The following is a 57,671-nucleotide window of genomic DNA, read 5'->3' as shown; positions in this document are numbered from 1 at the left end:
AGTTCAAGCCCGACCTGATCCACGCCAACGACATCACGATGATCCACACGGCGGCGCTGAGCGTGGCCCGGATGCGGGCGCGCGGCGAGAAGGTCGCCTGGCTCTACGACGCCCACGAGTACGTGCCCGGCATCGACTCGTGGAAGCCGGCCGAGGCCCGGGCCTACATGAACGTCGAGAAGGAGTTCATCAAGCAGGCCGACGCGGTGGTCACGGTGTCGCCCGAGATCGCCGACCTGCTGCGCAAGGACTACAGCCTGGCCGAGACCCCGTTGGTGGTGCGCAACACGCCGATCCGCGAGGGGGTCGGCCGGACCGATCCCAAGCCGTCGGTCCGCGAGAACGCCGGTCTGGCCGATGACGTTCCGCTGATGGTCTACTCCGGCTGGCTGGCGCCCGAGCGCGGCCTGGGCACGGCCATCACGGCCATGCCCGACCTGCCCGGCGTCCATCTGGCCATCGTCTCCGGCCGCAACACCCCCGAGCGCGAGAAGCTGCTGGAGCGGGCCGAGCAGCTCGGCATCATGGACCGCGTGCACGTGGTGCCCTACGTGCCGCAGTACGCCGTACCCGACTATCTCTCCTCGGCCGATCTCGGCCTGATCTGCTCGCAGCGCACCCTCAACTACGAGATCTCGCTGCCCACCAAGTTCGCCGAGTACCTGCACGCCGGTGTCCCGATCGTGGCCAGCGACGTGAAGACGCTGGGCGCGGCCGTGCGCAAGCACGACATCGGCGAGGTGTTCGTCGCCGACGACCCGGTCACCTTCGCCGAGGCGGTCCGCAAGGCGCTCGCCCGTCGCGACGAGCTGATCTCGCACATCACCGAGCCGCTGCTCGAGGAGCTCTCCTGGGAGCACCAGATCGACGGCCTCACCGACCTGTACGCCAAGATCTCGCCGAAGAAGCCGGCCGGTCCGCGGCCCGACGTGTCGTGGGCGGTGGACGAGACGACCGCGCCCAAGCCGGTGACCAGCAAGCCGAGCGAGCTGGGCGCGTGGCGGCCGCTGGCGCCGACCACACCGATCCGGCTCGGCCTCGGCCCGGCCAACTACGCCGGCCAGATGGCCACCTTCGCCCAGGCCATCTGCCGTGAATATCCCGAGGTCTCGGCCGAGGTGACGATGCGGCACAACCGGGAGACGTTCCTGTTCCCGGCCGACGTCTACGTCGAGACCGACCGCCAGGGCGAGTTCGAGGTCCAGCTCGAACAGATGCGGCGGATCATCGGGCGGTACACCCACCTGATCGTGGACGCGTTCCTGCCGGTCTTCGGCTACCTGAACGGCGACACCATCGAGGGCGACCTGCCGGCGCTGAAGCGGGCCGGCATCAAGGTGGCGCTGCTGGCGCACGGCAGCGAGATCCGGCACCCGGGCCGCCACTTGAAGCGCCACGAGTTCTCCCTGTTCCGGGACGCGCCCGACGGCATCGTCCCGCGCTACACCGGCCGCGCCGACAAGAACAAGAAGATCGCCGAGGCCAGCGGGCAGCCGCTGTTCGTCACCACCCCCGACCTGCTCGACGACCTGCCCACCGCCACCTGGGCGCCGCTGGTCGTCGACGTCGACGCGTGGACCAGCGACGTGCCGGTGATGGAACGCTCCCGCCCCCGGGTGCTGCACGGGCCGTCGCAGCGCTGGACCAAGGGCACCGACCGGATCCTGCCGACTCTGCAGACGCTGCACGACAAGGGCGCCATCGAGTTGGTGCTGGCCGAGCGGGTCAGCTGGGACGAGATCCGCGAGATGGTGAAGACCTGCGACATCGTGGTCGACCAGTTCGCGGTCGGGTCGTACGGCACGTTCGCGGTCGAGGCGATGGCCGCGGGCCGGCCGGTGATGGGCTACCTGGAGGATCGGGTGCACACCACGGCCGGGGTGCGGCCGCCGATCGTCAACGCCACGCCCGACACGCTGGGCGCGGCGCTCGAGTCGCTGCTGGACGATCCGTCCCGGACGGCGAAGATCGGCGCGGAGTCGGCCAACTACGCCCGCGAGACCCACGACGGCCGCCGCACGGCGCGCGCGTTCGCCGACTTCTTCGGCCTGGTTTAACCGGCTCGACGGGCGTGGAGGATCGCGCCGTGGGTGCTCTCCGGACTGGAGAGCACCGTGGTCGCCTCCACGGCGAAGCCCGCCTCGGACAACCTCTCCGCGACCGACGAGGCTGTGCGGTGGTGGACGTGCACGTTCATGGGGTGGCCGCCGTAGCCCTCGGTCTTCAGGCGGGTCTGATCGCCCGCGTGGAAGGCCAGCAGCAGGGGCCCGCCCGGTCGTAGGGTCCGGTGGAAGTGGGCCAGCACGCCGGACAGGGCCTCGTCGGGGACGTGGATGAGGGAGTACCAGGCCAGCAGGCCGCCGAGCGTGTCATCGCGCAGCGGCAGGTCGGTCATCGAGGCGACCGCGAAGCGCAGCGCGGGATGGTCGCGGCGGGCCTGATCGATCATCCCCGGTGAGAGGTCCAGGCCGAAGGCGTCGACGCCCAGCGACGTCAGGTGCGCGGTGATGCGGCCGGTGCCACAGCCGACATCCGCGACCGGGCCCCGGGACGAGGCGCGCTCGGCGAAGGCGGCCAGGGCCGCGCGTTCATAGGGCGCGTCGGCCAGGAGGTCGCGGAGCAGCGTGGCATAGCTCTCCGCGACCGTGTCGTACGACGTCCTGGCGTTCTGGAGCCAATCCGAGGTCACGTCACTTGCGCTTGATGAGCGAACGCAGCTTCTGTTCGAACGGGATGAGCACGCGGTCGCGGGTGTACTGCTGCGCGTGCTTCAGGGCCGCCTCACGGGTCTCCGGCGTCAGGTCTTCGGCCGCCTTGCCGGCGGCGATCATGGCCTGGGCCACGTCGACCGGGTCGAGGCTGTCGGCGTTGAACCACAGTGGATAGCCGGCCAGCACCTCGGCCGCCGCGATGCCGGGGGCGTGCACCGACACGATCGGCTTGGCGTTCGCCATGTACTCGAAGATCTTGCCGGACGTCACGTACTTGGCCCCGCCGGCCAGGAAGACCAGGACGTCGCTCTCGGCGTACGTGTGGGCGACCTCGGTCTTGGAGACCGGTCCCCGGTAGATGATGCCGGTGTCCTCACCACCCACCCGGTTCTCCTCGTCGATGCCGAGGACCTGCATCAGCCGCACGTGCCCGGCCCGGAAGAAGCCGAGGTGGCCGTAGAGGTTGAGGGTGGCGTCGGACAGCGACGGGTGGTTGCGCGCCTCGATGAACGCCTCGACCATCTCCTGCACCGGCTGGGCCGGCGTCAGCGTGCCCACGTACGAGAACCGCAGCGGCCGCACCGACTTGTGCGGCGCCACACCCTCCTCGAGGACGTCCTGGTCCCAGCCGTTGGGGACGATCATCATCTTGTCGGCGTCGGCCGGGTACCGCTCGGCGTGCCAGTGCCGGAGCGCCTCGTTGACGAAGATGACCGCGGACGCCTTGTGCAGCACCCGCTTCTCCCAGGCCCAGGCGCCGTGGCCGGCCGGGTAGAGCGGCTTGTCCTCGAACAGGTCGAGCGTCCAGGCGTCGCGGTAGTCCACGACGTACGGCGCGCCGGTGAACTTGTTGATCAGGTAGGCGGCGGCGAAGGCGGCGAACGGGTTGCCGGTCGCCACCACCACGTCGAACTTCTGCTTGGCGTGCATCCGCAACGCCTTGGCCACCGCGGCCATGCCCCACGAGTGGTAGTGCTCGGGGAAGAACTTCTGCGTCTTGTTGTAGAGCGCCAGCGCGAGCATCGGCGAGTTCCGGCGGAACCGGCTGAACCGGCGGATGTCGCTGGCCCAGACGAACTGGCTCAGCCACGGGCGCTCGACCCGGACCCGCGGGTCGATGGTCTCGGCCAGCTTTTCGTCGACCGAGCCGATCGCCTCGTACAGGAACTTGAGCGGCGCGGCGAAGACCGTGACGTCCCAGCCGTCGGCGACCAGGTGGTTGGCGGTGGCCCGGGCCCGGTAGACCCCGCTGGCCCGCGACGGCGGGAAGTAGAACGAGAGGTAGAGGACTCGCGGACGCCGGCTTCCATCCGTGGTGGTCATCGCTCTCCCATCGAGGCCGCCGGGGCGGTGTCCAGGTTGTACGCGACGCGGGGCACGTCGAAGATCTGCAGGAAGGTCACCGCGGCCGGCATCGACGCCGGGTCGGTGACCACCAGCAGGTCGACCCCGGCCCGGGAACCGAGGTGCTGCCGGATCAGCGCGGGCGGGCGGGCCGCCGGCCGCCGGCGCAGCAGGGGAAGGAACGTGCGCTGGTGAAGCGGGGTGGCGACCCGCCGGTCCCAGGCGCCGGCGGCGCGCTGGGACAGGCGCTTGACCGGGCCCAATCCTACGAGACGGAACGCCGCCCGTGGGCCCCGGACGAGCAGCGCCTGCTCGGCCCGCATCCAGCCGTACCGCTTCTCCAGCTTGTCCACGTCGATGACGCGTATCCGCTTGTCCAGCCGCTCGTTCTTCCATGCGGCGAAGTCCCGGACCACGAGCGTGGCTTCGCCGCCGGCGTCGAGCACCCGGACGGCGTCGATGGCGGCGGCTCGCTTGCGGGTTCCGCCCTCGGCCAGGAAGAGCACGTGCTCAGTCATCGGTGTCCCCGAACCAGGCGCGATGGTGGGCTTCGGCGGTGGCGGCGTAGCCGTACCGGCTCTCCAGCCGGTGGCGGGCCCGGCCCAGGTCGATCTTGTCGGGGAACCGGTCGCGCAGCCGCCGGAAGCCGGCCACCAGCGCGTCGCTCGCCTCCTCGACGTCGATCATCTCGCCGGCGTCCTCCTCGATGCCGGCGAGCGTCTCCTCCGGACCACCGCAGCGGGTGACCAGCACCGGCATCCCGGCGGCGGACGCCTCCACAATGGTCATCCCGAACGTCTCGAACCGGCTGTTGTGCACCAGCAGGTCGTGTTCGCGCATCAGGTCGAGGGCCCGGTCGGGCGGCTGGAGCCCGAGGAACGTCACGGCGTCGGTCAGGCCGAGCTCCTGGACCTTGGCGCCCAGCGGGCGGCGCAGCTCGCCGTCGCCGACCAGGGTCAGCTCGAGCGTCTCGTCCTCGGCCCGGCATCGGGCGAACGCCTCGAGCACCCACCGCACGCCCTTGCGCTCGGTCAGGCTGCCGACGTAGAGCCAGCGGCGCAGATCGGTGACCGGCTTCGGCCGCCGGACGTCGAAGGACACCGGGTTGGGCATCAGCCGGATCTTGTCGCGGTGGTGCGGGAACGCCTTGATCAGTGGGTCGCTGACCGCCGCGCCGACCGCGAAGAAGCCGGCGCACCGGGTGAGCAGTTCGTCGTACATCTCCTTGGCCTCGGGCTGGGCCAGCACCCCGCCGAGGAAGGTGGCGTGCTCGGTGACGAAGAGCCGGGCATCGGGCGCCTTGTTCCGCAGCGCGCCCCAGCCGCCCTGGAGGCCGACGTGGGCGTGCACGACCGGGGCGGGCAGCGGCTTGCCGTCGAGCACGGCGCTCAGCGTCTCGGCATGGCGGCGGCCGATCGCCGCGTAGCCCGGGCTCACGGTCAGCGGCACCGGGGTGTGAATGAGCCGGGCGCCGCCGGCCGTCGGGATCGCGTGCGGTGGGCGGTGGGTCCGGCTGAGCAGGCTCTGGTACGCGGCCTCGATCGGCCCGCCGTCCAGCCGGTGTCCCCACTCTTCGCAGTGGTAGACGGTCATGTCGGTGCCCGGTCCGGTGGCGTCGACCATGGCCCGCACGAAGGCGCCGCGGAACGCGTGGTCCGCGCCCGGGTACCAGGGTGTGACGACCGCGACCGGTGAGGGGTGTGATGGGGTGGTCACGGATGCCTCGTCAGCTGCGTTGCAGCACGTCGACGACCCGCTGGGCGGCGTGGCCGTCACCGTAGGGTGCGCCGCGCTCGGCGTCGGGGGCCGGGCGGGTGGCCAGCGACGACCAGTCGGCGCCCAGCGTCCACGGGTCGGGCACCAGGTGGTTCCAGCCGTTGGCCAGTGTCTCGGGCCACTCGGTCTCGGGCCGCAGCGTGGTGCACGGCCGGGCCAGCAGGTAGGCCTCTTTCTGCAGGCCACCGGAGTCGCTGACCACGCCGGCCGAGCCGAGCACGCCGGCCACCATCCCGGCGTACGGCAGCGGCCGGCCGGAGTGCAGCGCGCCCTGGTTGAGCTTGAGGCCGAACTTCTCGGCCCGGGCGACCAGCCGGGGGTGGGCGAGCAGGGCGACCGGCACGGGCAGCCCGGCCAGCGCGTCCAGCAGCGCGGCCAGCCGCTCGGGGTCGTCGGTGTTCTCGGCGCGGTGCAGCGTGGCCAGCAGGTAGGGCTGCTCGGGATCGATGCCGGCGGGCAGCTCGGGCTTGATCCCGCCGCCGGCCAGCACGTCGTCGCGGACCCGCATGCAGACGTCGACCATCACGTCGCCGACCAGCACCGAGCGCTCGGCCAGGCCCTCGTCGGCGGCGTGCCGCATGGCCTCCTCGGTCGGGCAGAGCAGCAGGTCGGCCGCGTGGTCGGTGAGCACCCGGTTGTGCTCCTCGGGCATCCGCCGGTTGAACGAGCGCAGCCCGGCCTCGAGGTGGGCCACCCGGATGTGCTGCTTCACCGCGGACACCGCGCCGGCCAGCGTGGAGTTGGTGTCGCCGTAGACCAGCACCCAGTCGGGCTGCTCACGCTCGAGCACCGGGTCCATCGCGCTGAGCACCGCACCGGTCTGTACGCCGTGGCTGCCCGAGCCGACGCCCAGGTGCACGTCGGGGTCGGGGATGCCGAGCCCGGTGAAGAACACGTCGGACAGGTCCGCGTCGTAGTGCTGGCCGGTGTGCACGATGACGTGCTCGTGTTCCGTCTCGGCGAAAGCGGCCGCGATCGGCGCGAGCTTCACGAGCTGTGGGCGGGCGCCCACGACACTCAGGACCTTCACGAATATGCTCCTCGGCTCGGATGGGAGGATGTCTCGGCCGCAGCACACGATACGTGAGCCCGGCGTGTCGTCCGGCCGCAGTCCCCACGCCTGGAGGGGGCGGCGTCGTGCTGGAGAGGGCACCATACTGTTAGCCGCCGCGGCGCCTGGCGTGGGCCGCCAGATCACACGCCGCGACTTCACGCGAAGGAGTTCCGTTGGCCACCCCAACTTCCCCGGTCGTCTACGTCGCGTTGGGTGCGCGCCGGATCCGGGCCGCACGGACGCTCGCCGCCGAACTGGCGGCCACCGGCCGGACGGTGCTTCTGGTGGTGGCCGATCTGCCCGAATGGTCCGGCGTTGAGGTGCCCGGCGTCACTGTCCGTAAGGTCGGCTCGGCCGATCCGGGCAAGGCGCTGCGGGTGGCGCGCAAGCTCCTGCTCTCCCGGCGGGGGCCGCTGGCCGGTGCGGGCCTGCTGATCGCGGGCGACCCCGAGGCGTCGCCGATCGCCGACGCCGCCCACCGGCAGTTCCCGGGTCTCGAGGTACGCACCGACGTGGTGACCGACCCCGGGCGCAAGCCCGCCGCGGCCGACGTGACCGTCGTCACACCCTGGTACCCGTCGCCGAACGACCCCTTCGCCGGCGCCTTCGTGCGGGCCACGACCGAGGCTGTCGGCAAGGAGGCCGGCACGATCACCACCCTGCACGCGGAGAACTGGTTCTACTCGCCCAAGGGCGTCACCGGGAAGCTGATCGGCGTCACCATCGAGCGCGAGCTGCGGCGCGACGCCGGCCTGGTGGTCGAGGACACCACCGAGGGCGAGCTGGTCCGGGCGGTCGTGCCCCAGCAGACCAGCGGCAGCTGGGCGACGTGGGGTCAGGAGCAGGTCGAGCGGCTGGCCGAGGCGCTGCCCACCGGCCGGATCGAGGCGCCGGTGGTGCACGCGCACACCGGGCACTACGCGGGCGTGGTGGCCGCGGCGCTGGCCCGGGACGACGCCAAGATCATCGTGACCGAGCACGCCACCTTTCTCGACCAGATCTTCGAGCACCGCGCGTCGCGCAACGCGTACGGCGAGATGCTCGCCCGCGCCGACCGGGTGCTCTGCGTCGGCCGGGCCCTGCTCGACCAGATCGTCGAGAAGTTCCCGCAGCACGAGAAGAAGCTCTCCATCGTTCCCAACCCGGTCGACTTCGACCAGTTCGCGGTCCGGCCGGCACCCCCCGCCGCCCCGCTGCGCTGGCTCTACGTCGGCCGGATGCTCGAGCACAAGGGCGTGCACACGCTGCTCGAAGCCTTCGCCAAGGTGGCCGCCGAGGACGACCGGGTGACGCTGACCCTGGTCGGCAACGGCAAGCTCGAGGCCCAGCTGCGCGAGCGGATCAAGGAGCTCGGCCTCGGCGCCCGGGTCACCCAGCTGCCCCCGGTCCGGCCCGAGGAGGTCACCGGGCTGCTGCACGAACACGACGTGCTGACCCACGCCAGCACGTCCGAGACGTTCGGGATGACGATCGTCGAGGCCATCGCCACCGGGACCCCGGTGCTGGCCGCCCGCAGCCAGGGCCCGGCCGAGACGCTGCACGGGCTCGATCACGTCGCCGGGCAGCTGTTCGAGGTCACCGAGGACCCGGACGAGATCGTCACGGCGTACCGGAAGCTGGTCGACGCCTGGGACGGCCTCGACCTGGCCGAGGCCCGCCGTCAGCTCCGCGAGCGCTACGGCCGCGAAGCGGTCGGCGCCCAGCTGCGTGAGATCTACCGCGAGGTGCTGGCCGGGCCGGCCGCCGGAACGACCGACGCGGTGGACGAGCCGGCCGCGCCGCCGCCGGTCACCACCGCCGAGACCGACCGGATCACCCTGGTCGCGATCGACCCGCCGGCCCCCCGGACGGCCCGCCGGTTCATCTCCGACCTGCGTGAACGCGGCTACGCGGTCGATGTGATCGCCTCCAAGCCGGACAGCTTCAAATGGTTCGCCGACGACGACGGCGTCAAGGTCTACGGCGTCGGCGAGGCCGAGGAACACCGGTTCCCCCATCGGCTGGAACACATCGTGGTCAAGGGCTTCCCGCGCCGGGCGCTGGGCTACCTGCGGGCGCGGGCCAAGGACGTCCGCGACCCGATGCCGGAGGCCCTGGCGATCGCCGCGCAGCGCGGCCACAAGTACGTGGCCGACCGCGTCCAGGGGCGGATCTACAACCCGTACTACTCGGTGGTGCGCCCGCGCGTGATGTGGAAGATCGCCCGGCGCCGGGTGCTGCCGAAGCTCGACCTGCGACACACCCGGCGGATCGTGGTCTACGGCATCGCCGGCGTGACCATCGGCTGGGGCCTGGCCCGCCAGAACCCGTCGATCGTGGTGGGCACCGACATGTCCCTGCCCGAGCCGCTGCCGACCGGGCGCGCCGAGTCGTGACCGGAACGGCGCCCGATGTGACGGCGATCGTCGCCGTCTACAACACGATGCCCTACCTCCGCGAGACGCTGACCTCGCTGGCCGGGCAGACGATCGGGCTCGACCGGCTCCAGGTGATCGCCGTGGACGACGGCTCCACCGACGACAGCGGCGCCGAGCTCGACCGCTGGCAGCGCCGCTACCCGGACACCATCACGGTGATCCACCAGGCCAACTCGGGTGGTCCGGCCGCGCCCAGCAACCGTGCACTGGAGCAGGCCACCGGCCGGTACGTGTTCTTCCTCGGCGCCGACGACCACCTCGGCGCCGAGGCGCTGGAACGGCTGGTGCGCGCGGCCGACGAGCTGTCGGCCGACGTCGTGCTGGGCCGGCTCGTCGGCGCCGGCGGCCGCTGGGTCAGCCAGCAGATCTTCGACCCCGGCGACCGCGACGACGTCACGCTGACCAACTCGGCGCTGCCGTTCGCGCTGTCCAACACCAAGCTCTTCCGCCGCTCGCTGCTGGAGGAGCACCACATCCGCTACCCCGAGCAGCTGCGCTCCCAGAGCGACCAGCCGTTCACCATCCAGGCGGTGGTCAAGGCCCGGCGGGTGGCGGTGCGCTCGGACTACAAGTTCTACTACGCGGTACGCCGGAAGGACTCCAGCAACATCACGTACGGCACCCCGCTGCACGACCTGCTCTCCGACACCGCCGTCCTGATGGACCTGGCCGCCGACCTGATCCCCGACGCGGCCGCCCGCCACCGGGTCCTCCACCGGCACTTCACCTGGGAGGCCAGCAAGGTCCTCAACCAGCGGTTCCTCGACTCGATCCGGGCCGAGCAGAGCCGGGTGCAGGACGGCATCAAGAAGCTGGCCGAGACCTACCTGACCGACGACGTGCGCCAGAGCCTGGAGGCCCACCGGCGGCTGCTGGTCAGCGTCGCCCAGTTCGGTTCCCTGGACGACCTGATCACCGTCCTGGCCCACCACCTGGCCAGCAAGAACCAGCCGGTGATCGTCGAGGGCGAGCGGCACTACCTCGGCTACCCGTTCTTCCGCGACCCGGAACGCGACTTCCCGGACGAGTGGTACGACGCCACCGCCACCCTGGGCCCGCGCGTCCACCAGGCCGGCCCGGCCACCGTCCGGTGGGGACGCGACGCCGACGGGCGGCGCTCCCTCGTGGTCGAATGGCAGAGCTCGCTGACCGACCTGGACCGCACCGACGAGCCGCGCCCCCGGGTCTTCGCCGGCGATCACGTGGCCGCGAAGACCGAGATCCGCCCGGGCGGCGCCATCCGCGCCGACTTCATCCTCGACAACGTGCTCGCCGAGGACGTCCACCGCAAGCGCCGGGCGTTGCGCTTCGTGCGTACGGTGGGTGGCGAATTCCACAGCCTTCCGGTGACCGTGAGCGGCCGGGGCAAACCCCTGGCGCGTATTCTGCACCGTCGTGGACTGCGGATGTGGTCGGTGGCGCCGGATACGAACCGTGACGGCCAGCTACGCATCGTGGTCAACCCTGTGACACCGCGCCGGTTCGCCGGCGCCGTTCTGCGTCGGCTTCGCCTGCGCTAGGCCAATTCTGTCCGGCGCGACCGCGCCGCCCCGAGGAGGAAAGACCCCCGCATGAAGATCTGTGTCGTCGCCCTGGGCAAGATCGGGCTGCCGCTCGCCGTCCAGTTCGCGTCCAAGGGACACACCGTGCTCGGTGCGGATGTGTCGGAGCCCACCGTCCGCAAGGTGGCCGAGGGTGTCGTGCCGTTCCCCGGCGAGGCCGACCTGGACGTCAAGCTGAAGGAGGCCGTCGACGCCGGCCTGCTGACCGCCACCACCGACACCGCGTCCGCGGTCGCCCAGTCCGACGCGGTCGTGGTCGTCGTGCCGCTGTTCGTCGACGGCGACGGCAAGCCCGACTTCGGCTGGATGGAGTCGGCGACCAAGGACATCGCCCGCGGCCTCAAGCCCGGCACCCTGGTCAGCTACGAGACCACGCTGCCGGTCGGCACCACCCGCAACCGCTGGGCGCCGCTGCTCGAAGAGGGCTCCGGCCTGGTCGCCGGCCGCGACTTCCACCTGGTGTTCAGCCCCGAGCGGGTGCTCACCGGGCGGGTCTTCGCCGACCTGCGCAAGTACCCGAAGCTGGTCGGTGGCGTGGACGCCGGCTCGGCCCAGCGCGGCATCGAGTTCTACCAGGCCGTGCTCGACTTCGACGACCGCCCCGACCTGGACAAGCCGAACGGCGTCTGGGACCTGGGCTCGGCCGAGGCGGCCGAACTCGCCAAGCTGGCCGAGACCACCTACCGCGACGTCAACATCGGGCTGGCCAACCAGTTCGCCCGGTTCGCCGACACCATCGACGTCGACGTCAACCTGGTCATCGAGGCGTGCAACACCCAGCCGTACAGCCACATCCACCGGCCCGGCATCGCGGTCGGCGGGCACTGCATCCCGGTCTACCCGCGGCTCTACCTGTGGAACGACCCGCACGCGACGGTCGTCCGGGCCGCCCGCGAGGCGAACGCGGCCATGCCGGCGTACGCGGTCGACCTGCTCGCCGCCGCGGTCGGCGACCTGACCGGGCTGGGCGTGCTGGTGCTCGGCGCGTCCTACCGGGGCGGTGTCAAGGAGACCGCGTTCTCCGGGGTCTTCGGCACGGTCGAGGAGCTCAAGCGCCGGGGCGCGGTGCCCTACGTCTCCGACCCGATGTACTCGTCGGAGGAGCTGACCGCGCACGGCCTGCCGCCGTTCGAGGGTCAGGACCTGGGCGCGGCCATCCTGCAGGCCGACCACGCCGAGTACAAGAACCTGACCAGCGACGACCTGCCCGGTGTGAAGGTGCTGGTCGACGGTCGCCGGACGACGGACCCCGACAAGCTCGTCGGCATCCGCCGCATCGTCATCGGCGGTTAGGCACGGAACGATCGCGGGGCGAGACTCCGACCCCGCGATCGCCCCGTCGTTGAGATGGCCCGTGGTTTCTCACGCCCGCCGGGTTTGCGGGTGGCAGAAAAGCGCGAGTCATCTCAGCGGCATTTTGGGGGCGATCGCCGTGGAGCGGAGCCGGTCAACTCTGCGGGGGATTCTCCATGTCACGGGAGATGATCTCGCCGGACCAGTTCACCCAGGCCTTCGGGCGGGCCGGGTTGCCGGCGACCAGCTGGTAGGGCGGGACATCCTTGGTGACCACCGAACCGGCGGCGATCATGGCGCCCTCGCCGACCTCGATGCCGCAGATCAGGGTGGCGTTGGCGCCGATCGAGGCCCCCCGGCGGATCAGGGTCGGGGTGATCTTCCAGTCGGTGTTGTGGGCGCGCGGGCGCAGGTCGTTGGTGAAGACCGCGCACGGGCCGACGAACACGTCGTCCTCGATCGTGACGCCCTGGTAGACCGAGACGTTGTTCTGAATCTTCACGCGGCTGCCCACCACCGCGTTCGAGTCCAGGTAGACGTTGCGCCCGATGACGCAGTCCGCGCCGACGGAGGCCGAGGACCGGATGTGCGCGATGTGCCACACCTTGGTGCCGGCGCCGATCTGGGCGCCCTCCTCGACGTCCGCGCTCGCGTGCACGAAGTAATCCATCCGCGCATCCTCGCAAGCGTGCGCGCAACGGCCGTCACCGGGCGTCAGTCGCACACAGCGTGACCGGCGGATCACCCGGTTGAGTCCGACCTCTGACCTCGGGGGTGATCAGCGTGACCGCGGCCACTATCGTTCCATGGCATGACCTCCATCGCGCTGGCTGAGGAGCTGCTTCTCCTCGCTTACGACGACCAGACCGGCAAGGCGACTGGTTCCCGCATCGGTCTCGACCTCGGCATGGCCGCGGCCGTGATGGTCGACCTGGCGCTGGCCAACCGCGTCGCGTACGTGGACGGGTATCTCAAGGTCATCGACGACACCTCGGTCGAGGACCCGATCGCCGACGCCGTGCTGGCCAAGGCCGCGGCCGACGAGCCGCACACCCCGGCCCAGTGGCTTCAGCGGCTGCGCCACGGGCTGCGCACCCGGGTGCTGGCCGACCTGGTCGCCCGCGGCGTCGTACGAGACGTGGACGAGACCCAGATGGGCGTCATCCACGTGCACCGCTACCCGACGACCGACCCGGCGGTGGAGGCCGAGATCCGCAAGCGCCTGGCCGAGGCGCTGATCACCCAGGGCATGCCGGACGAGCGGACCGCGGCCCTGTGCACGCTGCTGGTGGCGGTGCGGATGGAGCCGGCGCTGCGGCTGCCCCCGGAGGAGGCGGCGCAGGCCCACTCGCGGCTGGAGGCGATCGCCAGCGGCGCCGGGTTCAGCGGCACCGCCAACCTGGAGGACTCGATCGTGCGGCCCAGCGTCGCGCTGGTCGTCGCCACCCTGGGCCGCGCCATCCAGGCCGCGCTAGGCACCCCCCGGCAGGTTTAGGCCTTATTTCACCTTCGCTTCCGGGGCGTTCAGACTGTGCCCGAATGTGGAATGAGGCCTAGCGCTTTCGCCGTCTCGTCTTTCAACGCGGCCACGGCTTCGCTCGCGGCCGCGCGGTCCCCGGTCAGGGTCGCGGCCGTCGCCGGGCGGACCACTTCCAGGTACGCCTTGAGCTTCGGCTCGGTGCCGGACGGCCGGATCACCACCCGCGCCGACGCCGTGCTCAGCCGCAGGATGTCGTTCTCGGGCCGCAGGTCCTCGAACGTCATCGGTTCGCCGAGCAGGGTGGCCGGTGGCGCCCCGCGCAGGTGGGACATGGCCCGGCCGATGTCGGCCAGGTCGTCCACCCGCACCGAGACCTGATCGGTGCGGTGCACGCCGAACTCCACGTCGAGCTCGGCCAGCCGGTCGGCGAGCGTACGCCCCTCGGCCTTCAGCCCCGCCGCCAGCTCGGCCACCAGCAGGGCCGCGGTGATGCCGTCCTTGTCCCGCACCAGGCCCGGGGCGACGCAGTAGCCGAGCGCCTCCTCGTAGCCGTAGGCCAGGTCGTCGTCGGCCCGCACGATCCACTTGAAGCCGGTCAGCGTCTCGCCGTAGGGCACGCCCCGGGCCGCGCAGATGGCCCGCAGCAGGCTCGACGAGACGATCGTGGTGGCGTACGTGCCGGGGGCGCCGCGGCGGATCAGCTGGTCGGCCAGCGCCGCCCCGAGCTGGTCACCGGTCAGCGGGGTCCAGGACCCGTCCGGCCCGGGCACGGCGACGGCGCAGCGGTCGGCGTCCGGATCGTTGGCGATGGCCAGGTCGGCGCCGGTGGCCGTGGCCAGGGCGAGCAGCCGGTCCATCGCGCCCTTCTCCTCCGGGTTGGGGAAGGCCACGGTGGGGAAGTCGGGGTCGGGTAGGGCCTGCTCGGCCACCACGTGCGGCGCGGGGAAGCCGGCGCGCTCGAAGGCCGCGGCGAGCACGTCACCACCAACACCATGAAGCGGTGTGTACGCCACGGTGAGCGCCCGGGGGCCGGCCGGAAGGGTGGCGGCCGCGCGGCGGACGTACCCGTCGGTGATCTCCTCGCCGAGGACCCGGCCCGGACCGCCCAGCTCGACCGCCGTCAGCTTGTCGACGGCCTGGATGGCCGCCTCGATCTCGACGTCGGCCGGCGGCACGATCTGTGCGCCCGCGCCCGAGGTTCCGCCCAGCCCGGCGCCCAGGTAGACCTTGTAGCCGTTGTCCTGCGGCGGGTTGTGGCTGGCGGTGACCATCACGCCGGCCACCGCGTCCAGGGCTCGCACCGCGTAGGCCAGCACCGGCGTCGGCAGCGGCCGGGGCAGCAGCAGCGCCGCCCGGCCCGCGCCCTGCGCCACCTCGGCCGTGCGTTCGGCGAACGCCCGCGACCCGTGCCGGGCGTCGTAGCCGATGACCAGCGGCCCGTCCGCGCCCGTGCCGCTCAGCCAGCCGACCAGCCCGGCGGCGGCGCGCGTGACGACGGCCAGGTTCATCCCGTTCGGCCCGGCCCGCAGCCGCCCGCGCAGCCCGGCCGTGCCGAAGGTCAGTGGCCCGGCGAACCGGTCGGCCAGCTCACCGGCGCTGCCCGGCAGCCCGTCGAGCAGCGCCCGGATCTCGGCCCGCGCGACCGGGTCGGGGTCATCGGCGAGCCAGGCCTCGGCCCGCTCCCGCACGTCGTCAGTTGACATGCCCCGTGCATATCACGGCGCCGTCAGGCGAGCGCGTAGGAGCTGAGCATCTCGTCGAAGATCGGGGTGCTGTCGGCGAACGTCGCCTCGGTGGTGGTCAGGAAGAACGAGTACGCCTTGCCGTCCCGGATCACCGCGCCCCACTTGCCGTGCCGCCCCTCGGGGCCACTGCCGCAGGTGTATTCGAGCACCGCGCCGTCGCGGCCGGCGATGCTCTGCGGCTCGAGCGAGACCTGCTTGTAGGGCTTCGGGCAGTTGGTCGACCTGGTCCTGAGCGTGTTCTCGGCGACGCCGAGGAACTTCTCGGGCGTGGCCTTGGACGTCTCGACCAGGATGCGGACCTTGCGCAGCCTGTTCTTGGGATCGACGTAGTCGACCCAGGAGCCGCCGGACTTGCGGCTCCAGCCCTTCGGCACGTTCACGTTGATGCCGCGGTCGTGGTATTCCTGGGTCGGGAAGGCCGCGGGCGGCGGCGCCTGGCTCTGCTGGCCGGCCGCGATCGGCGTTTTCGCCGGGTCGTCGCCGCCGGGGATGGCGATGACCAGGATCAGCGCGATGAGCACGACGAGCGCGCCGCCACCGGCGATCAGCTGCTGCTTCGGCGACCAGCCCTTGACCGTGGTGACGGCCCGGTCGGCCGTGGTCCGGACGGTGGCGACGGCGTTGTCGACCATCGCGCGCCGCTTGGCCGACGGGCTCTGCACGATCCGCCCGCCGCCGTACTGGTTGCCGGTCGAGGCCGGGGCGCCGTTGTCCCAGGAGCGGCGGGGCGGCACGACCGCCGTGGTGTCGCCACCCGCGGTCGGCGGACCCGGAGGCATCGCCTGGGTGCGATCGCTCTGGTCGACCTTGGCCAGGTGGCCGCTCAGCGAGTCGCCCGGCTGGAGCATCGCCCGGCCGCCGATCTGCCCGCTCGGCCGGGGCGCGTGGATCGGCTGGGTCTCCTGCGCCGGGGGCCGCTGGCTGGGCACCACCGAGTAGGGGTCGGTCGTCATGTGTGGCGGCGACTTGCTGGCCAGCGGGCCGGCGAGTTGCTGCCGGAGCATCGTGCGCGCGGTCTGCGCGTCGAACCGGCGGGACGGCTCCTTCTCGAGCAGGCCCATCAGGATCGGGTCGAGCGAACCGGCCCGCACCGACGGGGTCGGCGGGTCTTCGACGACCGCGTGCATGGTCTCGATCGGGTCGCCCTTGTCGAACGGCGGGCGGCCCTCGACGGCCGTGTAGAGCGTCACACCCAGGGAGAACAGGTCGCTGGGCGGGCCGAAGTCGTTGCCCATCGCGCGCTCGGGCGAGATGAAGTGGGGTGAGCCGAGCACCATGCCCGGGGTGGTCAGCTGCACGTCGGTCGGCAGCTTGGCCACGCCGAAGTCGGTGAGCACGCAGCGGCCGTCGGTGCAGATCAGGACGTTGGCCGGCTTCACGTCGCGGTGCAGCACGCCATGGGCGTGGGCGACCTCGAGCGCGCCCAGCAGCGCGATGCCGATCTTGGCGACCACGCGGGGCGGGATCGGGCCGTCCTCGATGATCATGTCGGCCAGGCTGCGGGCCTCGAGCAGCTCCATGACGATCCAGGGCCGGCCGCCCTCGTGCACCACGTCGTAGACCTGGACCACGGCCGGGTGTTGCAGCGCGGCGGCGGCGCGGGCCTCGCGCATGGTGCGTTCGTACATCGAGTCGCGGTCGCTCGGCGCCAGGCCGGGCGGGAGGATGACCTCTTTCACGGCGACGTCGCGACGCAGCAGGGTGTCGGCGGCGCGCCACACCGTACCCATGCCGCCGTGGCCCACCGCGGCCCTGAGGGTGTACCGATCGCCGATGAGCGTGCCTGGAGCTGCGCGTCCGCTGGTGGGAGCGTTGCCGCCGCTCCACGTCGGAATCTGAGTCACAGAGATGCCACCGAGGGATCTAGGGGCCGGGGGACCGAACCCCGCTATCTTGCCGCTTCGTACCCCTTTTCGGAAAGTCGATGGGGCATTCGTTACGGTCCTGATGACGAGGCGTAAAGGCGTTGTCGCGCAGTGTCGACGACTAGTATCGGATCGTGGAAGCTGAATCCGGATTCACCATCAAACCGGTGTATAAGGAGCTTGTTTCCGGCGATCTCGGCGAGCCGGGCGAGTTTCCGTACACGCGCGGTGTCTATCCGACCATGTACACCCAGCGACCATGGACGATGCGGCAGTACGCGGGCTTCGGCACGGCCGCCGAGTCCAACGCGCGCTACCACCAGTTGCTGGCCAACGGCACGATGGGCCTGTCCGTCGCGTTCGACCTGCCCACCCAGATGGGGTACGACTCGGACGACGCGATCGCGCACGGCGAGGTCGGCAAGGTCGGCGTGGCCATCGACTCGCTCGACGACATGCGCCGGCTCTTCGACGGCATCCCGCTCGACCAGGTCTCCACGTCGATGACGATCAACGCGCCCGGCTCGGTGCTGCTGCTGCTCTACCAGCTGGTGGCCGAGGAGCAGGGGGTGCCCGGGTCGGCCCTGAACGGCACGATCCAGAACGACATCCTGAAGGAGTACATCGCCCGGGGGACGTACATCTTCCCGCCCAAGCCGTCGTTGCGCCTGGTCTCCGACACCTTCGCCTACTGTCACGCCGAGATTCCGAAGTGGAACACGATCTCGATCTCCGGCTACCACATGGCCGAGGCCGGCGCGACGCCCGCGCAGGAGATCGCGTTCACCCTGGCCAACGGCATCGAGTACGTCCAGGCGGCGATCAACGCGGGCCTGGCCGTGGACGACTTCGCGCCGCGCCTGTCGTTCTTCTTCGTGGCCCGCACGACGCTGCTCGAAGAGATCGCCAAGTTCCGCGCGGCCCGCCGGATGTGGGCCCGGATCATGCGCGACGACTTCGGCGCGACCAACCCCAAGTCGATGATGCTCCGCTTCCACACCCAGACGGCCGGGGTCCAGCTGACCGCGCAGCAGCCCGAGGTGAACCTGGTGCGGGTGGCGATCCAGGCGCTCGGCGCGGTGGCCGGCGGCACGCAGTCGCTGCACACCAACGCGTACGACGAGGCGCTGGCCCTGCCGACCGAGAAGTCGGCGCGGCTGGCGCTGCGGACCCAGCAGGTGCTGGCGTACGAGAGCGGGCTGACCGGCACCGTCGACCCGTTCGCGGGCTCGTACGCGATCGAGGCGATGACCGACGAGGTCGAGCGGATCGCCAACGAGCTGATCGAGCAGGTGTTCTCGTACGGGTCCGCGGTCGAGGCGATCGAGCAGGGTTTCCAGAAGCAGGAGATCGAGACTTCCGCGTACCGCATCGCCAACCAGGTGGACGGCGGCGAGCGGGTGGTGGTCGGGGTCAACCGGTTCGTGGCCGACACCGAGGAGCGGTACGAGCCGTTGCGTGTCGACCCGGCGATCGAACGGGGTCAGGGCGAGCGGCTGGCTACGCTGCGTGCGGAACGGGACGGCCCGGCCGTGGAGAGCGCGCTGGCCGACATGGCGAAGGCCGCGGAGGGTACGGAGAACGTGTTGCCGTACATGAAAGAGGCGTTGCGGCGGCGTGCGACCGTCGGGGAGGTCTGCCACTCGCTGCGCGGGGTGTGGGGGGTCTACCAGCCGGTCGAGCGGTTCTGATGCTTTTTCCAAGTTCGCTTCCGGGGCGTTTTGGCTGGTGGCGAATTTGGAAAAGGGCACAAGGTCGTCACCTGGGAGGGGGATCACCCGTTGGGTGGTCTAGGCTGTCGCGCCTCAACGGACTATTGCCGAGGGAACTGTGACCACTGTGCTGACCGTGCCGGAGGGCACAACCGTGGGTGATCAACCGGGTCCGCTGCCGGGCCGGCTCGACCACTGGCTGGCCGCCCGAGGCGCCGATCTGGTCACGTTCCGTCGCCATCTGCATGCGCACCCGGAACCGTCACACCACGAGTTCGAGACCGCCGCGCTGATCGTCCGCGAGCTGACCGCCGCCGGGCTCAAGCCGGAGCTGCTGCCCAAGGGCAACGGCGTGCTCTGTGACATCGGGACCGGCGACCGGGTGATCGCCTTCCGCGCCGACCTCGACGCGCTCCCGCTGCCCGACATCAAGGACGTGCCGTACCGCTCCACGGTGGACAATGTCACCCACGCCTGCGGGCATGACGTGCACACCACCGTGCTCCTCGGCCTCGGCCTGGCACTGGCCGAGCTGGAGCGGGAGGGCGCGCTCCCCGGCCGGATCCGGCTGATCTTCCAGCCGGGCGAGGAGAGCATCCCGTCCGGCGCCCCCGAGGTGATCGCCGCCGGCGCGATGAAGGACGTCGCCGCGATCTTCGCGCTGCACTGCTACCCGCAGCTGCCGGCCGGCCTGGTCGGCGTGCGCTCCGGCCCGTTCACCGCGGCCGCCGACATGGTCGAGGTGACGCTGACCGGCCCGGGCGGGCACACCGCGCGGCCCCACCTCACCGCCGACCTGGTGCACGCGCTGGGCCGCGTCGTGGTGGACGTGCCGGCCCTGCTGGACCGCCGGGTCGACCCGCGTGCCGGGGTGTCGATGGTGTGGGGCGCGGTGCACGCCGGCGAGGCGGCCAACGCGATCCCGGGCACCGGCTACGCCCGCGGCACCGTCCGGATCCTCAACCGGGAGGCCTGGCGGGCGGCGCCCGACCTGATCACCAAGCTGATCAAGGACGTGGTGGCGGCGACCGGGGCCGAGGCCGAGGTGACCTACACCCGTGGCGTGCCGCCGGTGATCAACGACCGGATGGCCTCGGCCGTGGTGGCCGGTGCGGCCGGCGCCGCGCTGGGCGCCGACCACGTCGTCGAGGCCGAGATCAGCATGGGCGGCGAGGACTTCTCGTTCTACCTGGAGCACGTGCCCGGGGCGATGATCCGGCTCGGCACCGGCACCCCGGGCAGCGAAATCCGCCACGACCTGCACCGGAGCGACTTCGACGTGGACGAACGCTGCATCGGCCACGGCGTCCGGGTGATGGTGCACACCGCCCTGGCCGCGCTGGCCACCGGCGCCTTCTAGTCGTCTCCGGCCGCCGCGGCCACCGCGGGCTGGGGTGACGCGGTCGCCGGGGCCACCACGGTCCGGCGGCGCCGGCGCAGCGCCCAGATCAGCAGCCACACCGGCACGCCCACCACGATCAGCCAGGGCAGCAGCGCGCCGAGCACGGTCACCAGCACGCCGAGCGAGGCGAGCAGCGCGTTCCAGCCGCCGCGCAGGCCGGCCAGGAAGCCGGGCGGCTCGTCGCCGGGCGGCCCGACCTGCGCGGCCGGGCTGAGCAGGACCACGGTGATCGTGGAGAGCGCGGTCAGGTCGGCCAGGCGGCGCTTCTTGGCCTCCAGCGAGGCCAGGTCGGACTCCCGGGTGGCCACCTCGCGCTCCAGCATCACCAGGTCGTTCAGCGACTTGGCCTGGCCGAGCAGCCGACGGCCGCTGTCCACCCGGGCCTGCTGCACCTTGATCCGGGCGTCGAGGTCGACGGTCTCCTCGGTGACGTCCTGGGTGTTGATCTCCCGGGACTCCTCCTTGCCGTCCTTGCCCAGCTTGGCCAGCTGGTCGACCACGCCGCTGAACTTGCCGGCCGGTACGCGCAGGGTGAGCGTGGCGTTGGCGCCGCCGTTGTCGCTGTTGCGGTTGTCGCCGCCGACGAAACCGCCGGACCCGGCCGCGATCCCGACCGTGCGGGCGGCGGCCTCGTTGACGTTCTCGACGCGCAGCGTGATCGACCCGGTGTAGATGATCGAGCGCTGGTCGACGCTCAGGTCGGGCGCCTGGGCCGGCTCGTTCTTGCCCTCGGCCGGCGCGACCTGGGCCTGGTCCTGGGTCCCTTGAGCCGGCGCGGCCTGCTCGTTCGGCTGGGCCGGCGCGACCGCGGGCGCCCCGCCCGAGTCGCCCCGGCTCTCTGAGGCGGCGTTGTCGGCCGAGTCGGCGCCGCAAGCGGTGGTGGTCAATAGGAATCCGGCCGCGAGCGCGGCCGTGATCAGTCGTGTGATACGCATGGCATCCTCCGAACCCCGTTTCGGTCAGCGCGGGTCAGACGTGCGGCACACGCTGTGCGGTTCCGGCAGACTGCGGGTTGAGGAGTCACGATTCGGCTGCGGAGGGGTCCCGTGCAGATCACGAAGTTCACGCATTCCTGCCTGCGCATCGAGGGCGACGGGGTGCTCGTCGTCGATCCCGGCGGTTTCAGCGAGCGGTCCGCCCTGGCCGGCGCCGACGCCGTCCTCATCACCCACGAGCACCCCGACCACCTGGACGTCGAGGCGGTCACCGAGGCCGTGCGGCAGCGGCCCGGCCTCACGGTGTTCGTGCACCCCGACGTGCTCCCGAAGACCGAAGCGTTCGCGGCGGCGGTCACCACGGTCGAGCCGGGCGCCGAGTTCCTGGCCGCCGGGTTCACCGTGCGGGCCTTCGGCGGGCAGCACGCGGTGATCCATCCGGACGTCCCGCAGATCGCCAACATCGGCTATCTGATCTCGGACGGCACGGCCAACCTCTATCACCCGGGCGACTCGTACCACGTGCCCGAGGGCACGACGGTGGAGACCTTGTTCGTCCCGCTGCAGGCTCCGTGGGCCAAGGTGTCCGAGACGATCGAATTCGTGCGTACGGTACGCCCGGAGCGCGCCTTCGCCCTGCACGACGGCCTGCTCAACGACAACGGGTTCGGCATCTACCAGGGCCTCATGGACCGTCTCTCCGGCACCACGTACGCCCGCCTCGCGCCGGGCAGCACCATCGGCTGATGGCGGCCGCGACCGACGCCCTGATCCGGCGGATGTACGAGGACCCGCCGGACGGCTTCGTCGCGGCCCGGTCCGCGGCGATCGCCGCGGCGAAGAAGGCCGGTGACACCGCCGCCGTGAAGCGGCTGACCGCCCTGCGCAAACCGACCGTGGCCGCCTGGCTGGTGAACCTCCTGGCGCTGCGCAAACCGGAGCTGATCGACCAGCTGGTCGAGCTGGCCGAGGCGTTGCGGGTGGCCCAGCGCACCCTGAAGGGTGACGAGCTGCGTGAGCTCTCCACCCAGCGCCGGCAGATCGTGTCGGCGCTGGTCGGCGAGGCCCGCAAGCTGGCCGTCGCGCGCGACCGCGGGCTGGCCGGCAAGCTGCCGCTGGGCGAGGTGGAGGCGACGCTGAGCGCGGCGATGGCCGAGCCCGACGTCGCCGAGCAGGTGCGCACCGGGCGCCTGGTGCGCGCGGCCTCGTACGCCGGCTTCGGTGAGGTTCCGCGTCCCCGCCTGCGCCTGGTCACCGATCTCGAGGAGTCCACCTCGGAATCTTCTTCGGACGCCGACGAGGACTCCGAGGACGATGACGAGGACGAGCCGGCGATCTCCGCGCGGGAGCGTGCCCTGGCCGACCGCCGCCGCCGGGAGCACGAGGAACGCCGCCGGAACGTCAAGAAGGAGCTGACCGCGGCCCGATCGGCCGAGAAACGCGCCGACGACCAGCTCGAGAAGGCCGAGTCGGCCGAGCGTGACGCGGGTCATGCCGTCGAGGACCTGGACAACGAACTGGCCGAACTGGAGCGTCGCCGGACCGAGGCGCAGGCCGAGGTGGGCCGCCGCAAACTGGCCCGGCGGACCGCGGAACGGGAGGCCGCGGCCGCGCGGCGCCGGGTCGGTGACGCCGAGGCGGCGCTGGAAGATCTGGATTCCTCCACCCCGGACTGATGGTGCGCATTTCCGAACGGGTTCCGGAAATCTCGGTACGGGCTGTTGGGGTGATTTTCAGGATTCACGCGTAGAGAGCAGAATCGCCACGTGACCCCCGAACAGGCCGCCGCCACCGCCCGACCGGGACTCGCGAAGCTCGTGGGCGCGTTCGCCGAGTCGCCGCAGACGCTGCGGCGTGCCCGGCTGCTCGGGTTGTCCGGGTGGGCCTACCACGTGTCGGCCCGCGCGGGCGCGCTCGGCGACGTGCGGCCCGAGACGGTGACCGCGGCGATCGGGTTCATCGCGCCCGAGGCGGTCACCGACGGCTGGGAGGCGACGGCGAAGACCTCCGAACCGATGGAGGTGGCCACCTGGCACCTGCACGAGCTGTGCCGCTGGGGCGCCGACGAGCTGGGCGGCTTCCCGCGGGTGGGCCGGCTGCTCGAGCTGTCGCGGCGGGTGGTGTCCGCCGTGGACGCCGCCGGGCTGCCGCTCTTCGCGGCCTGGCGGGCCATGCCCCTCCCCGATTCCTCACCCGGCGCGCTCGCGGCCGTCCAGTTGCACCTGTTGCACGAGCACCGCATGGGTGTGCAGGTGGTGGCGATCCGGGCCAGCGGCCTCACCCCGCTGGAGGCGATCATCGCCGGGCCCGAGGGCGAGACCGGCGCGGTGGCGTTCGGGTGGCAGCCGCCCTACCCGCCGGCCGGCCCGATCGTGCGGCGTCTCATGTGGGCCGAGTCGGTGGCCGACGCGCTCGCCGGGCAGGCCTTCGGTGTCCTGAACCGTGAGGAACGGGTCGAGCTCTGCGGCCTGCTCGAGTCCCTGGTCCATCGCCTCACCTCGTAAACACCTACCGACCAGGGCGCTCGTGTGGTCGGATGCTCTGGTGAACGCGCTGCCCGCCGGCTGGTCGACCCGCCGGCCCACCCTTGACGACGTGCCCGACCTGGTCAAACTGACGCATGCCAGCGATCTGGCGGCGGTCGGCGAGCCCGACTTCGGCACCGACGACGTGCGTGAGGCGCTGACCGACGCGAACACCGACATGACCGTCGACTGCTGGGTCGCGCTCGACCCGGACGACACCATCGTCGGCTGGGCGTACCCCCACAATCCGACCGGCGGCGGCCGCGACTTCATCGAGGTCTACACCTGGCCGGGGCGCGGCGAACCGTCCCAGCGGCACCTGCTCGACCTGATCCTGGCCCGGGTGGCGGAGCGGGGCGCGGCGTTCGGCCACGACCCGTACGAGGTCCGGGCCGGCGCCATCCCGACCGAGCACGAGTACATCGCCGCGCTCACCGACGCCGGCTTCGAGTTCCACGCCCAGCACGCCCGGATGTCGATGTCCCTGCGGGGCGTGTCCACGACCCCGCCGGAACCGCCCGAGGGCGTGACCGTGCGGGTGCTCGACCACGAGGACGAGGCCGAGCTGCGGCGGTTCCACGCGGTCATCCAGGAGGCGTTCCGCGACTCCGACCACCAGGCCACCGAGTTCGGCGTGTGGATCCAGCAGGTCCGGGCCCAGTCGACGGTGACCTGGTCGGAGTGGTTCGTGGCCGAGGTCGACGGGCAGATCGCCGGGGCGTTGCAGTCCGCCGACGGTGACGGTTCGGCCGAGGACGAGGGCTGGGTGAGGTCGCTCGCCGTGCTCCGGGCGTACCGGCGGAGGGGTGTGGGTGAGGCGCTCCTGCGCCGAGCCTTCTCGACCTACGCCGCGCACGGCCGGGCCCGGGCCGGTCTCGGCGTGGACATGGCCAACCCGACCCGGGCGGCGCGCCTCTACCGCGCGGTCGGCATGCACCCGCTGTACGAGGCCAACATCTACCGCCGCCTGGCCTGAGGGTCAGGCCTCGGGTGGGGCGGTGCGAGTCGGACGCTGGCGGAGGTCGCTGACGTAGTCGTCGGGCGCGCCCGCCTTCTCCGCCGCGTTCGCGATCTCGGAGAGGTACCAGGCGGTCGGCATGCCGCCCTCGTACCCGTCGAAGACGTAGACCCACGCGGTGAACTCGCCCTCGAGCGAGGCGACACGGACGGTGAGCTTCTGGTACTTGCCCGCCGTCACCCCCTCGACCTCGTCGAGTTGCGCCGCGTCCCACGGGTGGACGTCGTAGACGGACACGAAGACCCGATCGCCGGGTGACTCGACGATCGTCGTGACCGACCCCTCCCAGCCCATTTCCCCCTCACCGGCAAAGGTGAGGCGCCAGCCTTCGATCCACCCCACGCCAACCATCGGCGAGTGCGGACAGTAGGCCCGCATGCGGGCAGGGTCCAGGTTCGAGCCATACGCGGCGTAATGACGCACGGCGATGACGATAACCGGAGAGGCGGGTGGGGGAGAATACGAGGGGTGCGTGTCGGCAGGCATGCCACGTATTTTTTGGAGGTTTGATCCCTGTGACCCGGATTGTGATCATCGGCGGCGGGCCGGGCGGGTACGAGGCGGCCCTGGTCGCCGCGCAACTCGACGCGGACGTGACCCTCGTCGAGGCCGACGGGGCCGGTGGCGCCTGCGTTCTGTCCGACTGTGTCCCCAGCAAGACCTTCATCGCCAGCTCCGAGGTGGTCACCGGCTACCGCAACAACGAGAGCTTCGGCGTCAGCGGCCCGGGTCTGGACGGTGTCACGGTCGACGCGGCGGCCGTGAACACCCGGGTCAAGAAGCTGGCCCTGGCCCAGTCCGGCGACATCCAGGCCAAGCTGATCAAGGCCGGGGTCGACGTGGTGACCGGCCGGGCCAAGCTCGGCGAGGACACCCTCGGGCACACCCACCAGGTGCTGATCACGCCGGCCGGCGGCGAGCCGTACGCGGTGGATGCCTCGACCGTGCTGCTGGCCACCGGCGCCACCCCGCGCGTGCTGCCCAGCGCGGTGCCGGACGGCGAGCGGATCCTCGACTGGCGGCAGGTCTACGACCTGGCTGAGCTGCCGGAACACCTGATCGTCATCGGGTCGGGGGTGACCGGCGCCGAGTTCGCCAGCGCCTACCTGGCGATGGGCGTACCGGTCACCCTGGTCTCGTCCCGCGACCGGGTGATGCCGCACGAGGACGCCGACGCCGCGATGGCCATCGAGCGGGTCTTCCGTGAGCGCGGCATGACGATCCTCAACCAGTCCCGGGCCGAGTCGGTCGTCAACTCCGGCGACGGGGTCACGGTCACGCTGTCCGACGGGCGGGTGGTCGAGGGCTCACACGCGCTGATGGCCGTCGGGGCGATCCCGAACACTGCCGACCTGGGCCTGCCGGAGTACGGCGTCCTGGTCTCGGACGGCGGCCACGTGACCGTCGACCGGGTGTCCCGCGCCAACGTGCCCGGCATCTACGCGGCCGGCGACTGCACCGGCGTGCTGCCCCTGGCCAGCGTGGCCGCGATGCAGGGCCGGATCGCGATCTGGCACGCCATGGGCGAGGCGGTGGCGCCGTTGCGGCTGCGTACCGTCTCGGCCAACGTCTTCACCGACCCCGAGCTGGCCACGGTCGGCGTCACCCAGAACGACGTGGACGCGGGCCGGGTGCCGGCCCGTCAGGTGATGTTGCCGCTGACCGGCAACGCCCGGGCCAAGATGGCCGGGCTGCGGGACGGGTTCGTCAAGCTCTTCTGCCGGCCGGCGACCGGCCAGATCGTCGGCGGCGTGGTGGTCGCGCCCAAGGCGAGCGAGCTGATCCTGCCGATCACGATGGCGATCGAGAACAACCTGACGGTCGATCAGCTCGCGCACACCATCACGATCTACCCGTCGCTGTCGGGGTCGATCGCCGAGGCGGCTCGCCAGCTGATGCAGCACGAGCTGCAGTAGCTTTCTCTTCCTTGCGCCCGCCGAAGAGGGCCAGGATCCAGCCGGCCGTGCCGAAGATCACAGCGGCGGTGGCGGCGATCGCGAACAGCCGCCACGCCGACTGGGTCACCGCGGTGCCGCCGATGTGACCGACCAGCCCGCCGTAGGTGGCCCAGGCCACCGCGGCGGCGCCGTCGTAGGCGATGAACAGCTTGATCGGGTAGCCCCGGCGGCCGGCGTGGTAGCCGCCGGCCATCCGCCCGCCCGGCACGAACCGGCAGAGCAGCAGCACCAGCGGCCCGGGCCGGCGCAGGCCCCGGGTGAACCGCTCGGCCGCCCGCTTGGTCCGCGACGGGTGGTCCTCGCCGTCCTCGTCCTGCTTGGGCCCGAACCGGGCGCGCAAAGCGGACAACCGATCACCGAGCCAGTGGTTTCCGACGTGACCGGCTGTGCGTCCGAGCACGAACGCGATCACGTCGCCGGTGAACATGCCGAGCGCACCCACCGCGATCACCAGGGGCAGTTCGAGCCCGCCGTACACGGTGAGTGCTCCCGTGGTGATCATGATGGCCTGGATCGGCACCACCGGGATCACCGCGTCGGCGGCCAGGAAACCGAAGAGCGCGAGATACACCCATGCCGGTGTCGCCATGGCGGCCAACAGATCGGTCATCGGGAAATGCACCTCACGGCAATCGGCGTCACGTCATTTTGCGTCCGCACCCCTGTGAAGGCGCTGAGTCTCAGCATGCGCCGAGTACCCCGACTCGTGACGGTGATGCCCGCCACGCTACGTGTAGACGGGGGCTGGCCAGGCAGGTTCACCGGAGTGTCGCGCACCTCGTAAACCTCGTCATCCGGAATACGCACGGTGGGCGTAACGTGAAAGCCGCGCCGCACCATCGGGCGGCGATTGGGCCGTCGGCGGGTCCCGTGCCGACGGCCCTCCTCCGAAGTCTTCTGATGACTTCTGTTACCCGTGCGCAACGCCCTGCGCATAGATTCACTCCATGGCGGATCTATTCGAGGAGTACCGCCTCGGCCCCGGCTGGGACGAGATGTTCGGTGAGCCGGGCATGCCGCGCGAGAGCTACGAGGCGCTGCATGCCACGCTTCAGCCGCTGTCCAGCGCTGAGCTGGGCGTACGCGCCGAGGTGCTGGCCCGCGCCTTCCTCGACCAGGGCATCACGTTTGCCCTCAAGGGCGTCGAGCGTCCGTTTCCGCTGGACATCGTGCCGCGGATCATCGCCGCGGCCGAGTGGCGCGCCGTCGAACGCGGCGTCGCCCAGCGGATCCGCGCGCTCGAGGCGTTCCTGGCCGACGTGTACGGCGCCGGCCAGGTGCTCGCCGACGGTGTGGTGCCGCGCCGCATCATCGCCACCAGCGCCCACTTCCTGCGCCAGGCGGCCGGCATCAACCCGCCCAACGGGGTGCGCATCCACGTCTCCGGGGTCGACCTGATCCGCGACGAGCAGGGCGCCTTCCGGGTGCTCGAGGACAACGTACGCATCCCGTCCGGGGTGAGCTACGTGATGGAGAACCGGCGGGCGATGGCCCAGGTGCTGCCCGAGGTGTTCGCGGCGACCCGGATCCTGCCGGTCGAGTCGTACCCGGCGATGCTGCTGCGGGCGTTGCGGGCGGCCGCGCCGATCGGGGTCAACGACCCGACCGTGGTCGTGCTGAGCCCCGGCGTCTTCAACTCGGCCTACTTCGAACACGCGCTGATCGCCCGCGAGATGGGCGTCGAGCTGGTCGAGGGGCGCGACCTGGTGTGCGTGGGCAACGACGTGGCCATGCGTACGACGGCCGGCGAGCAACGCGTCGACGTGATCTACCGGCGCATCGACGACGACTTCCTCGACCCGGTGCACTTCCGGGCCGACTCGGTGATCGGGGTGGCCGGGCTGCTGAACGCCGCGCGGGCCGGTCGGGTGACGATCGCCAACGCGGTCGGCAACGGGGTCGCCGACGACAAGCTGCTCTACACGTACGTGCCGGACCTGATCCGGTACTACCTGAACGAGGAGCCGCTGCTGCCGAACGTGGAGACCTACCGGCTCGACGAGGACGGCGTACTCGATCATGTCCTGTCCCGCCTCGACGAACTGGTGCTGAAGCCGGTGGACGGGGCCGGGGGCGCGGGCATCGTGATCGGGTCTCAGGCCACGTCCGCCTCACTTGCCGCCGTGGCCGCCGAGATCAAGGCGAATCCGCGGGGCTGGATCGCCCAGCGCGAGGTCAAGCTGTCGATGGTGCCCACGCTGATCGGGAACCGGCTGCGCGGCCGGCACGTCGACCTGCGGCCGTTCGCGGTGAACGACGGCTCGAACATCTGGGTGCTGCCGGGCGGGCTGACCCGGGTGGCGCTGCCCGAGGGCGCGCTGGTGGTCAACTCCAGCCAGGGCGGCGGGTCCAAGGACACCTGGGTGTTGGCCGACGCCTCCGACGCCTTCTACGAGACGCCCCACCTGCCCGCCGAGCCGGCCCCGCTGCCCGCCGCGGCCAGCCCCGACCTGGGCCCCGGCGCCACGGCCGCCGAGGAGCAGCAGCAACAGCAACAGCAGGGGGTGGCCGAGCCGTGCTGAGCCGGATCGCCGAGTCGCTCTACTGGATCGGCCGGTACGTCGAACGGGCCGAGGACACCGCCCGCATCCTCGACGTGCACCTCCAGCGCATGCTGGCCGACCCGTGGACCCAGGAAGACTCCGCCTGCCGGTCGCTGCTCGGGGTGATGGGCAAGCCCATCCCGGACGGACTGGTCACCTCGGCCGAGGTGATCAACCTGCTCGGCCTCGACGACCGGAACGCCAGCTCGGTGGTGGGCTCGCTGGCCGCCGCCCGCGAGAACGCCCGCGGCGCCCGCGAGACGGTGTCGTCGGAGATGTGGGAGTGCCTCAACGCCACCTGGCACGGGCTGCCCAACGCGCGCCGGCGGGTCGAGCAGCAGGGGGTGCACTCGTTCTTCCGCTGGGTGCGCGAGCGCTGCGCGGTGATGGCCGGGCTGACCGACGCCACGATGAGCCGGGACGAGGGGTGGCTCTTCCTGGTGCTCGGCCGCAGCGTCGAGCGGGTCGACATGACGGCAAGGCTGCTGCGTACGCACGAGCGCGCCGGCGGCAGCATCCCGTCCTGGCTGACGCTGCTGCGATCATCCGGCGCCTGGGAAACCTTCCTGCGTACCTATCGGGGCGCTCTCGACGATCGACACGCGGCCGAGTTCCTGCTGCTCGACCGCCTCTTCCCCCGCTCGGTCTTCGCCGCCCTCTCCACCGCCGAGGGCTGCCTCACCGACCTCGAGCCCGACCCCGGCCGCGCGGGCGTGGCCACCGACGCCCAGCGGATCGTCGGCCGGGCCCGCACCAACCTCGAGTTCCGCGGCGCCGACGAGCTCATCGACGACCTGTCGCCGGTGCTCACCAGCCTGGAACGCACCTGCTCGCAGGTCAACGAGGCGGTGTCCCGGCGCTACTTCCGGCAGACCTCGGCGGTCAACTGGGTCCGGGGAGTGGTGGCCTGATGGACAGCTGGCGGCTCCGGCTGCAACACAAGACCGGGTACGACTACGCCGGGCCGGTGTCGTCGTCGTACAACGAGGCCCGGATGTGGCCGCGCAACGACGCCCGGCAGGCCGTCCTGGACGCGCGGGTCGAGGTGTGGCCGCCGGCGCGCACCTACCGGTACGAGGACTACTGGGGCACCGTGGTCACCGCGTTCGACGTGCACGCCCCGCACGAGGCGCTGACCGTGACCGCCACCTCCACGGTCGAGACCCTCCCGCCCGGCGACCTGGTCGACACCGGCTCCTCCTGGGAGGACATCGCGGTGCCGGACGTCGTCGACCGCTGGTACGAGCTACTGCTGCCCACCACACGGACGACCATCGACCAGTCGCTGACCGAGATCGCCGCGGACATCCGCGCGGCCCACGCCACCCCGCACGCGGCCGCGCTGGCCGCCTGCGAGTTCGTCCGGGCCGAGGTCACCTACGAGACCGGGTCGACCGGCGTGCAGTCCGACGCGATGCACGCGTGGCGCCAGCGCAAGGGCGTCTGCCAGGACATCAGCCACCTCACGATCGGGCTGCTGCGCTCGATGGGGATGCCGGCTCGGTACGTCTCGGGCTACCTGCACCCGCGGCCCAGCGCGGCGATCGGCGAGAGCGTGGTCGGGCAGAGTCACGCCTGGGTGCAGTGGTGGGTCGGCCGGTGGACCGCGTTCGACCCGACCAACGGCGTCCCGGTCGGCGAACGGCACGTGGTGGTCGGCCGCGGTCGCGAGTACGGCGACGTACCGCCCCTCAAGGGTGTCTACGCCGGACCGAAGAGCACCGGGCAGGGCGTCGAGGTCACCATCACCCGCCTACGCTGACTCGCCGGCCACGCCGGCTCGGGTTCTGTCACGTTGGCTCGGGTTCTGTTTCGCTGGCTACGCTGACTCCGGTGACCACCAAGCCCTACCACCACGGCGACCTGCGGCGGGCGCTGCTGACCGAGGCGGCCGTCGCGATCGAGGAGAGCGGCGTCGCCAAGCTCAGCCTGCGTGACCTGGCCCGCCGGGCCGGGGTGTCGCACGCGGCGCCGACGCACCACTTCGGCGACAAGGCCGGGCTGCTCACCGCGCTGGCCGTCGAGGGCTACCACCGGCTGGCGGCCGAGCTCGGCGCGGCCGAGAGCTTCCTCGACGGCGGGGTCGCGTACGTGCGGTTCGCCGTCACCCACCGTGCGCACTTCGAGGTGATGTTCCGGCCCGACCTGTACCACGCCTCCGACCCCGCGGTGGTGTCGTCCATGGGCGGCCCGTCCCCTTCAGCCGCTTCGGCCGCTCCATCGGCTTCAGCTGCTTCGTCGGCCTCGGCCGCTCCATCAGCCTTGGCCGCTTCGTCGGCTTCGTCGGCGGCGGAGGAGGCGGCGCGCAGGGTGCTGCGGCAGCTCAATCAATAGTGCAGATCGTGGCGCCGGCCGTGATCGTGGCTCCCACCTCGACCGACAGGCCGTTCACCGTGCCGGCCTTGTGGGCGGTCAGCGGCTGCTCCATCTTCATCGCCTCGACGACCACGATGACGTCACCCTCGGCCACCTCGTCGCCGTTCTGGGCGGCGACCTTGACGATCGTGCCCTGCATCGGGGCGGTCAGCGCCGCTTTGCTGACGGCGCCGGCCGCGGCCGCGGCGCCCGCCCGCCGGGCCGGCTTCCGGGCCGCCGCCGGGCCCGGCGCCCCGCTCGTGAAGGCCGGCAGTGTCACCTCGAGCCGCTTGCCGCCGACCTCGACCACGATCGTCTCGCGCTCCGGCTCATCGGCCCCTTCGGCCGGCGCGGCCTGGAACGGCGGCACCTCGTTGGCCCACTCGGTCTCGATCCAGCGGGTGTGCACGGTGAACTCGTCGGCGAAGGCCGGGTCGCGCACCACCGCCCGGTGGAACGGCAGCACCGTCGCGATGCCCTCGACCACGGTCTCGTCCAGCACCCGGCGGGCCCGCTCGATCGCCTCCGGCCGCGTCGCGCCGACAACGATGATCTTGGCCAGCATCGAGTCGAAGTTTCCGCCGATCACACTGCCGTTCACCACCCCCGAGTCCACCCGTACGCCCGGACCCGACGGCCAGCTCAGCGCGGTGACCGTGCCCGGGGCGGGCAGGAAGTTGCGCCCCGCGTCCTCGCCGTTGATCCGGAACTCGATCGCATGCCCGCGCGGTTCCGGGTCGTCGGTGATGGTGAGTTCCTGACCGTCGGCGATCCGGAACTGCTCGCGTACCAGGTCGAGCCCCGTGGTCTCCTCGCTGACCGGGTGTTCCACCTGGAGCCGGGTGTTGACCTCGAGGAACGAGATCGTCCCGTCCGGCCCGACCAGGTATTCCACCGTGCCGGCCCCGTGGTAGCCGGCCTCCCGGCAGATCGCCTTCGCGCTGTCGTGGATCTGGGCGCGCTGCTCGTCGCTGAGGAACGGCGCCGGCGCTTCCTCGACCAGCTTCTGGTGGCGGCGCTGCAACGAGCAGTCGCGGGTCCCGACCACCACGACGTTGCCCCGCGTGTCGGCCAGCACCTGCGCCTCGACGTGCCGCGGCCGGTCCAGGTAGCGCTCGACGAAGCACTCACCCCGCCCGAACGCCGCGACCGCCTCCCGTGTCGCCGACTCGAACAGCGCCGGGATCTCCTCGATCGTCCGGGCCACCTTGAGCCCCCGGCCGCCCCCGCCGAACGCCGCCTTGATCGCCACCGGCAGCCCGTGCTCCTCGGCGAACGCCACGATCTCCGCGGCGCCATCCACCGGTTCGGCGGTCCCCGGCACCAGCGGCGCGCCGGCCCGCTGAGCGATGTGCCGGGCGGTCACCTTGTCCCCAAGATCGCGAATGGCCTGCGGCGTCGGCCCGATCCAGATCAGATTCGCGTCGAGTACGGCCTGAGCGAAGTCGGCGTTCTCCGACAGGAACCCGTAGCCCGGGTGAACGGCATCGGCCCCGCTGCGACCCGCCACGTCGAGAAGCTTGTCGATGCGCAGGTAGGTGTCGGCCGCGGTCTCGCCCCCCAGCGAGTACGCCTCATCGGCCAGCCGGGCATGAGGCGAATCCCGATCACTGTCGGCATAGACGGCGACACTGCCCAGCCCCGCATCCCGGCAGGCTCGAATGACGCGGACCGCGATCTCGCCCCGATTGGCGACCAATACCTTGCGCACGTGCCGAGCCTAGATGAGCTTTCCTCGCGGTGCGCCGCGGCTGTGGACGTGGCAGTGGCTGTGCCTGTGGACAGGCCAACAGGGCCGTGCCTGTGGACAGCCAACAGGAACGTCACATTCGACGGCTACCGTGACGCCCACCCAGTGCCGGGGTGGGGGAGGCGGCGGCCCGTCTCGTAGCGCAACCCACCCCCCGGCGAGGTGGGCCGCGCGAGCGGCCGGAGGTGGGCCGCGTCAGCGGCCGGAGGGTGACCGCTTACGCAGGTGGAGCGGAGCGACCCTCGGCGGGAGCAGCGGTCTGCACCACCCACCCGGCTGCGACCGGCCCTTGATCTTGGTGTTTGGTCAAACTTGTCTAATAAACTTGTCGGCATGTCGGCAACTCGCATGATGATCCTCGGGCTGGTGCAGTGGATGCAGCCGGTGCACGGCTATGACGTGCGGCGGGAGCTGCTGAGCTGGAGTGCCGACAAGTGGGCGAATGTGCAGCCGGGGTCGATTTATCACGCTCTGCGCAAGTTGGCTGATGAGGGGCTGCTGCATGAGGTGGCCACCGAGCAGGTGGGGGCGCGGCCGGCTCGGACCACGTATGGCATCACGGAGCGGGGGGCGGCGGAGTTTCAGGCGTTGCTGCGGAACGAGTGGTGGAACCTGACCGGGCCGGCCGATCCGTTCATGGCGGCGTTCTCGTTTCTGCCGGCGCTGCCGCGTGATGAGGCTGCGGCTGCGCTGCGTAATCGGGCGACTCAGTTGCGGGCCGGGATCGAGCAGCTTCGGGCGGCCAACGAGGCCGACTGGGTGAAGACCAAGCCGGTCTTCGTGAGCTGGATGTGGGAGCGGTCGATCGACATGGGTGAGGCGGAAATTCGCTGGTGCGAGCGTACGGCGAAGCTGATCGAGGAGGGGACGCCGTACGTGCCGGAGACCTTCACGCCGCAGCGGCCGGGCGAGGCGCCGGCGGGCTGGGTCGAATAATCAAGTTTGACTAGTCCAGCTTGAGAGGCCTAGCCTCCTTCGTATGATCCAGACGAAGGGGCTACGTAAGTCGTTCACGTCCCGGCAAGGCCGGGAGAAGAAGGTGGTCGAGGCCGTCCGCGGCGTCGATCTCGAGGTCGCCGCGGGGGAGATCTTCGGCTTCCTCGGCCCGAACGGCGCCGGCAAGACCACCACCCTGCGGATGCTCGCCACGCTCATCGAGCCGGACGGCGGCTCCGCCACGATCAACGGCGTCGACCTGCTGCGGGACCCGGGCGAGGTGCGCCGGCGGATCGGGTACGTCGCGCAGGGCGGCAGCACCTGGGACGAGTCGACCGCGCGCGAGGAGCTGGTTCTTCAGGCGCGGCTGTACGGGGTTTCGAAAAGCGCCGCCCTCGAACGGGCGGCCCGGGTGCTGGACGGCTTCCAGCTCGCCGAGTACGCCGACCGCAAGTGCAAGACGTACTCCGGCGGCCAGCGGCGCCGGGTCGACATCGCGCTCGGGATCATCCACGAGCCGAAGGTCGTGTTCCTCGACGAGCCGACGACCGGGCTCGACCCGCAGAGCCGGGCCCACATGTGGGACGAGGTGCGCCGGCTCCGGGACGAGGGGATGACCATCTTCATCACCACGCACTACCTCGACGAGGCGGACGCGCTCTGTGACCGGATCTCCATCATGGATCACGGAGTGGTGGTCGCCTCCGGGTCACCGGCCTCGCTGAAGCGTGACATTTCCGGCGACGTGGTGCGGGTGTCCACGCCGGTCGTCTCGGCGGCCGCCGAAGCCCTCGACTCGGCCCCGTTCGTGACCAAGATCGAGACGCATGACGACAGCGTGCGGCTCTACGTCGACGACGGGGCCGCCGCGATCCCGCTCATCCTCCGGGCCCTCGACGCCGCGTCGGTCGAGCTCAGAACCATCGAGCTGCACCGGCCCAGCCTCGACGACGTGTTCCTGACCAAGACCGGCCGATCGCTGCGGGAGAGCTGAGCGATGAAACTGCTGCGCGACATCTCACTGATCTTCAACCGTCAGATGCAGCTGCTGCTGCGGAACCCGGTGTGGATCGCGGTCGGGCTCTTCCAGCCGGTGATGTATCTGCTGCTGTTCGCCCCGCTGCTCAAGCCGGCGCTGGGCGTGCGCACGAACGCTGAGGCGTACGAGATCTTCGTGCCCGGCCTGCTGGTGCTGCTCGCCATCTTCGGCGGGCTGTTTCAGGGCTTCGGCCTGATCGCCGAGTTGCGGGCCGGGGTGATCGAGCGCTCCCGGGTCACCCCCGTCAGCCGGCTCGCCCTATTGCTCGGGCGCTCGTTGCGGGACACCGTGTCGCTGATCGCCCAGGCGGTGATCATCACCCTGCTGGCGTTGGCCTTCGACCTGCGGGTGTTCATCGGGAACCTGCTGTTGGCGTACCTCATGCTCGCGCTCATATCACTTATGACGTCGGCAGTGAGCTATGGCGTTGCATTGGCCGTGAAGAGCGAGGACGCGCTGGCGCCGCTGATGAACACGGTGGCCCAGCCGGTGCTGCTGCTGTCCGGCATTCTGCTGCCGCTGACGTACGCCCCCGGCTGGCTCCAGGGCATCGCGAACTGGAACCCGTTCTCCTGGGCGGTCGACGGGACGCGGGCGCTGTTCCGAGGCGATCTGGGCTCACCCGACGTGTGGCAGGGGCTGCTCATCATGGCGCTGCTGGCGGTGCTGGCCGTGACCTGGGCGGCGCGGCTGTTCGCCCGCTCGGTCCGCTAATTAGAGGTTCCGGGCCGGTTCCGCTAGAGCTTCCGGGCCATCGTGATGCCGTCTCCGATGGGGACGATCACCAGCTCGACCCGTGTGTCCGCCACCGCCGCGGCGTTGAAGTCGACGACGCCCCGGTCACGCTGGTCCCGCGGGTCGAGCACGCGGCCGCTCCACAGGACGTTGTCGACCAGGACAAGGCCGCCCCGGCGCATCCGTGGCACGAGCGCGTTCCAATAGGTCGTGTAGTTCTCCTTGTCAGCGTCGATGAACACCAGGTCCAGGTGTTCCTCGGCCGGCAAGGCGGTGATCCCGTCGGCCGCCGGCCCGATGCGTAGCTCGATGCGGTCCTGCACGCCGGCCCGCCGCCAGTAGCGCTGGGCGATGTCGGTCCACTCGGTGGAGACGTCGAAGCAGATCAGCTTGCCGCCCTCGGCCATTCCCCGGGCGATGGCCAGCGACGACAGCCCCGTGAAGGTGCCGATCTCGACGGCGTTCCGTGCCTGCGTGACCGCGGCCAGGATCTTGAGGAAGGCGGCCTGCTCCGGTGCGACCTGCATGCCGGCCGCGTCGGGCAGGTTGGCCCGCGTCTCGGCGATCAGATCGGCCGTGATGGCGTCGGGCGGCGTCGAATGGGCCAGGAGGTAGGCGTGCAGGTCCGGGGTGAGCTGAAGCGGTTCGTACGTCACTCTTAGTCTCTCCACAGCTGCGTGATGGACACGTTGAGTTCGCCGAGCAGGCGGCGCATCAGCGGCAGCGACAGCCCGACCACGTTGCCCGGGTCACCTTCGATCCGCTCCACGAAGGCCCCGCCACGCCCGTCGATCGTGAATGAGCCGGCCACGTGCAACGGTTCCTCGGTCGCCACGTACGCCTCGATCTCCGCGTCGGTGATGTCCGCGAAGTGCACCACAGTCGTGCCGACATCCTCGGCCTGCCGCCCCGTGACCAGGTCGGTCAGGTGATGCCCCGTGTGCAGCACCCCCGACTTGCCCCGCATGGCCTGCCACCGCTCAACCGCCTCACCCGCGTCGGCCGGCTTGCCGAGAATCTGCCCTTCGAACGCCAGCACCGAGTCACACCCCAGCACCAGCACCCCCGGGTCAGCCTGCATCCGCGCGGCGACGGTGCGAGCCTTCATCCGAGCCAGAGCCAAACTCAGCGTGTACGCGTCCTCGGCCTCGACAACAGACTCGTCCACGCCGCTGACCAGCACATCAACGTCAATCCCGGCAGCCTTGAGCAGAGCGCGGCGGGCCGGGCTGGCAGAGGCGAGAACAAGACGGTACGAAATGTCGGTCAGCACAGCCTGCACGCTACAGACCACAGCTCACGGTGACCCCCCACTGCACCGATGTGTCTCCGAACTTCACCGCACACGCCGCCGCCGAGCGACAAGCAGAGCGATCAGCCCTCCGACGAGCACCACGCCGCCCCCGACAACGGCGGCAATTGCTCCGACGGGTACCCCGTAAGAGTCCGTCTCGGGCGAGGCTTGACCGGTGCCGGTGCCGGTGCCGGCGGTGGACGTGGCCGGGGGAGCGTCACTGGCCTGACCGGTGGCGGGGGCGTCGGCAGTCAATGCTTTGACGATATTGAGCACCCCAAACCCACACTCATCATCCCGCCCGGATGGACCGATGTCAGTCGCAGTTGACGTAAGTCGCTCTACGACCTGTTGCGCTGACAGATCCGGGAACTTCGCTCGAACGAGCGCAGCAGCCCCTGACACGATTGCCGTCGCAGGCGATGTCCCGTCGAAGGTTGCATAGCGGTCTTTGGGCTCAGTGCTGGTGATGTCCATTCCTGGGGCACAGATCTGGACAGGCGATCCCTTCATTGAGATCGCGGCGTGTTTACCGCTTTTGTCGATCGCGCCGACCGCTAAGACGCCGTCTAGGGATGCGGGATTTCCAAAGGTGACCATCCGCGGCCGATTCCCGCTGCCGGCGACGATAAGTTTATCACTGGCGAGCGCCTTCTGGACGGCGTCTTCGAGCGCGATTGAAGGGCCGGCCGCTGACGATATGTTAATGACCTGCACCTCTTGGGAAGAAAGCCAATCGAGGCCCTTGGCGATCGTCGCGCTGTTACCGTTGTCCTCCGCGTTGGATTCCTTGACGGGCAAGATTTTCGCTTCGGGCGCGATGCCGACCACGCCCGCTTCACCGGACCGGCCGTGTCCCGCGATTAGCCCAGCCATCTCTGTTCCGTGTCCGTCAGTATCGGTCCTGCCCGTGCTGTCGCCTCCGGATACCACATCGTGGCCCGACAGCAAGTTACGGCGCAGGTCGGGGTGAGGCGCGACGCCCGTGTCAATGACGCCAACCGTCACACCTTTGCCGGTGCTGATCGCGTTGGCTTGGGCAATGTTGAGATAGCCGAGATGCCACATCGACTTGCGAATGTCATCTGCCCGCGCGGGTGTTGATGGTAAAGCGATCGTGCCGGCCAGAGCGGCTATGGCGGCGATAGTTAGAGCTTTTCGCATGACTTCTAGTCGAGTCCGATTGCAGGGCCGGGATCGACAGGCTGCTCTTTCGAAGGCATCAGGACAGGTGGTACTCCCTCGGCCGTAGCCCATGGGTTATCGGGATCCCAACGCCGACCCTGCGAGCCCGAATTATCATCGGCCGAGTTGGGTGATCCCATCGGCATAACCGAGTTCCCGGCACTCTGTCCAATTACGCCCCCAACGGGATTCACGCGCTGCGGCGCAGTCCGCGAGACCGGCCCCTGAGGTGCGCCAATGACTCCGCCCGGCGGGATTGCGCCGCGCGGCCCCGCTGGCGCTGCACGTGACAATCCAGAGCTAACACCGCCTTGCGCGCCACCGATCGGACCTGGTCCTGCGGGGGCTTTCCCGATAGGCCGGATCGGTGCACCGGGCAAGCCAGGTACTGCGCCGATTGTCGGACCGGGGAGGCCCGGTGACGGCGTTACGATTGGTGACTGAGGCTGTGGTCCAACAAGGGGCGGCTGGTTCCCCCCGAGCACAAGCCCAGGATGACCGGGTGCCGTCGGTGTCACGCTGCCCACACTGGCCGGAAACTGCTGACTAGGTCTCGCGAGGTGAGACGGAGACGACTGCGCGCCTGTGTCAGGGTCGAACGGGACGACAGGAGGAAGCGGAGGTGCGGAATATTCGCTGCCGTTCCTAATCTCTTTGTCGTCACTGACGCTCTTGGACGGGTCATATGGCTTCGGCTGGCGGAGTTGGGACTTTGCTTCGATTAGGTCGATGCTCAGGCTGGACATTAGGCCGCGGGCGCGGGTCTCCAGTTCGGCCTGGCGGCCTGTGGGCACCGGGTTCCTCGGCGTGGGACGCGGCATTGCGCCTTTGCCGCCGACCGGCATGGCCGCGACTTCTTTAGCGTGTTCGTAGTCGACGAGCTTGGACTCGTTGGCCAGGTACTCGGTGACCACCCGCTCCAGCTCGGTGCGGGTCGAGCTGATCGACAGGGTCGCGCTGCTCAGGGCGCTGTGGTTGGCGATCGCCGCGTCGTAGGTTTCCTGAAGGTGGCCCAGCAGCTCGTCCAGCCGGGCGACATACGCGGCGGCCGCCGGGCTCTTGCCGGGCGGCCACGCCGTGGCGAGGTTCTCCCGGTAGTTCCGGACTGCCGACATGTGCTGCAACGTCAGCTCGTAGGACTTGCGCCAGCCGTCGACCAGCTGCCAATGCGGCGTGGTGTCCTGGTTCTGCAGGGTCATCCACATGTCGACCATTGACGCGTTGGCCCAGTTCGTGCCGCCGTAGCCGCCGCCTCCGCCGGGATCAAGCATCGGGGGCCACCTCGCCCATCGGGGTCACCGCGCTGTGAAAGGCGTTGTCGACGTCCTTGACGCGGGCCTGGGCGAACGCGTCGCTGCCGTCGTACTCCCGGCTGATCTCCTGCGCCGCCGTCGCGAAGGTGTTCGTGCCGTTGGCGAAGTTGTAGACGTTGATGTGGGTCGCGTCCTGGACCCTCAGGTGCTCCTCCATGAAGCCGACGAGCTCGGGGAACGTTGCCGCCGGTGGGGGCAGCTCGGTGAGCATCTTGTCGGTCACGCTCGTGAGGTGGGGGACGTAGTTGGTCTCCACGTCGGTTCGGAGTTTTTTCGCGAACTCCTCCATGGCCGCGATGTCGGCCTCGATCGTGCCGAAATCTGTGTAGCCGTAGTCGCGGAGCCAACCTGGCCCGCGGTCCTCCTCCGCCAGCATCGCCGCTCCCTCCCCGGACGGAACACCGTGAAGATCCGTTCACGTACGTCGATGTGTTCGGATCCACCGCGAGAGTAGCGGCTCCGAGCGCCCCTCAGGACGCCCTGTGGACAAAGCCCGACGCGCGCCAGGAGGAGGGCCCTTTTACCGGGCGGGCGCTGCGGGCCCACTCCGACCGGGGCGGATGTGAGACCGCGTACATGGAGGATCTTGAGGCCCGGGCGGCGACCACCGCGAGCAGCGCGGCCAGCTCTTCTTCGGTCGGTGTGCCTCGGACGACGCTGACCTGCGGTTCCGCATCCATCGACAGAGCCTACGACAATCTCGGGGAGGGCTCGGTGACACGAATCCCACACTCGGCTGATCGATTAGCTGCGCCTAGACATGACCGGGTATTTTCTGCGTGATGTCTACTTCCCCCCCGCTCATTGTCGCTGACCGTTACCGGCTCATCGCGCCGCTCGGTCAGGGCGGGATGGGTCGTGTCTGGCGGGCGAACGACGTGGTGCTTCACCGCGAGGTCGCCATCAAGGAGCTCGTGCCGCCGCCGGGGTTGACCCATGACGAGCGGCAGGAGATGCGCGAGCGGTCGCTGCGTGAGGCGCGTGCGATCGCCCGGCTCAACAACGTCAACGTGGTGCGCGTCTTCGACGTGCTGCGTACCGACGCCGACCCCTGGATCGTGATGGAGTACGTCCCGTCACGTTCGCTCCAGGACAAGCTGGCCGCCGACGGGCCCTACCCGGCCGTACGCGCCGCTGAGATCGGTCTTGGGGTTCTCAACGCCCTGCGCGCGGCGCACCGCAACGGCGTCGTGCACCGCGACGTGAAGCCCGGCAACGTGCTGATCGGGTTGGACGGCCGGGTCGTGCTTACCGACTTCGGGCTGGCCACGCTGCCCGGCAACCCCGATGTCACCCGGACCGGCCTGGTGCTGGGCTCGCCGGCGTACATCGCTCCGGAGCGCGCCCGCGACGGCACCGCCGGCCCGGCCGCCGACCTGTGGTCGCTGGGCGCCACGCTGTACGCCGCGGTGGAGGGCTCGTCGCCGTTCGCGCGGCCGTCCGCGATCGCCACGCTGGCCGCCCTGGCCACCGAGAACCCGCCGCCCGCCCGCAACGCCGGCCCGCTCAAGCCGGTGCTCAACGGTCTGCTGCGCAAAGATCCCGCCCACCGCATCGACGCCATCGAGGCCGAGCGCCTGCTCCAGCGGGCCACCGGCCGCCGCTCGAAGCTGTCGTTCCCGATGAGCCCCACGATGCGCCGCCCCGGCGTCGGCCGTGAGCGCTCCGGCCCGCCGGTCGTCCCCGGCCCCACCACCGGCGCGGCGCCGGTCGTCCCCGGTCCGCGCCCGCCGGTCTCCCGCCCGCAACAGCCGCCGGCCGCCTCGGGTGGCACTCCGCCCCGTGGCCGCCCCGTGCCGCCTCCCGTCACTCCCGGTCCGCCGCCGGCTACGGGCCGCCCGGTCTTCGCGCCCGGCAAGGCCTCGGTCAGCCGCCCCACGCCCGAAACTCCCACGCGCCTTGACACCCCGCCGGTAAGAGAAGATCAAATTCCAGGCGGGGGTACGCGCTCACGAGGCTCGACAGGCGCAACAACGGGGCGAGATGGCTCTGCGGCGACACCGGGTCCCGACCCGTCGAGCGCAAATGGCGCGCTTGCTCACGGCACCCGGGGCACGTACGGCACGGTCCCCGGCCCGCAGAGTCCCGCCCACCCCGGTTCCCCGCAGCCTCCGGCGGCCCAGGGTTTCGCCCCCGCGCCGAACCCCGCCGACCAGACCAGCAGCGGCCCACCCCTCTCCGAGGCCGAGGCCGAGGCCCGCCTGGCCGCCGCCTCCCAGCAGTACCTGGCCGCCCAGGAGGCCCGCCGAGCCGCCCGCGGACTCCCACCGTCCCGCCAGCGCCCGACCGCCGAACCGACCACGGTCGTCCACCGCACCCCGTCCCCGCCGGCCACCCCGCAGAGCGCTGCCACGGCCCCCGCGGCCCCGCAGAGCGCCCCCGCGGCCCCGCAGCGCCCGTCGTCGGCCCAGCCGCCGCTGACCACGTCGCCAGCCGGCGCATCAGTCGACACCGGCGCCACCTCAGTGGTGCGCCGCCGCCCCGAGGCGACCCCCACCGACGACCGCACCGCGGCGGTCAGCAGCAGGCCGCCCACCCGCAAAACTCCCGAGAGGGGCGCAGGCGGCCCTCTGGCCGACGAGCCCAACACCCCCGTGGCACAGCCCTCAGAAGCCGCCACGCCCACCAAGCCCGAATCCGCGGACAAGCCCGGCCACCCCGACCCGTCGACCGGCCGAGCCGCAACGCCCGAAGCCAAATCCGCCGCTCCTGCTGCCGACACGGCCGCCCCGGCCGCTCCCGCCGAGACGGCCGCTCCCGCCAATAGGGTCGCTCCCACCGTCGGGACGGAAAGTCCCGGAGTTGAGTCGGCTGCTCCTGCCGCCGAGATGGACGGTCCCGGAGTCAAGTCGGCGGGTTCTGCCGTCGAGGCCGCCGTCGAGGCAGAGGCGAAACCCGCCGCGACGACCAAGGCCGATCGGGCAAAAGCGACCACAGCCAGCGCTCAGCCGGCGGCCGAGACGAGCACGAGGTCGGACGCCGACGCGCTCACCGAGACCAGCGGCAAGGCGGCGGGTAAGGCTGGGCCAGCTGCTGCGACCAGCGCCGAGCCAGCTGCTGCGACCAGTGCCGAGCCGGTGGCCGCGACGGCGGCGGATGTCGTCGATGCGAAGGGCTCGTCGAAGGCCGGCACTCCGACCAAGGACACATCTGAGGCGACAGCGGGCGCTAGCTCAACGACGGAGGCCCCGTCGGCGGGTGTTGTTGGGTCGGAGGGCGTGACTGAAGCAGCGTCGCAGGACGTGGCTGGGTCGCAGGGCGGCGGGTCCGCCTTGGCGGGTCAGGCTCAGTCCACGGATGAGGCCTTGTCGGCCAAGGCTGCGATCGACCCCAAGACTGCCGACGCCAAGACGACCGGCCCAAAGGCGACTGACGCCAAGACGACCGGCCCTGAGACGACCGCCCCCACGACGACTGACGCTGAGACGACCGACGCTGAGACGACCGGCGCGGAGCAGCTCGGTGCCAAGGCGACCGGCGCCAAGGCGACCGAGACTACGAGCGCTGACGAGGGCGGCGTCGGTGCTGCCGACTCATCGCAGGTCACCAGCGGCGCCCAGGCGGCGAAGGTCCCCGAGACGGCGACGGCCGGCTCGACGACGGCCAAGGGCGCTCGGGCGAAGAAGGGGCGTGGCCGCACCGCCGCGGCGAAGGCTGCCGCCACCGCCGGGGCGGCCGGATCCGACGCGACCAGAACGCCCGCCAGCGACAGTGACGTGGCGCAGACGGGCGAGCAGGGCACGGTCGCCGCCGATCCCGCGAAGGCTGCCGCGACCAAGGCAGACAGTGACGGCTCGCCGACGGCCGAAGCGGGCGGGAAGGCTTCTGCCCCCGCGGAGTCCAGGCCGTCCGCAGCCGCGCAGACCGACGCGACGTCGGCCGCTGCATCAGCGGCCGCCGAGCTCGAGACCGCCGAATCCAAGGCGGACCAGTCTGACGCAGCGCAGACCGATGCCGACCTGTCCGACGCGGCGCAGACCAAGGCCGACCAGTCCGACAAGGCGCAGGCCAAGGCCCAGCAGTCCAACGCTGGGGAGACCAAGGCAAATCACGCCGAATCGGATACGGCGTTGGCCGACACGTCCGGCGCGGCGGCCGAAACCGAACCGACCACGCACGCCGCTTCAGCGGCCGGGCCAGCGGTGGCAGCGGCCGCGACGACCGAAAGTCCGACGGCAGGTCAGACCGGCACGGACCAGGCCAAAACGAAAGCCGAGCCCGGGACGGCGAGCAAACCTCAAGCGCCCGCCGACACCAACGCCAGGCTGGCCGCCACCGAGGTCGCCGCTCAGATCAACGAGCGGAGTGGCGCCCAATCCGAGATCTCCGTGCCCGCCGCCCGCAAGCCCGCGTCGGCCGTTGATGGCAAGACGACCGGCAAGCCCGGGTCGGCCGTTGATGGCAAGACGACCAGCGGGCCCGCGTCGGGCGCCGATGACGCGACCGCCCGCACGCCGGTGTCCAACACCGAGGACAAGACGGCCCGGGTCACCACCGCCGCGCTGGCCAACGCCACGCGTAGTGATCTGAGCGGGCTTCCGGATGAGCCGGGTAGCGCGAAGACCGCCGCCGGCACCGCCGTCATCGGGGTGCGGCCGGATCAGACCAGTGACACGCCCTCGTTCCCGCGGTCGAACCGGCCGGCCTGGCAGCCGCTGGTTCCGCCGACGATGCGGTCGCGAGGGGTGACGATCTTCGGCACCACGTTGACGCGGAAGCAGACCGCGATCGGCATCGCCATTCTGGCCGTGATTCTGCTGCTGGTCGTCGTACTCGTGCCGCTTGCCATGGCTGGTGACGAGGAGCCGACCGGAGCGCCGGAGCCGCCCGCGGCGACGGGGAACGTGGCGCCGCCGGCCGGGAACGACGGTGACGCCGAGAACAAGACGCCGCCGGCCACCGGGAAGCCGAGCACACCGCCCGCCACCAAGCCGTCGGCGCAGGTCGTGGTGCCGGCGGGCTGGACCGTCTACAACGGCGACGGATTCTCGGTGGCGTTGCCCAAGGGGTTCAAGGCGCAGCAGCGTGGCTCCGAGGTCTACTTCCAGGACGACACCGAGCATCGCCTGCTGATCATCGACCAGACCGATCAGCCGAAGCCCGACCCGGTCAAGGACTGGGAGGAGCAGGAGGAGGACCGCCGCGGCAACCAGTACCGCGACTACCAGCGGATCCGGCTGGGCGCGATCTCGGGCTACTTCCAGAAGGCGGCCGACTGGGAGTTCACGTACACGACCACGTCGGGGAACCCGCAGCACGCCCAGAAGCGCGGCATCATCGTGAACTCGAAGAAGGCGTTCGGGATCTCGTACTACACGTCGCCGGACAACTGGGACGCCAACAAGGCCGTGCTCCAGCAGATCTACAAGGGGTTCAAGCCGGCGTGATGCGAGTGAACGTCCGATTCACGGGGTACTGATCCGTCCGGACACGGATGGAGGTGCACCATGGTTCGCAGAAAACACGGCAGCATGCCCACACTCGCGTTGTGGATGCTCGTCGCCGTGGCCGACGTGGCAGTGCTTGCCGCGGCTGCCAGTCCGCTGGTGACCGTCCTGGTCATCGCCGCTCTGGTGATCGTGGCCGGCGGCTTCGCCGCTATGCGGTTGATCGGCAATCGCGAAGCCAGCGTGCGGTTGATCGGCAGTCGCGAGACCGGCGTGCGGTTGATCGGCAGTCGCGAAGCCGGTATGCGGATGATCGGCAACCGCGAACCGGCGAGGGCCGTGGCCCGGAGGCGAGCCTGACCCCACCGCGTCGGAGCCGACACCCAAAAAGGTGGGAAGCGGTCAGAAAGTGGATAGCGGTCAGAAGGTCGCACAGCTGGGACCTGGACAGATCGACTACGCTCGCGGGCTGTGTCGATCGACGGTGTGACAAGCATCTGGGACGAGCTGTTCAGCGCCCAGCCCGACCCGCCCGCCCTGCTGGCGCTGATCACCGCGCTGGTGGCGTTGGCCGCGGTGGCCATTCGTCCGGTGTGGCGGATCGCCCGCAACGCGGTGACCATCGCGCACGAGGGCGGCCATGCGCTGGCCGCGTTGCTCACGGGGCGCCGGCTGCGGGGGATCCGGCTGGAGTTCGACACCTCCGGCCTCACGCTGTCGGCGGGGCGGCCGACCGGGCCGGGCATGATCTTCACGCTGCTGGCCGGTTACATCGCGCCGTCGCTGGTGGGGCTGGCCGGCGCCTGGATCCTGGGTGGGAACCGGATCACGCTGCTGCTGTGGCTGGCCATCGTGCTGCTGCTGCTCATGCTGATCAACATCCGGAATGTGTTCGGCGTGATCTCGCTGCTGGTCACCGGCGCGATCGTGTTCGCCGTGTCCTGGTACGCGTCGCCCCAGGTGCAGGCCGCGTTCGCCTACGTGGGGGTGTGGTTCCTGCTGGTCGGGGGCGTGCGGCCGGTCGGTGAGCTGCAGAAGTTGCGGCGGCGGGGGCGGATGCCCGAGTCCGACGCCGATCAGCTGGCGCATCTCACGCGCGTACCCGCGGTCATGTGGGTCGGGTTCTTCTATCTGGTGACGATCGCGGTGCTGGTGGTCGGGGCGTTCATGCTGGCCGGGCAGTGGTTGCCGGAGCTATCGGCGAGCTGAGGGGGACGGTGACGGCGCCGGCCTCTCGGACGATGCCGGCGCGTCGCGGGCGCTCCAGGTGACCAGCACGAAGAGGATCGCGGCGGCCACGACGCCCCACTTGATCAGCTTGCCGAGGTTTCCCCAGTAGAGGGCGCGCGCCTTGGGGACGCTACCCTTCGCTCCCTTGAGGAGGACACGCGATGCGCGGAAGCCGCTCCACACGTAGCCGAGTCCGAACACCGCGATGCCCACGAGGATGGCCGTGAGCAGGGACATCGAGCTCAAAGACATGCGGTATAGGGTGCGCGCGTCCTAACGCATTGTCACTAGCCCGAATGGTCGGTCACAGTGGGATGTTTCCATGTTTCTTCGGCGGTAGCGTCTCGCGCTTGGTCCGGAGGGCCCGCAGCGCCCGGGTGACCTGAGCGCGCGTCCGGGCCGGGGCGATGACCGCGTCCACATAGCCGCGTTCGGCCGCGATGTAGGGGTTGGCCAGCGTGTCCTCGTACTCCTGGATGAGCTCGGCGCGCCGGGAGGCGGGGTCGTCGGCGGCGGCCAGCGTGGAACGGTAGAGGATGTTCACCGCGCCCTGGGCGCCCATCACGGCGATCTGCGCGGTCGGCCAGGCGAAGTTCATGTCGGCACCGAGGTGCTTGGAACCCATCACGTCGTACGCGCCGCCGTACGCCTTCCGGGTGATGACGGTGACCTTGGGGACCGTCGCCTCGGCATACGCGTAGATCAATTTGGCCCCGCGCCGGATGATGCCGTCCCACTCCTGGCCGGTCCCGGGCAGGAAGCCGGGCACGTCCACGAAGGTCAGCACGGGCAGGTTGAACGCGTCGCAGGTGCGCACGAACCGCGCCGCCTTCTCGGACGCCGCGATGTCCAGCGTGCCGGCCAGGTGCATGGGCTGGTTGGCCACGACGCCGACCGGTCGCCCCTCGACCCGCCCGAAGCCGACCACGATGTTCTGCGCGTACAGCGGCTGCACCTCGAGGAAGTCTTCCACCACCGCCTCGATCACGGTCTTGATCTCGTAGGGCTGGTTGGCCGAGTCGGGGATCAGGGTGTCGAGGGCGAGGTCGGCGGGGGACGGGTCGAGGTCGGCGTCGAGGGGGTAGGTGGTCGGTTCGTCCAGGTTGTTGCTGGGCAGGTACGACAGGAGCGCGCGCACGTAGTCGATGGCGTCCTCTTCGTCCGACGCCAGATAGTGCGCGTTGCCGCTGCGGCTGTTGTGGGTACGCCCGCCGCCCAGTTCCTCCATGCCGACGTCCTCGCCGGTGACCGTGCGGATCACGTCGGGACCGGTGATGAACATGTGCGAGGTCTGGTCGACCATCACGGTGAAGTCGGTGATCGCCGGCGAGTAGACCGCGCCGCCCGCGCAGGGGCCCATGATCAGGGAGATCTGCGGGATGACACCGCTGGCCCGTACGTTGCGGAAGAAGATGTCGGCGTACAGCCCGAGCGCGACCACCCCCTCCTGGATGCGCGCGCCGCCCGAGTCGTTGATCCCGATGATCGGGCAGCCGATCTTCATGGCCAGGTCGAGCACCTTGACGATCTTCTCGCCGAAGACCTCGCCGAGCGAGCCGCCGAAGACCGTGAAGTCCTGGGAGAACACGCACACCTGCCGGCCGTCGATGGTGCCGTGGCCGGTGACCACGCCGTCGCCGTACGGCCGGTTCTGCTCGAGCCCGAAGGCGGTCGACCGGTGCCGGGCCAGCTCGTCCAGTTCCACGAAGGAACCCTCGTCGAGCAGCAGCGCGATGCGTTCGCGGGCGGTCTTCTTGCCGCGGGCGTGCTGTTTCTCGATCGCGCGTTCCGAACCGGCGTTCGCCGCCTCCTGGATGCGCCGGTCGAGGTCGGCGAGCTTGCCGGCCGTGGTGTGCACGTCGATCTGCTGCTCGCCCGGGGTGGGGGCGTCCTGCTGGAGGGTCACGAGGTGATCGTATCCAGACCGTTCGGAGGATGGGACGGTGGCGTTTCGTACCGAATGCCCTATTCGTTACTCCACCCGTGACGAACTGGATGACCACGGCCGGCCTCGCCCTGATCGCCGGGGGAATCGCCACCCTGATCGGGTTCCGGCACGTCCTCTGGGGTGGCGGCGGGGTCGAGGCCCGGGGCGAGCGGCGACGGGGCGGGTCGACGATCACGGTGCCGGCGCAGATCCGGGCCCGCCGCCGGCGGCAGGTGCTGGCCGCCCTGCCCGCGGCGCCCACCCGAGCCGCGATCGAAGCGCCGCCGGCCCCGATCGACGTGCCGAGAGTCCCGATCGAGCTGCCGCGGGAGGGAAAGCGGGAGGGAAAGCGGCCGGGAGTCCCGACCGGGCTGCCGCGGGAGGCAAAGCGGGAGGGAAAGCGGGAGGGAAAGCGGCCGGGGAAGGACGGACCGACCCACGCCGTCAAGGGCCGCTTCCGGCCGCGCAACGGGGTGGTCGACGAGCCGACCAGCGCGTTGGCAGCCATGCCCGCCGCCGAGCAATCGGCGCCGAAGCAGCGCCCGATCCGCGAGGGCGACCGGATCGAGGGCTGGGTGCGCCCGGAGTACCAGGACGAGGAGCCGGCGTCGGGCGACTACTGGACGCCGATCCCGGACGAGTCGTACGGCTGGCCGACCCCGGTCGAGCGCCTGCCCCAGGCCCCGGTGCACCCGTCCCGTTTCGACCCGATCGACGAACCGGAGCCGACCGGAAGCCTGCGGTTCGGCCCCGTCGACCAGCCGGAGCAGCCGAGGGTCGTGCCGCAGTGGCCGCCGGCGCAACCGGCCGGTCGCATCGAGCTGCCGCGCCACTGGTCCACGCACAACGTCCAGCCCCGGGCGGTAAGGCGGGCCGGAACTGAGCCGGGCGAGCCGGAGACCCCGCCACGCAGCCGCCCGCGGCCCCGGCCCCGCCCGTCGGCGAACACCCAGCCGGAGCGCAGCAACGTCTACCGGAGCAGGCACGCCGCCGACCCGGGCTGAGCCGGCGACGCCCCGGAGCTAGCCTGAGCGGATGTCCTCGCCGTACCGGGATCTGGAGCGCCCGCCGCTCAGCCAGCGCAGCCTCGAGCGCGCGCTCGTCGTGCCCGGCGGCCTGTGGCGCCGCCTGGACATCCGGGCCCGGACCGGGTCGACCAACGCCGACGCCACCGAGGCCGCCCTGGCCGGCGAGCCGGAGGGCCTGGTCGTGGTGGCCGAGGAGCAGACCGCCGGGCGTGGCCGGCGGGACCGGGGCTGGGTCTCACCGCCGCGGGCCGGGCTCACGCTCAGCGTGCTGCTGCGCCCGGGCGACGTGCCCAGCCGCAGCTGGGGCTGGCTGCCGCTGCTGGCCGGGGTCGCGCTGCGCGAGGCGGTCCACCGGATCACCGAGCTGGACGCCGACCTGAAGTGGCCGAACGACCTGCTGGTGCATGATGCGAAGTGCGCCGGGATCCTGGCCGAGGTGGCCGGCGACGCGGTCGTGGTCGGCCTCGGGCTGAACGTGACCACCCGGGTCGACGAGTTGCCGCCGGTCACCGGGCTGCCGGCCACCTCCCTGCAGATCGCCGGGGCCAAGAGCGCCGACCGCGATCCGCTGCTCAAGGCCCTGCTGCGGAGCCTGGCCCAGTGGTATTCGGGCTGGCGCGAGGCCGGTGGCGACGCCGAGATGTGCGGGCTGCTGGCCGCGTACCGCCGAGGGTGTTCGACGATCGGGCGGGACGTGCGGGTGTCCCGGCCGGCCGGGGGCGACCTGGTCGGCGCCGCGGTGGACGTGGACGCCGACGGGCAGTTGGTGGTCCGTTCGGCTGACGGCGCCGAGAACCGTGTCTCGGCCGGTGACGTGCGACACGTACGCTGACCGCGTGCCTTTCCCGGACGACGTCCTGACCGAGGAGGAAGAGGTCGTCCTCCACCTCCGCCCCCATGCCAAGGCGGCCGTGCCACCGGCCCTCGCGCTGCTGTTCTCGCTGGCCGTGACCATCGTCGCGTGGGTGATGCTGCCCGACAACGACGGCGGGCTGATCGGCGTCTGCGTGGTCGGCGCGCTGGCCCTCTTCATCGCCCTGACCAAGGGCGTCGCGCCGCTGGTGGTCTGGCGGTGCACGCATTACGTGTTCACCGACGAGCGGGTGCTCACCCAGGAGGGCGTGCTGACCCGGGAGCGGCGGGACGTGCCCCTGGCCCGCGTGAACGACCACGTGGTGCGGCAATCACTGTGGGACCGCATGTTCGGGTGCGGCACGATGACCGTCGACTCGATCGGCGACACCGCGCTGGTGCTGAAGTCGGTGCCGCGGGTGCAGGAGTTGCAGACCACCCTCTACGAGCTGATCGAAGAGGACCACCTGCGCGAGGACGAGGAGGACGACGAGCTCAGCGACGCTCCGCCCGCTCCTGCTCCTCCAGCTCAGAAAGCTGCGCGTCGAAGTCTTCCTCGGCGCTGAGCTCGGCCAGCCCGGCGGCCACGTCCATCTCGGCGATCGCGGCCTCGTGGCCGTCCACCGGCGGCTTCAGGAACACGAACGTGCGGTACGCCCAGAAGCGGAACAGCGTCGCCACCCCGGCCGCGAACAGGGTCACACCCATGAGCAGCCACCGGTGGTCGGTCTCGGTGAGCCCGAAGCCGTACTTGGCCACCGCCACCGACCCCGACTGGATCACCATGCCGACCAGGTTGAAGCCGAAGAACAGCGCGTACTCACGCCGGAGCGCGGTCTTCGTGTGGTGGCGGTAGGTCCAGTACCGGTTGGCGAAGTAGGCCAGCGTGGTGGTGACCACGGTGGCGATGACGGTCGCCTTGACGGCGCCGATCGGCATCGCGACATAGGTGATCGCGAAATACAGGGCGGCGTTGGCCGCGCCGATGACCCCGAAGGCGAAGGCCTCGGGAGCGATCCGGCGCAGTCGTTCCGTCAGCATGCGGGCTGAAGGCATTCGGCAACCTTACGGGGAAGGGGACGCGGGAGAGGGGTCACGATCGCGTGACTGAAGCCGAAGTCACAGGCGAGGCGCCGTCATCGACATCGGCCGGGAAGACGAAACGGCGGTACGACCAGAAGCGGAACAGGGTGCCCAGCGCCGTGCCGACCAGCTGGCCGGAGATGTTGTCGGCGGCCTGGGTCTGCAGAACCGGCCAGACGTCGCCGAGCAGGTTGTGGGTGATCGTCAGGCAGGCCAGGCTGATGCCCAGCCCGACGCCGTTGATCACGAAGAACAGGGTGTATTGCCGGGCCATGTGGGTGTGCCGGCTGTTCCGCCAGGTCCAGAACCGGTTGCCCAGGAACGCGACGGTCGTGGCGACCAGCATCGAGATCGTCTTGGCGACCCGGCTCTCGGTGTCGGCGCTGAGCAGCAGGTTGAAGATCGCCAGGTCGATCAGGAACGCGACGCCGCCCACCGCGCCGAACTTGCCCACCTCGCGGATCAGGCCGAGCAGCCGTTCTCGCAGCGTGTGCTGCGGCTGCGGCGAGGTCTCGGGCACGCGTTCGAGAGTACCGGCGGTCGTCAGGGGTCGCCGTTGTCGTGAGCGACTCTTAACAGGTCGGTGCTGAATGGTGACGTTGCCTATACGGGGGGTAGCGAACCGTGTCCACCTCTGTCAGTTCGGCGGCCTTCGATCGGCACGACGCGCAGCCGTTCAGATGGGCCGCGACCCGCACCGCCTCGCGGGGCGCGAGCCGCCCGCGGACGTGCCCGCTGAGCCGTTCGCCGGTGAACCGGCACTGCGGATGATCGGCGACCGCGACGTGTTGTTGCAGGTAGAGGCCGCGCAAGCCCTCGCGGGCACGGTGCGCCAGGACGGCCACGGCATTCGGGGTGAGGCCGAGCCGGGGAGCGATCTCGGCCGGCCCGGCGCCCTCGACCTCGGTCATCCATAGCACGTCCCGCCAGCGCGCGGGCAGCTGCTGGAAGGCCTGGGCGGCGTAGGTGCGCTCCAGCCGTTCCAGGGTAGGGTCGAGGAACGGCTCGCCGGCGTCGTACCGGGTCAGGTCGTCGGTGAACTCGAGGCGGCGGTCGCGCCGGGCGCGGTGGTAGCAGACGTGCCTGAGGGTGGTGGCCAGGTACGCGCGGAAGGCGGCGAGCGGGCCACGGCCGGCCCGCAGGGTGGCGAAGACCCGGGCGAAGGTCTCGGCGACCAGATCGTCGGCCTCGGCCGGATCGCGGGTCAGCGAGTACGCGAGTTGCCGGGCCGCGTCGCGGTGCCGCTGGTAGAGCGTCCCGTACGCCGCGGTGTCGCCACCCCGCACCGCCGCGAGCAGATCGGAGTCCGTGTCGTCCATGCCCGCGATCGTCATTCCTGCCTCCTGAGCCGGGAGCGAGAGGAAAGCCCGATTAGCAGACAGCTTAGGGCGTTAAGTCCGATTTGTGAAAGTGCCCTCGGCGAGGCGAAATGAACGGCTTGTTGCGCGGAACTGCGCTCAGCATTGAAGGAACGATAGGTAACGAGCACGGACGCCGAAGATTGTGTGGTTATCCACAGCTACAGCCGATGAACTGAACGTGTTAGCGGCTTAGTCTGACGTGACTCCAAGAACGCGGCCGCCCACACGGCCCGCTTCGCCATTGGTCAGAGCCGACCGAAGGAGATCACGTGCCTGATGCGCCGACCGCCCACAAGAGACTCCTGAGCTGGATCGACGAGGTAGCCGCCCGCACCACCCCCGACCGAGTGGTCTGGTGTGACGGCTCCGACGCCGAATGGACGAGGATCACCGACGAGCTGGTCGAGAGCGGCGCGCTGGTGCGGCTCGACCCGAGCAAGAAAGAACGTTCTTTCTGGGCCCGCACCGACCCCGGTGACGTCGCCCGGGTCGAGGAGCGCACGTTCATCTGCTCCGCCGACGAGGCGGACGCCGGGCCGACCAACAACTGGATGGCGCCGGCCGAGATGAAGTCGGTGATGACCGAGCTCTACACCGGCTCCATGACCGGCCGGACGATGTACGTCGTCCCGTTCTGCATGGGCCCGCTGGACGCGCCCAACCCGATGTTCGGCGTCGAGCTGACCGACAGCCCGTACGTGGTCGCCTCGATGAAGATCATGACCCGGATGGGCAGCGCGGTGCTGGAAGCGATGGGCGACGACGCGCCGTTCGTCCCGGCGCTGCACTCGGTCGGCGCACCGCTCGCGCCCGACCAGCAAGACGTGCCCTGGCCCTGCAACGAGGCGAAGTACATCTCGCACTTCCCGGAGACGCGGGAGATCTGGTCGTACGGATCGGGCTACGGCGGCAACTCGCTGCTCGGCAAGAAGTGCTTCGCGCTGCGGATCGCCAGCGTGGCCGCCCGGGACGAGGGCTGGCTGGCCGAGCACATGCTGATCATGAAGCTGACCTCGCCCGAGGGCCGGGTCCGGTACATCGCCGGCGCCTTCCCCTCGGCCTGCGGCAAGACCAACCTGGCCATGCTCGAACCGACGCTGCCGGGCTGGAAGGTGGAGACGGTCGGTGACGACATCGCCTGGATGCGGTTCGGCTCCGATGGCCGGCTGTGGGCCACCAACCCGGAGTACGGGCTGTTCGGCGTCGCCCCGGGCACCGACTTCCACACCAACCCGAACGCGATGCGGACGCTGGCCCGCGGCAACTCGGTCTTCACCAACGTCGCCCTGACCGACGACGGCGACATCTGGTGGGAGGGCATGGGCGAGCCGCCGGCCCACCTCACCGACTGGCGTGGCCAGGACTGGACGCCCGCCTCGGACGCGCCGTCCAGCCACCCCAACAGCCGGTTCTGCACGCCGATCGAGCAGTGCCCGATCCTCGCGCCGGAATACGACGACCCGCGTGGCGTACCCATCGACGCGATCCTCTTCGGCGGGCGCCGCCGCACCACGATCCCGCTGGTCAGCGAGGCCCGCGACTGGACCCACGGGGTCTACCTGGGCGCGACGCTGTCGTCCGAGACCACCGCCGCCGCGGTCGGGCGGACCGGCGTGGTGCGCCGCGACCCGATGGCCATGCTGCCGTTCATCGGCTACCACGCCGGCGACTACTTCCAGCACTGGCTGGACATGGCCAAGGGCGCGTCCGGCGACGAGGCCAAGCTGCCCAAGGTGTTCTACGTCAACTGGTTCCGGCGCGGCGACGACGGCCGCTTCCTGTGGCCCGGCTTCGGCGAGAACACCCGGGTCCTGAAGTGGATCTGCGAGCGGCTCGACGGCGGCGGCGAGGCGGTCGAGACCCCGGTCGGCCACGTGCCCACGCCCGAGGCGCTCGACCTGACCGGCCTCGACGTCCCGCGCGCCGACGTGGCGGCCGCGCTGGCCGTGGACCGGGCCGAGTGGGAGGCCGAGCTGCCCCAGATCACCGAGTGGTTCGAGCGCTTCGGCGACAAGCTGCCGGCCGTGCTGTGGTCCGAGTTGGACGCGCTGCGCGCCCGGCTCGCCTAACCAGCAGTGGTAGCCCAGGGCGGCTTTCGCTCGCCGAATACCGCTCTGGGCTACCACTACTTACGCTGGCGGGCATGACGGTCGAGAGCAGCGTGCGCCCGGTCGCGGTCCGTGCGCTGACCTGGTTGCTGGCGGCGACGGCGGCGGCCACGGTGGTGGTCGAGCTGCTCAACTTCTGGTACGCCCCGGAGCCCGGCCTCGGGCTCTGGGTGCGGACCGGGTGGGCGCTGCTGCGTACCCTCGGATGGTTGATCTTGATCGCGCAGGTCCGCCGGGGCCGGGCCGGCGCCCGGCCGTTCGGGCTGATCCTGGCCGTCACGACCATCTTCGCGGTGGGCCGGCTGGTGGTGCCCCAGACCGGCGCCCCGGTGTTCGCGGGCGTCGTCGGGTTCGGCGTGCTCGTGGTGCTCTGCGTGAGCGTGGTGGCGCTGCTCTACCGGCATCCCGCGGTCGGCGAGCACCTGGTGCGGCACCCGCGCAAGGTGACGTTCGGGCGCGACGGCCTCACCTGGGACGAGGGCGCGCCACGCCGGGAGGTCAGCGGCTGGCTGATGACCGCGCGGGTGTCGGCCTTCACCTACAGCCCGCTGATGCTGGTGCCGTGCCTGATCTCGGTCGGTGAGCTGGGCGACAAGCCGGAATACCTGCTGGCCGTGATCTTCTGGTTCGTGGCCGGGTTCGGTGTCAGCTACGTCGTGCTGCTGACCACGTTCTTCCTGCTCCGGGGCAAGCGGTTCGCGCGGGTGGTGCTGGCCTGGGCCGGCGCCGCGGTGCTGCTGATCGACCTGCCGCTGTGCTACCTGCTGCTCGGCCTGGACGGGCTGGTCCGCGACGGCGCGCCCCTCGTGGTGGCGGTCGCCCTGTCCTCGTACGCCTTGATCCGGACGAGAAACGACCGGCCCTAGACCCGGAAGGTCCCGACCAGGTTCTGCAGCTCGGCCGACATCCGGGCCAGCTCCTCGGCGGCGGTCTGGGTCTCGGACACGCTCTCGGTGGTGACCCGGGTGGTGGTGGCCAGCGTGTCGATGCCGGTCGCGATCTCGCCGACGCTGGTGGCCGCCTCGCCGACGCCACGGTTCATCTCGGCCGTCGTGGCGGTCTGCTCCTCCACGGCCGCCGCGATCGTGGTCTGGTAGTCGCTGATCTTGGTGATCACCATGTCGATCTCGCCGATCGCGGTGATCGCCGTGCCGGTGTCGGCCTGGATCGCGGTGACCCGGGCGCCGATGTCCTCGGTCGCCCGCGCGGTCTCCTGGGCCAGGTCCTTCACCTCGGACGCCACCACCGCGAAACCCTTGCCCGCGTCGCCGGCCCGGGCCGCCTCGATGGTGGCGTTCAGGGCGAGCAGGTTGGTCTGTTCGGCGATCGCGGTGATCAGCTTGATCACGTTGCCGATCTCGGCCGACGACTCGCCCAGCTTGGTGACCGTCTCGTTGGTGGTCTGAGCCATCTGCACCGCCTGACCGGCGACCGCGGCGGCCTGGTTGGCGTTCTCCGCGATCTCCCGGATCGACGCGCCCATCTCCTCGGCGCCGGCCGAGACCGTGTCGACGTTGCGGCGGATCTCCTCGGCCGCGGTCGCGATCCGGGTCGCCTGGTCGCTGGCCCGGCCCGCGCTGCCGCCGATCTGCGTGCTGGTGGCCGAGAGCTGGGTCGCCGCGCTGGACAGTGACTGCGACGCGGTGCCGAGCGTCTGCACGGTCTCGCGCATGCTGCTCGTGGCCCGGTTCAGCGAGCCGGCCATCCGGCCCACCTCGTCGTTCGAGCGCACCTCGACGACGCCGGTCAGGTCGCCGTCGGCCACCTCGGCCAGCGTGGAGTTGACCTCGCTCAGCGGCCGGGTGATCCGGATGATGGTCAGCGCGCCGAGCCCGACGGCGAGCAGCAGGCCGGCGAGCATGCTGATGATCACCAGGTTGCGGCTCACCGTGTAGGTGCGGTGCGCGCTGGCCGCGGCGTCCGACGCGTACGACTCCTCGATCGACCGCAGGTCGGCGAATGCCTGCTTGACCCCGACGACCAGCGGCGCCGCGCTCTCGTTGTAGGCCCGCTCGAACCGGGGGTGGTCACTGTCCAGGGCGGCCGGGATGAGCTGGTCATCGCGGACCTGACGGTACGACTGAAGGGCCTGCCGCAGCCGGTTCACCGCGCCCTCCTGGGCGGGCTCCAGCCCGAGCGCCCGATAGGCCGCCATGCCGGCGTCGACCTGCTTGGCCGCCGCCAGGGAGGCGTCCCGCTGCCGCTCGGCGCCGGCCCTCGTGGTCGCGATGTTCGACAGCGCCAGCGCGAAGAGCGCGTCGTCGAACGACCCCTGGGTCGCCGCCAGCTGCATCGCCGGCTGGAGATTCTCGGCATAGATGGCGTTGGCGTTGGTGTCGACCCGGCTCAGGCCGACGATGCCGAACGTACCGGCCGCCAGCCCGGCGAGCAGGGCCAGGCCCAGGGCCAGGCCGATCTTGACGCCGACCCGGAGGTTCCCGAACCATCGACCACCAGTCAAAGAAGCCACCGATCAACTATCGGACAAGGGCCGGGTGGGACGGGGCGATATGGCGATGATTCGTGGGTATCCGAGGCGGGTGGACTTCGACGTGGTGGTGGTCGGCGCCGGACCGGCCGGCGCCACCGCGGCGATCGCCGCTCGCCGGCGCGGCGCCGGCGTGCTCCTGCTGGACCGGGCCGATTTCCCGCGGGACAAGCCGTGCGGGGACGGCATCGCCGCCGAGGCGCTCGACGTGCTGGCCGGCCTCGGCGTCACCGGCCTGGACGAGGGCTATTCGCCGGTCG

The 57,671-nt window shown here is 70.8% G+C and carries 52 protein-coding genes (2 of these 52 running past the window's edge); 28 read left to right on the top strand and 24 right to left on the bottom strand.

Translation table 11 applies throughout. From position 1 onward, the window contains the following. On the top strand, window positions 1–2,057 hold the 3' portion of the coding sequence (locus tag AB0M54_RS02650) for a glycosyltransferase (protein WP_364313988.1). It extends 538 nt beyond the left edge of the window; only the last 2,057 of its 2,595 coding nucleotides appear in the window; its start codon lies off the left edge, out of view; the stop codon is at window positions 2,055–2,057. Here the strand turns inward: AB0M54_RS02650 and AB0M54_RS02645 are convergent. Genes AB0M54_RS02645 through wecB form a run of 5 tightly spaced genes read right to left on the bottom strand, consistent with a single transcriptional unit; the run spans window position 2,054 to window position 6,861 of the window. After that, window positions 2,054–2,689: a class I SAM-dependent methyltransferase gene (locus tag AB0M54_RS02645; protein WP_364313990.1), complete on the bottom strand. Its 636-nt coding sequence runs from the start codon at window positions 2,687–2,689 to the stop codon at window positions 2,054–2,056. The genes AB0M54_RS02650 and AB0M54_RS02645 overlap by 4 nt on opposite strands. 1 nt (window position 2,690) lies before the next feature. Continuing rightward, a complete protein-coding gene (locus AB0M54_RS02640; RefSeq protein ID WP_364468756.1) occupies window positions 2,691–4,034 on the bottom strand; it encodes a glycosyltransferase in 1,344 nt (447 codons plus the stop codon). Then, entirely contained in the window at window positions 4,031–4,573 is a 543-nt protein-coding gene (locus tag AB0M54_RS02635) for a hypothetical protein (RefSeq protein ID WP_364313995.1), read from the bottom strand. Before AB0M54_RS02635 ends, AB0M54_RS02640 begins: the two co-directional genes overlap by 4 nt. Further along, entirely contained in the window at window positions 4,566–5,771 is a 1,206-nt protein-coding gene (locus AB0M54_RS02630; protein ID WP_364468754.1) for a glycosyltransferase, read from the bottom strand. Before AB0M54_RS02630 ends, AB0M54_RS02635 begins: the two co-directional genes overlap by 8 nt. 10 nt (window positions 5,772–5,781) lie before the next feature. Further along, window positions 5,782–6,861 (bottom strand): UDP-N-acetylglucosamine 2-epimerase (non-hydrolyzing), encoded by a 1,080-nt coding sequence (gene wecB, locus AB0M54_RS02625; RefSeq protein ID WP_364314000.1) that lies wholly within the window; start codon window positions 6,859–6,861, stop codon window positions 5,782–5,784. 197 nt (window positions 6,862–7,058) lie between these two features. On the opposite strand from wecB, the gene AB0M54_RS02620 reads away from it, so the two are divergent. The 3 genes from AB0M54_RS02620 to AB0M54_RS02610 are packed head-to-tail and all read left to right on the top strand — an operon-like array spanning window position 7,059 to window position 12,157. Continuing rightward, the gene (locus AB0M54_RS02620) at window positions 7,059–9,260 is read left to right on the top strand and encodes a glycosyltransferase family 4 protein (RefSeq protein WP_364468752.1); all 2,202 of its coding nucleotides are present in this window, start codon (window positions 7,059–7,061) and stop codon (window positions 9,258–9,260) included. 17 nt (window positions 9,261–9,277) lie between these two features. Continuing rightward, a complete protein-coding gene (locus AB0M54_RS02615; RefSeq protein ID WP_364314005.1) occupies window positions 9,278–10,822 on the top strand; it encodes a glycosyltransferase in 1,545 nt (514 codons plus the stop codon). 51 nt (window positions 10,823–10,873) lie between these two features. After that, window positions 10,874–12,157, top strand: coding sequence for a nucleotide sugar dehydrogenase (locus tag AB0M54_RS02610; protein WP_364468750.1), 1,284 nt, complete (start codon window positions 10,874–10,876; stop codon window positions 12,155–12,157). Window positions 12,158–12,311: 154 nt separating this feature from the next. Here the strand turns inward: AB0M54_RS02610 and AB0M54_RS02605 are convergent, their stop codons facing one another. Continuing rightward, window positions 12,312–12,827 carry an acyltransferase gene (locus AB0M54_RS02605; RefSeq protein ID WP_364314011.1) on the bottom strand — a complete coding sequence of 172 codons (516 nt, stop codon included), beginning with the start codon at window positions 12,825–12,827 and terminating at the stop codon, window positions 12,312–12,314. Window positions 12,828–12,968: 141 nt separating this feature from the next. On the opposite strand from AB0M54_RS02605, the gene AB0M54_RS02600 reads away from it, so the two are divergent. Continuing rightward, window positions 12,969–13,652 (top strand): GPP34 family phosphoprotein, encoded by a 684-nt coding sequence (locus AB0M54_RS02600; RefSeq protein WP_364314013.1) that lies wholly within the window; start codon window positions 12,969–12,971, stop codon window positions 13,650–13,652. Window positions 13,653–13,681: 29 nt separating this feature from the next. On the opposite strand, the gene AB0M54_RS02595 is transcribed toward AB0M54_RS02600, so the two are convergent. Together AB0M54_RS02595 and AB0M54_RS02590 are read right to left on the bottom strand one after the other, a co-directional pair. After that, window positions 13,682–15,340, bottom strand: coding sequence for a phospho-sugar mutase (locus AB0M54_RS02595; RefSeq protein WP_364468748.1), 1,659 nt, complete (start codon window positions 15,338–15,340; stop codon window positions 13,682–13,684). A gap of 23 nt (window positions 15,341–15,363) precedes the next feature. Next, a complete protein-coding gene (locus AB0M54_RS02590; protein WP_364468746.1) occupies window positions 15,364–17,226 on the bottom strand; it encodes a protein kinase in 1,863 nt (620 codons plus the stop codon). Window positions 17,227–17,381: 155 nt separating this feature from the next. Between AB0M54_RS02590 and AB0M54_RS02585 the strand changes: the two genes are divergently transcribed. Together AB0M54_RS02585 and AB0M54_RS02580 are read left to right on the top strand one after the other, a co-directional pair. After that, window positions 17,382–18,938, top strand: coding sequence for a methylmalonyl-CoA mutase family protein (locus AB0M54_RS02585; RefSeq protein WP_364314021.1), 1,557 nt, complete (start codon window positions 17,382–17,384; stop codon window positions 18,936–18,938). Between the two features lie 139 nt (window positions 18,939–19,077). After that, window positions 19,078–20,319 (top strand): amidohydrolase, encoded by a 1,242-nt coding sequence (locus AB0M54_RS02580; protein ID WP_364468744.1) that lies wholly within the window; start codon window positions 19,078–19,080, stop codon window positions 20,317–20,319. Here the strand turns inward: AB0M54_RS02580 and AB0M54_RS02575 are convergent. Next, entirely contained in the window at window positions 20,316–21,296 is a 981-nt protein-coding gene (locus tag AB0M54_RS02575) for a DUF4349 domain-containing protein (protein WP_364468742.1), read from the bottom strand. The genes AB0M54_RS02580 and AB0M54_RS02575 overlap by 4 nt on opposite strands. A 111-nt stretch (window positions 21,297–21,407) precedes the next feature. On the opposite strand from AB0M54_RS02575, the gene AB0M54_RS02570 reads away from it, so the two are divergent. From AB0M54_RS02570 to AB0M54_RS02555, 4 genes are all read left to right on the top strand, one after another. Continuing rightward, the gene (locus tag AB0M54_RS02570; RefSeq protein ID WP_364468740.1) at window positions 21,408–22,043 is read left to right on the top strand and encodes an MBL fold metallo-hydrolase; all 636 of its coding nucleotides are present in this window, start codon (window positions 21,408–21,410) and stop codon (window positions 22,041–22,043) included. Next, entirely contained in the window at window positions 22,043–22,972 is a 930-nt protein-coding gene (locus tag AB0M54_RS02565; protein WP_364314033.1) for a hypothetical protein, read from the top strand. Before AB0M54_RS02570 ends, AB0M54_RS02565 begins: the two co-directional genes overlap by 1 nt. A gap of 90 nt (window positions 22,973–23,062) precedes the next feature. After that, window positions 23,063–23,800 (top strand): hypothetical protein, encoded by a 738-nt coding sequence (locus tag AB0M54_RS02560; RefSeq protein ID WP_364468738.1) that lies wholly within the window; start codon window positions 23,063–23,065, stop codon window positions 23,798–23,800. Window positions 23,801–23,840: 40 nt separating this feature from the next. Further along, window positions 23,841–24,797, top strand: a complete 957-nt coding sequence (locus tag AB0M54_RS02555) for a GNAT family N-acetyltransferase (protein WP_364314038.1) — start codon at window positions 23,841–23,843, stop codon at window positions 24,795–24,797. Window positions 24,798–24,800: 3 nt separating this feature from the next. Here the strand turns inward: AB0M54_RS02555 and AB0M54_RS02550 are convergent, their stop codons facing one another. Further along, window positions 24,801–25,262, bottom strand: coding sequence for a gamma-glutamylcyclotransferase (locus AB0M54_RS02550; RefSeq protein WP_364314040.1), 462 nt, complete (start codon window positions 25,260–25,262; stop codon window positions 24,801–24,803). 92 nt (window positions 25,263–25,354) lie between these two features. On the opposite strand from AB0M54_RS02550, the gene AB0M54_RS02545 reads away from it, so the two are divergent. Then, entirely contained in the window at window positions 25,355–26,755 is a 1,401-nt protein-coding gene (locus tag AB0M54_RS02545) for an NAD(P)H-quinone dehydrogenase (protein ID WP_364468736.1), read from the top strand. Here AB0M54_RS02545 and AB0M54_RS02540 read toward each other — a convergent pair. Then, window positions 26,682–27,407, bottom strand: a complete 726-nt coding sequence (locus AB0M54_RS02540) for a DedA family protein (RefSeq protein ID WP_364468734.1) — start codon at window positions 27,405–27,407, stop codon at window positions 26,682–26,684. The two genes, AB0M54_RS02545 and AB0M54_RS02540, sit on opposite strands and share 74 nt — an antisense overlap. A gap of 337 nt (window positions 27,408–27,744) precedes the next feature. Between AB0M54_RS02540 and AB0M54_RS02535 the strand changes: the two genes are divergently transcribed. The 4 genes from AB0M54_RS02535 to AB0M54_RS02520 all read left to right on the top strand — a co-directional run bounded on the left by AB0M54_RS02535 (window position 27,745) and on the right by AB0M54_RS02520 (window position 31,674). Further along, complete coding sequence (locus AB0M54_RS02535) at window positions 27,745–29,319, top strand: circularly permuted type 2 ATP-grasp protein (RefSeq protein WP_364314049.1); 1,575 nt, start codon at window positions 27,745–27,747, stop codon at window positions 29,317–29,319. Further along, complete coding sequence (locus AB0M54_RS02530) at window positions 29,313–30,251, top strand: alpha-E domain-containing protein (protein WP_364314051.1); 939 nt, start codon at window positions 29,313–29,315, stop codon at window positions 30,249–30,251. Before AB0M54_RS02535 ends, AB0M54_RS02530 begins: the two co-directional genes overlap by 7 nt. After that, window positions 30,251–31,102 (top strand): transglutaminase family protein, encoded by an 852-nt coding sequence (locus AB0M54_RS02525; protein ID WP_364314054.1) that lies wholly within the window; start codon window positions 30,251–30,253, stop codon window positions 31,100–31,102. The genes AB0M54_RS02530 and AB0M54_RS02525 overlap by 1 nt, the downstream gene beginning before the upstream one ends. A 71-nt stretch (window positions 31,103–31,173) precedes the next feature. Further along, window positions 31,174–31,674, top strand: coding sequence for a TetR/AcrR family transcriptional regulator (locus AB0M54_RS02520; protein WP_364468732.1), 501 nt, complete (start codon window positions 31,174–31,176; stop codon window positions 31,672–31,674). Here AB0M54_RS02520 and AB0M54_RS02515 read toward each other — a convergent pair. Next, on the bottom strand, window positions 31,664–33,406 hold the full coding sequence (locus tag AB0M54_RS02515; protein WP_364468730.1) for a biotin carboxylase N-terminal domain-containing protein: 1,743 nt from the start codon (window positions 33,404–33,406) through the stop codon (window positions 31,664–31,666). The genes AB0M54_RS02520 and AB0M54_RS02515 overlap by 11 nt on opposite strands. Window positions 33,407–33,778: 372 nt before the next feature. Here AB0M54_RS02515 and AB0M54_RS02510 point away from each other — a divergent pair, with 372 nt between their 5' ends. From AB0M54_RS02510 to AB0M54_RS02500, 3 genes are read left to right on the top strand one after another with little or no spacing between them, the layout of a single operon-like run. Continuing rightward, window positions 33,779–34,381 (top strand): PadR family transcriptional regulator, encoded by a 603-nt coding sequence (locus AB0M54_RS02510; protein WP_364468728.1) that lies wholly within the window; start codon window positions 33,779–33,781, stop codon window positions 34,379–34,381. Between the two features lie 43 nt (window positions 34,382–34,424). Then, window positions 34,425–35,375 carry an ATP-binding cassette domain-containing protein gene (locus tag AB0M54_RS02505; RefSeq protein ID WP_364468725.1) on the top strand — a complete coding sequence of 317 codons (951 nt, stop codon included), beginning with the start codon at window positions 34,425–34,427 and terminating at the stop codon, window positions 35,373–35,375. A gap of 3 nt (window positions 35,376–35,378) precedes the next feature. Continuing rightward, window positions 35,379–36,134 (top strand): ABC transporter permease, encoded by a 756-nt coding sequence (locus AB0M54_RS02500; RefSeq protein WP_364468723.1) that lies wholly within the window; start codon window positions 35,379–35,381, stop codon window positions 36,132–36,134. 23 nt (window positions 36,135–36,157) lie between these two features. Here AB0M54_RS02500 and AB0M54_RS02495 read toward each other — a convergent pair whose 3' ends face one another. From AB0M54_RS02495 to AB0M54_RS02470, 6 genes are all read right to left on the bottom strand, one after another. Further along, entirely contained in the window at window positions 36,158–36,811 is a 654-nt protein-coding gene (locus AB0M54_RS02495) for an O-methyltransferase (protein WP_364314067.1), read from the bottom strand. 2 nt (window positions 36,812–36,813) lie between these two features. After that, complete coding sequence (locus AB0M54_RS02490) at window positions 36,814–37,428, bottom strand: Maf family protein (protein ID WP_364314070.1); 615 nt, start codon at window positions 37,426–37,428, stop codon at window positions 36,814–36,816. A gap of 63 nt (window positions 37,429–37,491) precedes the next feature. Beyond that, on the bottom strand, window positions 37,492–38,613 hold the full coding sequence (locus AB0M54_RS02485) for a S8 family serine peptidase (protein WP_364468721.1): 1,122 nt from the start codon (window positions 38,611–38,613) through the stop codon (window positions 37,492–37,494). Window positions 38,614–38,618: 5 nt separating this feature from the next. Further along, complete coding sequence (locus tag AB0M54_RS02480) at window positions 38,619–39,905, bottom strand: hypothetical protein (protein ID WP_364468719.1); 1,287 nt, start codon at window positions 39,903–39,905, stop codon at window positions 38,619–38,621. Continuing rightward, entirely contained in the window at window positions 39,898–40,323 is a 426-nt protein-coding gene (locus AB0M54_RS02475; protein WP_364314078.1) for a hypothetical protein, read from the bottom strand. Before AB0M54_RS02475 ends, AB0M54_RS02480 begins: the two co-directional genes overlap by 8 nt. A 94-nt stretch (window positions 40,324–40,417) precedes the next feature. Beyond that, the gene (locus AB0M54_RS02470; RefSeq protein WP_364314081.1) at window positions 40,418–40,627 is read right to left on the bottom strand and encodes an acyl-CoA carboxylase epsilon subunit; all 210 of its coding nucleotides are present in this window, start codon (window positions 40,625–40,627) and stop codon (window positions 40,418–40,420) included. Between the two features lie 102 nt (window positions 40,628–40,729). Between AB0M54_RS02470 and AB0M54_RS02465 the strand changes: the two genes are divergently transcribed. From AB0M54_RS02465 to AB0M54_RS02455, 3 genes are all read left to right on the top strand, one after another. Continuing rightward, window positions 40,730–45,334: a protein kinase gene (locus AB0M54_RS02465; RefSeq protein ID WP_364468717.1), complete on the top strand. Its 4,605-nt coding sequence runs from the start codon at window positions 40,730–40,732 to the stop codon at window positions 45,332–45,334. Between the two features lie 60 nt (window positions 45,335–45,394). Further along, window positions 45,395–45,694 carry a hypothetical protein gene (locus AB0M54_RS02460; RefSeq protein WP_364468715.1) on the top strand — a complete coding sequence of 100 codons (300 nt, stop codon included), beginning with the start codon at window positions 45,395–45,397 and terminating at the stop codon, window positions 45,692–45,694. Between the two features lie 111 nt (window positions 45,695–45,805). Then, window positions 45,806–46,543: a M50 family metallopeptidase gene (locus AB0M54_RS02455; RefSeq protein WP_364314091.1), complete on the top strand. Its 738-nt coding sequence runs from the start codon at window positions 45,806–45,808 to the stop codon at window positions 46,541–46,543. Here AB0M54_RS02455 and AB0M54_RS02450 read toward each other — a convergent pair. Next, window positions 46,529–46,816, bottom strand: coding sequence for a hypothetical protein (locus AB0M54_RS02450; protein WP_364314093.1), 288 nt, complete (start codon window positions 46,814–46,816; stop codon window positions 46,529–46,531). The two genes, AB0M54_RS02455 and AB0M54_RS02450, sit on opposite strands and share 15 nt — an antisense overlap. A gap of 52 nt (window positions 46,817–46,868) precedes the next feature. Next, window positions 46,869–48,470: an acyl-CoA carboxylase subunit beta gene (locus tag AB0M54_RS02445; protein WP_364314096.1), complete on the bottom strand. Its 1,602-nt coding sequence runs from the start codon at window positions 48,468–48,470 to the stop codon at window positions 46,869–46,871. Between the two features lie 77 nt (window positions 48,471–48,547). On the opposite strand from AB0M54_RS02445, the gene AB0M54_RS02440 reads away from it, so the two are divergent. The 3 genes from AB0M54_RS02440 to AB0M54_RS02430 are packed head-to-tail and all read left to right on the top strand — an operon-like array spanning window position 48,548 to window position 50,937. Further along, window positions 48,548–49,495: a hypothetical protein gene (locus AB0M54_RS02440; protein WP_364468713.1), complete on the top strand. Its 948-nt coding sequence runs from the start codon at window positions 48,548–48,550 to the stop codon at window positions 49,493–49,495. A gap of 31 nt (window positions 49,496–49,526) precedes the next feature. Further along, window positions 49,527–50,351 (top strand): biotin--[acetyl-CoA-carboxylase] ligase, encoded by an 825-nt coding sequence (locus tag AB0M54_RS02435; RefSeq protein WP_364314102.1) that lies wholly within the window; start codon window positions 49,527–49,529, stop codon window positions 50,349–50,351. A 4-nt stretch (window positions 50,352–50,355) separates the two neighbouring features. Further along, window positions 50,356–50,937, top strand: coding sequence for a PH domain-containing protein (locus AB0M54_RS02430; RefSeq protein WP_364468711.1), 582 nt, complete (start codon window positions 50,356–50,358; stop codon window positions 50,935–50,937). Here the strand turns inward: AB0M54_RS02430 and AB0M54_RS02425 are convergent. The 3 genes from AB0M54_RS02425 to AB0M54_RS02415 are packed head-to-tail and all read right to left on the bottom strand — an operon-like array spanning window position 50,867 to window position 52,773. Beyond that, window positions 50,867–51,427, bottom strand: a complete 561-nt coding sequence (locus AB0M54_RS02425) for a GtrA family protein (RefSeq protein ID WP_364314108.1) — start codon at window positions 51,425–51,427, stop codon at window positions 50,867–50,869. The genes AB0M54_RS02430 and AB0M54_RS02425 overlap by 71 nt on opposite strands. Window positions 51,428–51,464: 37 nt before the next feature. After that, entirely contained in the window at window positions 51,465–51,974 is a 510-nt protein-coding gene (locus tag AB0M54_RS02420) for a GtrA family protein (RefSeq protein ID WP_364468709.1), read from the bottom strand. Between the two features lie 52 nt (window positions 51,975–52,026). Further along, entirely contained in the window at window positions 52,027–52,773 is a 747-nt protein-coding gene (locus tag AB0M54_RS02415) for a sigma-70 family RNA polymerase sigma factor (protein ID WP_364314114.1), read from the bottom strand. A gap of 311 nt (window positions 52,774–53,084) precedes the next feature. Here AB0M54_RS02415 and AB0M54_RS02410 point away from each other — a divergent pair, with 311 nt between their 5' ends. Further along, window positions 53,085–54,884: a phosphoenolpyruvate carboxykinase (GTP) gene (locus tag AB0M54_RS02410; protein ID WP_364468707.1), complete on the top strand. Its 1,800-nt coding sequence runs from the start codon at window positions 53,085–53,087 to the stop codon at window positions 54,882–54,884. Between the two features lie 74 nt (window positions 54,885–54,958). Further along, window positions 54,959–55,789 (top strand): hypothetical protein, encoded by an 831-nt coding sequence (locus tag AB0M54_RS02405; RefSeq protein ID WP_364314119.1) that lies wholly within the window; start codon window positions 54,959–54,961, stop codon window positions 55,787–55,789. Here AB0M54_RS02405 and AB0M54_RS02400 read toward each other — a convergent pair. Continuing rightward, window positions 55,786–57,393 carry a methyl-accepting chemotaxis protein gene (locus AB0M54_RS02400; RefSeq protein WP_364314122.1) on the bottom strand — a complete coding sequence of 536 codons (1,608 nt, stop codon included), beginning with the start codon at window positions 57,391–57,393 and terminating at the stop codon, window positions 55,786–55,788. The two genes, AB0M54_RS02405 and AB0M54_RS02400, sit on opposite strands and share 4 nt — an antisense overlap. Window positions 57,394–57,463: 70 nt before the next feature. On the opposite strand from AB0M54_RS02400, the gene AB0M54_RS02395 reads away from it, so the two are divergent. Beyond that, window positions 57,464–57,671, top strand: the 5' end (the start) of a protein-coding gene (locus AB0M54_RS02395; protein WP_364468705.1) for an NAD(P)/FAD-dependent oxidoreductase. Its footprint extends 893 nt past the window's final position; the window shows 208 of its 1,101 coding nt (coding positions 1–208); its start codon is at window positions 57,464–57,466; the stop codon falls past the right edge of the window.

It is taken from the genome of Actinoplanes sp. NPDC051470 (assembly GCF_040682035.1).
Lineage (GTDB): Bacteria > Actinomycetota > Actinomycetes > Mycobacteriales > Micromonosporaceae > Actinoplanes.
This window is presented reverse-complemented; position numbering and strand designations above follow the sequence as displayed.

Coding starts and splice junctions, on each gene's coding strand:
- AB0M54_RS02640 (WP_364468756.1), bottom strand. CDS start 4,034: ATGACCACCACGGATGGAAGCCGGCGTCCGCGAGTCCTCTACCTCTCG.
- AB0M54_RS02425 (WP_364314108.1), bottom strand. CDS start 51,427: ATGCCTTCAGCCCGCATGCTGACGGAACGACTGCGCCGGATCGCTCCC.
- AB0M54_RS02450 (WP_364314093.1), bottom strand. CDS start 46,816: ATGTCTTTGAGCTCGATGTCCCTGCTCACGGCCATCCTCGTGGGCATC.
- AB0M54_RS02435 (WP_364314102.1), top strand. CDS start 49,527: ATGTCCTCGCCGTACCGGGATCTGGAGCGCCCGCCGCTCAGCCAGCGC.
- AB0M54_RS02480 (WP_364468719.1), bottom strand. CDS start 39,905: ATGCTTGATCCCGGCGGAGGCGGCGGCTACGGCGGCACGAACTGGGCC.
- AB0M54_RS02565 (WP_364314033.1), top strand. CDS start 22,043: ATGGCGGCCGCGACCGACGCCCTGATCCGGCGGATGTACGAGGACCCG.
- AB0M54_RS02405 (WP_364314119.1), top strand. CDS start 54,959: ATGACGGTCGAGAGCAGCGTGCGCCCGGTCGCGGTCCGTGCGCTGACC.
- AB0M54_RS02605 (WP_364314011.1), bottom strand. CDS start 12,827: ATGGATTACTTCGTGCACGCGAGCGCGGACGTCGAGGAGGGCGCCCAG.
- AB0M54_RS02575 (WP_364468742.1), bottom strand. CDS start 21,296: ATGCGTATCACACGACTGATCACGGCCGCGCTCGCGGCCGGATTCCTA.
- AB0M54_RS02595 (WP_364468748.1), bottom strand. CDS start 15,340: ATGTCAACTGACGACGTGCGGGAGCGGGCCGAGGCCTGGCTCGCCGAT.
- AB0M54_RS02475 (WP_364314078.1), bottom strand. CDS start 40,323: ATGCTGGCGGAGGAGGACCGCGGGCCAGGTTGGCTCCGCGACTACGGC.
- AB0M54_RS02465 (WP_364468717.1), top strand. CDS start 40,730: ATGTCTACTTCCCCCCCGCTCATTGTCGCTGACCGTTACCGGCTCATC.
- AB0M54_RS02460 (WP_364468715.1), top strand. CDS start 45,395: ATGGTTCGCAGAAAACACGGCAGCATGCCCACACTCGCGTTGTGGATG.
- AB0M54_RS02635 (WP_364313995.1), bottom strand. CDS start 4,573: ATGACTGAGCACGTGCTCTTCCTGGCCGAGGGCGGAACCCGCAAGCGA.
- AB0M54_RS02510 (WP_364468728.1), top strand. CDS start 33,779: ATGTCGGCAACTCGCATGATGATCCTCGGGCTGGTGCAGTGGATGCAG.
- AB0M54_RS02500 (WP_364468723.1), top strand. CDS start 35,379: ATGAAACTGCTGCGCGACATCTCACTGATCTTCAACCGTCAGATGCAG.
- AB0M54_RS02535 (WP_364314049.1), top strand. CDS start 27,745: ATGGCGGATCTATTCGAGGAGTACCGCCTCGGCCCCGGCTGGGACGAG.
- AB0M54_RS02505 (WP_364468725.1), top strand. CDS start 34,425: ATGATCCAGACGAAGGGGCTACGTAAGTCGTTCACGTCCCGGCAAGGC.
- AB0M54_RS02610 (WP_364468750.1), top strand. CDS start 10,874: ATGAAGATCTGTGTCGTCGCCCTGGGCAAGATCGGGCTGCCGCTCGCC.
- AB0M54_RS02540 (WP_364468734.1), bottom strand. CDS start 27,407: ATGACCGATCTGTTGGCCGCCATGGCGACACCGGCATGGGTGTATCTC.
- AB0M54_RS02600 (WP_364314013.1), top strand. CDS start 12,969: ATGACCTCCATCGCGCTGGCTGAGGAGCTGCTTCTCCTCGCTTACGAC.
- AB0M54_RS02485 (WP_364468721.1), bottom strand. CDS start 38,613: ATGCGAAAAGCTCTAACTATCGCCGCCATAGCCGCTCTGGCCGGCACG.
- AB0M54_RS02525 (WP_364314054.1), top strand. CDS start 30,251: ATGGACAGCTGGCGGCTCCGGCTGCAACACAAGACCGGGTACGACTAC.
- AB0M54_RS02470 (WP_364314081.1), bottom strand. CDS start 40,627: ATGGATGCGGAACCGCAGGTCAGCGTCGTCCGAGGCACACCGACCGAA.
- AB0M54_RS02415 (WP_364314114.1), bottom strand. CDS start 52,773: ATGGACGACACGGACTCCGATCTGCTCGCGGCGGTGCGGGGTGGCGAC.